Origin of the sequence: Peribacillus faecalis (genome assembly GCF_014712675.1) — a bacterium.
Taxonomy (GTDB): domain Bacteria; phylum Bacillota; class Bacilli; order Bacillales; family DSM-1321; genus Bacillus_AD; species Bacillus_AD faecalis.
Map to the genome: position 1 here is coordinate 115,343 of NZ_JACXSI010000023.1, position 57,671 is coordinate 173,013.

At 38.1% G+C, this 57,671-nt stretch carries 54 protein-coding genes, 1 tRNA gene and 4 pseudogenes (2 of these 59 running past the window's edge); 13 read left to right on the forward strand and 46 right to left on the reverse strand.

The features are described from left to right. From IEO70_RS10585 to IEO70_RS10595, 3 genes are all read left to right on the forward strand, one after another. Positions 1-39, forward strand: the 3' end of a protein-coding gene (locus IEO70_RS10585; RefSeq protein ID WP_190998342.1) for a thiol-disulfide oxidoreductase DCC family protein. 360 nt of this gene lie to the left of the window's left edge; only the last 39 of its 399 coding nucleotides appear in the window; the start codon falls outside the window, past its left edge; the stop codon is at positions 37-39. Between the two features lie 87 nt (positions 40-126). Beyond that, positions 127-399, forward strand: a complete 273-nt coding sequence (locus IEO70_RS10590) for an autorepressor SdpR family transcription factor (RefSeq protein WP_190998343.1) — start codon at positions 127-129, stop codon at positions 397-399. Beyond that, positions 396-1,022 carry an SdpI family protein gene (locus IEO70_RS10595; RefSeq protein ID WP_190998344.1) on the forward strand — a complete coding sequence of 209 codons (627 nt, stop codon included), beginning with the start codon at positions 396-398 and terminating at the stop codon, positions 1,020-1,022. Before IEO70_RS10590 ends, IEO70_RS10595 begins: the two co-directional genes overlap by 4 nt. 115 nt (positions 1,023-1,137) lie before the next feature. Here IEO70_RS10595 and IEO70_RS20505 read toward each other — a convergent pair. From IEO70_RS20505 to IEO70_RS10630, 7 genes and pseudogenes are all read right to left on the reverse strand, one after another. Beyond that, positions 1,138-1,415: pseudogene (locus IEO70_RS20505) on the reverse strand (transposase); the annotation flags it as partial. Positions 1,416-1,520: 105 nt separating this feature from the next. Beyond that, on the reverse strand, positions 1,521-2,363 hold the full coding sequence (locus IEO70_RS10605; protein WP_235973580.1) for a glycerophosphodiester phosphodiesterase: 843 nt from the start codon (positions 2,361-2,363) through the stop codon (positions 1,521-1,523). 133 nt (positions 2,364-2,496) lie between these two features. After that, complete coding sequence (locus IEO70_RS10610) at positions 2,497-3,243, reverse strand: YwaF family protein (RefSeq protein WP_190998346.1); 747 nt, start codon at positions 3,241-3,243, stop codon at positions 2,497-2,499. A gap of 172 nt (positions 3,244-3,415) precedes the next feature. Continuing rightward, positions 3,416-4,336 (reverse strand): ketopantoate reductase family protein, encoded by a 921-nt coding sequence (locus IEO70_RS10615; RefSeq protein WP_190998347.1) that lies wholly within the window; start codon positions 4,334-4,336, stop codon positions 3,416-3,418. A gap of 118 nt (positions 4,337-4,454) precedes the next feature. Next, positions 4,455-4,985: a CDP-alcohol phosphatidyltransferase family protein gene (locus IEO70_RS10620; protein ID WP_190998348.1), complete on the reverse strand. Its 531-nt coding sequence runs from the start codon at positions 4,983-4,985 to the stop codon at positions 4,455-4,457. Between the two features lie 368 nt (positions 4,986-5,353). After that, the gene (locus tag IEO70_RS10625) at positions 5,354-7,720 is read right to left on the reverse strand and encodes a polyprenyl synthetase family protein (protein WP_190998349.1); all 2,367 of its coding nucleotides are present in this window, start codon (positions 7,718-7,720) and stop codon (positions 5,354-5,356) included. Between the two features lie 119 nt (positions 7,721-7,839). After that, the gene (locus IEO70_RS10630) at positions 7,840-8,427 is read right to left on the reverse strand and encodes a vWA domain-containing protein (RefSeq protein ID WP_190998350.1); all 588 of its coding nucleotides are present in this window, start codon (positions 8,425-8,427) and stop codon (positions 7,840-7,842) included. A gap of 98 nt (positions 8,428-8,525) precedes the next feature. Between IEO70_RS10630 and IEO70_RS10635 the strand changes: the two genes are divergently transcribed. Next, positions 8,526-9,023 (forward strand): hypothetical protein, encoded by a 498-nt coding sequence (locus IEO70_RS10635; RefSeq protein ID WP_190998351.1) that lies wholly within the window; start codon positions 8,526-8,528, stop codon positions 9,021-9,023. A 194-nt stretch (positions 9,024-9,217) separates the two neighbouring features. Here the strand turns inward: IEO70_RS10635 and IEO70_RS20015 are convergent, their stop codons facing one another. The 15 genes and pseudogenes from IEO70_RS20015 to IEO70_RS10705 form a co-directional block, all read right to left on the reverse strand. Next, the gene (locus IEO70_RS20015) at positions 9,218-9,466 is read right to left on the reverse strand and encodes a desulfoferrodoxin family protein (protein ID WP_328820913.1); all 249 of its coding nucleotides are present in this window, start codon (positions 9,464-9,466) and stop codon (positions 9,218-9,220) included. Then, complete coding sequence (locus IEO70_RS20020) at positions 9,466-9,801, reverse strand: helix-turn-helix domain-containing protein (protein WP_235973569.1); 336 nt, start codon at positions 9,799-9,801, stop codon at positions 9,466-9,468. The genes IEO70_RS20015 and IEO70_RS20020 overlap by 1 nt, the downstream gene beginning before the upstream one ends. Positions 9,802-9,977: 176 nt before the next feature. Then, positions 9,978-11,726 carry a glycoside hydrolase family 3 protein gene (locus tag IEO70_RS10645; RefSeq protein WP_235973570.1) on the reverse strand — a complete coding sequence of 583 codons (1,749 nt, stop codon included), beginning with the start codon at positions 11,724-11,726 and terminating at the stop codon, positions 9,978-9,980. A gap of 18 nt (positions 11,727-11,744) precedes the next feature. Beyond that, a complete protein-coding gene (locus tag IEO70_RS10650; protein ID WP_190998352.1) occupies positions 11,745-12,587 on the reverse strand; it encodes an HAD family hydrolase in 843 nt (280 codons plus the stop codon). 76 nt (positions 12,588-12,663) lie between these two features. Next, a complete protein-coding gene (gene uxuA, locus IEO70_RS10655) occupies positions 12,664-13,710 on the reverse strand; it encodes a mannonate dehydratase (RefSeq protein WP_190998353.1) in 1,047 nt (348 codons plus the stop codon). 15 nt (positions 13,711-13,725) lie between these two features. Next, positions 13,726-15,141 carry a glucuronate isomerase gene (gene uxaC, locus IEO70_RS10660; RefSeq protein WP_190998354.1) on the reverse strand — a complete coding sequence of 472 codons (1,416 nt, stop codon included), beginning with the start codon at positions 15,139-15,141 and terminating at the stop codon, positions 13,726-13,728. An 88-nt stretch (positions 15,142-15,229) separates the two neighbouring features. Then, positions 15,230-15,874, reverse strand: coding sequence for a bifunctional 2-keto-4-hydroxyglutarate aldolase/2-keto-3-deoxy-6-phosphogluconate aldolase (locus IEO70_RS10665; RefSeq protein ID WP_190998355.1), 645 nt, complete (start codon positions 15,872-15,874; stop codon positions 15,230-15,232). A gap of 86 nt (positions 15,875-15,960) precedes the next feature. Beyond that, positions 15,961-16,821, reverse strand: a complete 861-nt coding sequence (locus IEO70_RS10670) for an SDR family oxidoreductase (RefSeq protein WP_190998356.1) — start codon at positions 16,819-16,821, stop codon at positions 15,961-15,963. A gap of 249 nt (positions 16,822-17,070) precedes the next feature. Next, on the reverse strand, positions 17,071-17,763 hold the full coding sequence (locus IEO70_RS10675) for a GntR family transcriptional regulator (RefSeq protein WP_190998357.1): 693 nt from the start codon (positions 17,761-17,763) through the stop codon (positions 17,071-17,073). 173 nt (positions 17,764-17,936) lie between these two features. Further along, complete coding sequence (locus tag IEO70_RS10680) at positions 17,937-18,623, reverse strand: GntR family transcriptional regulator (protein WP_328820917.1); 687 nt, start codon at positions 18,621-18,623, stop codon at positions 17,937-17,939. After that, positions 18,589-20,340 (reverse strand): annotated as a pseudogene (locus IEO70_RS10685) (IS1182 family transposase). The gene IEO70_RS10680 and the pseudogene IEO70_RS10685 overlap by 35 nt, the downstream one beginning before the upstream one ends. Positions 20,341-20,524: 184 nt before the next feature. Beyond that, entirely contained in the window at positions 20,525-21,931 is a 1,407-nt protein-coding gene (locus IEO70_RS10690; protein WP_190998359.1) for an MFS transporter, read from the reverse strand. Positions 21,932-22,503: 572 nt separating this feature from the next. Further along, positions 22,504-24,171 (reverse strand): M4 family metallopeptidase, encoded by a 1,668-nt coding sequence (locus IEO70_RS10695; protein ID WP_328820914.1) that lies wholly within the window; start codon positions 24,169-24,171, stop codon positions 22,504-22,506. Positions 24,172-24,474: 303 nt separating this feature from the next. Further along, positions 24,475-25,446, reverse strand: coding sequence for a tRNA dihydrouridine synthase (locus IEO70_RS10700; RefSeq protein ID WP_190998429.1), 972 nt, complete (start codon positions 25,444-25,446; stop codon positions 24,475-24,477). 343 nt (positions 25,447-25,789) lie between these two features. Further along, positions 25,790-26,482 carry an SDR family NAD(P)-dependent oxidoreductase gene (locus IEO70_RS10705; RefSeq protein ID WP_407949114.1) on the reverse strand — a complete coding sequence of 231 codons (693 nt, stop codon included), beginning with the start codon at positions 26,480-26,482 and terminating at the stop codon, positions 25,790-25,792. Between the two features lie 199 nt (positions 26,483-26,681). Here IEO70_RS10705 and IEO70_RS10710 point away from each other — a divergent pair, with 199 nt between their 5' ends. Together IEO70_RS10710 and IEO70_RS10715 are read left to right on the forward strand one after the other, a co-directional pair. Further along, positions 26,682-27,191, forward strand: a complete 510-nt coding sequence (locus IEO70_RS10710) for a LysR family transcriptional regulator (RefSeq protein WP_190998362.1) — start codon at positions 26,682-26,684, stop codon at positions 27,189-27,191. Further along, positions 27,139-27,540 (forward strand): hypothetical protein, encoded by a 402-nt coding sequence (locus tag IEO70_RS10715; protein ID WP_190998363.1) that lies wholly within the window; start codon positions 27,139-27,141, stop codon positions 27,538-27,540. The genes IEO70_RS10710 and IEO70_RS10715 overlap by 53 nt, the downstream gene beginning before the upstream one ends. A gap of 248 nt (positions 27,541-27,788) precedes the next feature. Here the strand turns inward: IEO70_RS10715 and IEO70_RS10720 are convergent, their stop codons facing one another. Together IEO70_RS10720 and IEO70_RS10725 are read right to left on the reverse strand one after the other, a co-directional pair. Next, on the reverse strand, positions 27,789-28,643 hold the full coding sequence (locus IEO70_RS10720; protein ID WP_190998364.1) for a malate synthase: 855 nt from the start codon (positions 28,641-28,643) through the stop codon (positions 27,789-27,791). A gap of 610 nt (positions 28,644-29,253) precedes the next feature. Then, a complete protein-coding gene (locus tag IEO70_RS10725; protein ID WP_190998365.1) occupies positions 29,254-29,835 on the reverse strand; it encodes a helix-turn-helix domain-containing protein in 582 nt (193 codons plus the stop codon). A gap of 268 nt (positions 29,836-30,103) precedes the next feature. Between IEO70_RS10725 and IEO70_RS10730 the strand changes: the two are divergent. Beyond that, positions 30,104-30,196, forward strand: a pseudogene (locus IEO70_RS10730) (IS3 family transposase); the annotation flags it as partial. A gap of 184 nt (positions 30,197-30,380) precedes the next feature. Here IEO70_RS10730 and IEO70_RS10735 read toward each other — a convergent pair. Continuing rightward, positions 30,381-31,034: a TetR/AcrR family transcriptional regulator gene (locus tag IEO70_RS10735; RefSeq protein ID WP_190998366.1), complete on the reverse strand. Its 654-nt coding sequence runs from the start codon at positions 31,032-31,034 to the stop codon at positions 30,381-30,383. A 57-nt stretch (positions 31,035-31,091) separates the two neighbouring features. Here IEO70_RS10735 and IEO70_RS10740 point away from each other — a divergent pair, with 57 nt between their 5' ends. Beyond that, on the forward strand, positions 31,092-31,946 hold the full coding sequence (locus tag IEO70_RS10740) for a DegV family protein (protein ID WP_190998367.1): 855 nt from the start codon (positions 31,092-31,094) through the stop codon (positions 31,944-31,946). 592 nt (positions 31,947-32,538) lie between these two features. Here the strand turns inward: IEO70_RS10740 and IEO70_RS10745 are convergent. The 11 genes and pseudogenes from IEO70_RS10745 to IEO70_RS20440 form a co-directional block, all read right to left on the reverse strand. After that, a complete protein-coding gene (locus IEO70_RS10745; protein WP_190998368.1) occupies positions 32,539-32,760 on the reverse strand; it encodes a hypothetical protein in 222 nt (73 codons plus the stop codon). A gap of 1,041 nt (positions 32,761-33,801) precedes the next feature. Further along, entirely contained in the window at positions 33,802-35,202 is a 1,401-nt protein-coding gene (locus IEO70_RS10750) for a TcaA NTF2-like domain-containing protein (protein ID WP_190998369.1), read from the reverse strand. A 45-nt stretch (positions 35,203-35,247) separates the two neighbouring features. Beyond that, positions 35,248-36,669: a hypothetical protein gene (locus tag IEO70_RS10755; protein WP_190998370.1), complete on the reverse strand. Its 1,422-nt coding sequence runs from the start codon at positions 36,667-36,669 to the stop codon at positions 35,248-35,250. A 13-nt stretch (positions 36,670-36,682) separates the two neighbouring features. Next, on the reverse strand, positions 36,683-37,225 hold the full coding sequence (locus tag IEO70_RS10760) for a hypothetical protein (RefSeq protein ID WP_190998371.1): 543 nt from the start codon (positions 37,223-37,225) through the stop codon (positions 36,683-36,685). Next, positions 37,215-37,811, reverse strand: a complete 597-nt coding sequence (locus IEO70_RS10765; protein WP_190998372.1) for a hypothetical protein — start codon at positions 37,809-37,811, stop codon at positions 37,215-37,217. Before IEO70_RS10765 ends, IEO70_RS10760 begins: the two co-directional genes overlap by 11 nt. 15 nt (positions 37,812-37,826) lie before the next feature. After that, on the reverse strand, positions 37,827-39,137 hold the full coding sequence (locus IEO70_RS10770) for a type IV secretion system DNA-binding domain-containing protein (RefSeq protein ID WP_190998373.1): 1,311 nt from the start codon (positions 39,135-39,137) through the stop codon (positions 37,827-37,829). Positions 39,138-39,241: 104 nt separating this feature from the next. After that, on the reverse strand, positions 39,242-40,003 hold the full coding sequence (locus tag IEO70_RS10775; RefSeq protein ID WP_190998374.1) for a hypothetical protein: 762 nt from the start codon (positions 40,001-40,003) through the stop codon (positions 39,242-39,244). Between the two features lie 527 nt (positions 40,004-40,530). Further along, the gene (locus IEO70_RS10780) at positions 40,531-40,833 is read right to left on the reverse strand and encodes a hypothetical protein (RefSeq protein ID WP_190998375.1); all 303 of its coding nucleotides are present in this window, start codon (positions 40,831-40,833) and stop codon (positions 40,531-40,533) included. 416 nt (positions 40,834-41,249) lie between these two features. After that, positions 41,250-41,963: a hypothetical protein gene (locus tag IEO70_RS10785; protein WP_190998376.1), complete on the reverse strand. Its 714-nt coding sequence runs from the start codon at positions 41,961-41,963 to the stop codon at positions 41,250-41,252. Beyond that, positions 41,953-42,105, reverse strand: a complete 153-nt coding sequence (locus tag IEO70_RS10790; protein WP_190998377.1) for a hypothetical protein — start codon at positions 42,103-42,105, stop codon at positions 41,953-41,955. The genes IEO70_RS10785 and IEO70_RS10790 overlap by 11 nt, the downstream gene beginning before the upstream one ends. A gap of 188 nt (positions 42,106-42,293) precedes the next feature. Next, positions 42,294-42,482: pseudogene (locus IEO70_RS20440) on the reverse strand (DUF1653 domain-containing protein); the annotation flags it as partial. 435 nt (positions 42,483-42,917) lie between these two features. Between IEO70_RS20440 and IEO70_RS10800 the strand changes: the two are divergent. From IEO70_RS10800 to IEO70_RS10815, 4 genes are all read left to right on the forward strand, one after another. Beyond that, complete coding sequence (locus IEO70_RS10800) at positions 42,918-43,079, forward strand: hypothetical protein (RefSeq protein ID WP_190998378.1); 162 nt, start codon at positions 42,918-42,920, stop codon at positions 43,077-43,079. Then, a complete protein-coding gene (locus IEO70_RS10805; protein WP_268938733.1) occupies positions 43,076-43,921 on the forward strand; it encodes a recombinase family protein in 846 nt (281 codons plus the stop codon). The genes IEO70_RS10800 and IEO70_RS10805 overlap by 4 nt, the downstream gene beginning before the upstream one ends. Positions 43,922-43,954: 33 nt before the next feature. After that, the gene (locus tag IEO70_RS10810) at positions 43,955-44,227 is read left to right on the forward strand and encodes a zinc ribbon domain-containing protein (RefSeq protein WP_190998380.1); all 273 of its coding nucleotides are present in this window, start codon (positions 43,955-43,957) and stop codon (positions 44,225-44,227) included. 61 nt (positions 44,228-44,288) lie between these two features. Further along, positions 44,289-44,561, forward strand: coding sequence for a hypothetical protein (locus IEO70_RS10815; RefSeq protein WP_190998381.1), 273 nt, complete (start codon positions 44,289-44,291; stop codon positions 44,559-44,561). 31 nt (positions 44,562-44,592) lie between these two features. On the opposite strand, the gene rlmD is transcribed toward IEO70_RS10815, so the two are convergent. From rlmD to IEO70_RS10835, 4 genes are all read right to left on the reverse strand, one after another. Beyond that, positions 44,593-45,963: a 23S rRNA (uracil(1939)-C(5))-methyltransferase RlmD gene (gene rlmD / locus IEO70_RS10820; protein ID WP_190998382.1), complete on the reverse strand. Its 1,371-nt coding sequence runs from the start codon at positions 45,961-45,963 to the stop codon at positions 44,593-44,595. Between the two features lie 150 nt (positions 45,964-46,113). After that, positions 46,114-46,911 carry an alpha/beta fold hydrolase gene (locus IEO70_RS10825; protein WP_190998383.1) on the reverse strand — a complete coding sequence of 266 codons (798 nt, stop codon included), beginning with the start codon at positions 46,909-46,911 and terminating at the stop codon, positions 46,114-46,116. A gap of 138 nt (positions 46,912-47,049) precedes the next feature. After that, positions 47,050-47,979 (reverse strand): diacylglycerol kinase, encoded by a 930-nt coding sequence (locus tag IEO70_RS10830; protein ID WP_190998431.1) that lies wholly within the window; start codon positions 47,977-47,979, stop codon positions 47,050-47,052. An 87-nt stretch (positions 47,980-48,066) separates the two neighbouring features. Further along, entirely contained in the window at positions 48,067-48,789 is a 723-nt protein-coding gene (locus IEO70_RS10835) for a DUF3784 domain-containing protein (RefSeq protein WP_190998384.1), read from the reverse strand. A gap of 141 nt (positions 48,790-48,930) precedes the next feature. On the opposite strand from IEO70_RS10835, the gene IEO70_RS10840 reads away from it, so the two are divergent. Further along, positions 48,931-49,003 (forward strand) — tRNA-Lys (locus IEO70_RS10840). A gap of 117 nt (positions 49,004-49,120) precedes the next feature. Here the strand turns inward: IEO70_RS10840 and gatB are convergent. The 6 genes from gatB to pcrA all read right to left on the reverse strand — a co-directional run. Beyond that, entirely contained in the window at positions 49,121-50,551 is a 1,431-nt protein-coding gene (gatB, locus tag IEO70_RS10845; RefSeq protein WP_190998385.1) for an Asp-tRNA(Asn)/Glu-tRNA(Gln) amidotransferase subunit GatB, read from the reverse strand. Positions 50,552-50,563: 12 nt separating this feature from the next. Continuing rightward, on the reverse strand, positions 50,564-52,024 hold the full coding sequence (gatA, locus tag IEO70_RS10850; RefSeq protein ID WP_190998386.1) for an Asp-tRNA(Asn)/Glu-tRNA(Gln) amidotransferase subunit GatA: 1,461 nt from the start codon (positions 52,022-52,024) through the stop codon (positions 50,564-50,566). An 11-nt stretch (positions 52,025-52,035) separates the two neighbouring features. Further along, entirely contained in the window at positions 52,036-52,326 is a 291-nt protein-coding gene (gatC, locus tag IEO70_RS10855) for an Asp-tRNA(Asn)/Glu-tRNA(Gln) amidotransferase subunit GatC (RefSeq protein ID WP_190998387.1), read from the reverse strand. Positions 52,327-52,901: 575 nt separating this feature from the next. Further along, positions 52,902-54,098 (reverse strand): CamS family sex pheromone protein, encoded by a 1,197-nt coding sequence (locus tag IEO70_RS10860; RefSeq protein WP_190998388.1) that lies wholly within the window; start codon positions 54,096-54,098, stop codon positions 52,902-52,904. 15 nt (positions 54,099-54,113) lie between these two features. Beyond that, positions 54,114-56,120, reverse strand: a complete 2,007-nt coding sequence (gene ligA, locus IEO70_RS10865) for an NAD-dependent DNA ligase LigA (RefSeq protein WP_190998389.1) — start codon at positions 56,118-56,120, stop codon at positions 54,114-54,116. Between the two features lie 18 nt (positions 56,121-56,138). After that, positions 56,139-57,671 carry the 3' portion of a DNA helicase PcrA gene (gene pcrA, locus IEO70_RS10870; protein WP_190998390.1) on the reverse strand. 702 nt of this gene lie beyond the right edge of the window, so 1,533 of the gene's 2,235 nt are visible here — the last part of the coding sequence; its start codon lies off the right edge, out of view — the gene reads right to left on this strand; the stop codon is at positions 56,139-56,141.

The window sequence follows — 57,671 nt, forward strand, 5'->3', positions numbered from 1 at the left end:
CTTCCTTCTTTAGAAATATCTAAAAAATTCCTAGATTAATTTACTCGTTAAAACACTGAATAATCAGTTAATTTAATTAGATATATATAAAATTATGCAAATAACTAAGTCAAGGGGTTGGCTATCTTGAATAATGTCTTTAAAGCCTTAAATGATAGTACCCGCAGAGAAATTTTATCTTTGTTAAGCAATGGAAATCCTCTTACGGTAAATGAAATTCACACACAGTTCAACATAAGTATGCCTAGTATTTCACATCATTTAACTATTTTAAAAAATGCGGAACTTGTCAAATCAGTAAAAAAAGGCCAGTATGTGTATTACACAATTCATACTACTGTAATTCAAGACGTTATGAAATGGTTAGTGAGCCTGAATTTTAAGGAGGGACACTTATGAGAAATCAGTTTGTAAATATGTCTGTAATTGCTATTGCTTTTTTGATTAGCGTAATAATTTACCCAAGGTTAGGTTCAACGATACCTATCCATTGGACCGGAAATGAACAAGATTTTACTTCTTCGAAACTATTTGGAGCGTTTTTTATGCCTGTGTTTATGTTGGCTATTTATTACTTAATCTCTTTTCTTTTCGATATTGACTCTTTAAAGAAGAATGTAAGTGGACGAGTGAAAAATATGACAATTACGTCTGTTCTTTTATCTCTGTTGACCATTCACATAGCCATATTGACAGTTGGTTTAGGTTTTAATCTGAATATGACAATGGTGTGTGGTTTTATTTTAGGTGCAGTGACTATGATAATTAGCAATATAGTACCCAAAGTTGAAAGAAACAGAGTCTTTGGTCTCCGTACTAAATGGACAATTGAAGATGACAGAGTTTGGAAAATTTCCAATCGTTTTATAAGTAAATGGGCATTTCTGTCGGGCTTTTTAATAATTGTTTCAGTTATGGTTGCTCCAGAACAAAGTATGTATTTTGCTATAGTCCTTCTCCTACTCATAGGTATTGTTGGATTTATTCACTCTTATATAACATACAGAAAGTTAAATGATTAATTCTATGGGAGCGAGAGTGAGTTATTCCTGCAGTGCAGTTGACCGTTTTTATTAAACCTGTAGGTCAATTAATAGCTACTTTTGAAAGGACAGCACATAATTTTAATTTGAATGTTTATAGAATAAAAAGAGGCTGAGACAGAACTAGCTTCAGATAGTGAAAAAAGTGAAATGGATTGAAACCATTTCACTTTTTTTGTTTTTCACTCTAAACCCTTAGCTATTCGCCGCGAATTTTCATAAATTCACGGCCATTAATGCCAAACATATTTCGTTATCAATCTTCGAGTTTCCTCGAACTGATAAATGAGTGAAATGCAAATTAGCCTTCAAGAATCCAAAAACTGGTTCCACGTCCATTTTTCGTTGACGATAAATGGCACCCGTTTTCGGACAATGAAATCCATCATTTGTTTACGTGCTTGTTTTGGGAATTTCCGTTCGCTTCATAACGTTTTTCACTCTGCCACATCAGAGGTAGTCATTCAAAGTTTATTCTCATTCCATTTCGTTAAGTAATTGTTTTGTAAATAAAATATCGTCTGTGAAGAAGCCATCAACATTGAAGGATTTTACTCGCCTCTGCTCTTCTGCCTGCGTATCTAAATCATTAAAAAACACATGTACTTCCTTTCCCTCGCTGTGCAATTCATTCACTACACGCATTGTCACTTCCGATGATTCAAGACCGATAATCGGAAAATCTGACGACATAGCCTTTTCCAGGTTAAACTCCCCTTTTCTAAACAAAAATGCAAGCTTCAGCTCAGGAGCGAGTTCCTGTATCTTTTGCAAACTTTTCTCAGAAAACGACTGAATCATCACTAACTCTTCCGACAACAAATCACTCTCTTTAAGCAACTTAATAAGTGGCTCCTCCATTCTTAATTCTCCGTTGACGAGTCTAGTTTCAATATAGTACCGTTCTGTATCCAAAAATGTATCAAGTAATTCCTTTAGCGTCGGAATTTCCTCGACCGTCATTTCATCACCGATATCAGCAATCGTTTGGAATGATTTCAATTCATCCAATGTATAATCTAAAACCTCGCCTGTTCCTGTTGTGGTACGGTCAATCGTTTCATCATGTATAACAACCAAATGTCCATCCTTCGTCATTCTCAAATCTATCTCCAATGCATCAACACCATCTTCTGCTGCAATTTGATAAGCCGTTATAGTACTTTCATTGAAACGATCATTAGCTCCGCGATGAGCAAAAATTCCAGGTGTATTCACTAAAGACGGTTCAACCGCTTCCTCCACTTCATCAAAAGCAATGAAAGCAATAGTTACAAAAAGTATCGCTAATAAGGCGAATAATAACAGATACCTTTTCATAGCCAAAAATAAACCTCCTTGGACGAAGACACTACTTTGTCGTTCTTAAAATAAGTATTTCTGTTTTGAACAATACATGCAAATAGAAGTTGGAAAATTGGAATTACCTGTAGACAAAAGAGGTCTCTAAAAATTAGAAACCCTTTTTTGTATGTTTGATTTTCTCTTTGATTGTGACTGGAATATAAAGAATGCCCCATATAATTGTGAGCAATATAAAAAATCCAGCAATATATCCCGGATTGCCGAGCCAAGTTTCAAATAAAGCAAGCGGATTGTCTGTACCCGGATGATTTAAAAACCAAAAGTTTGTATCGGCGATTTTATTGAAAGCATATAGAAATGGACTGATGACAACCAGGAGCAGCAAACACTTTGGCAATTGCCTGTAATCCGGTTTAAAACCGCCGGCCAACAATAATAGCGGGTACATAAGCAGCAGACCATGAATGACAAAGCTATGTATGTGAAGAAAATTGACGAAGGGCAATGACGGCCAGCCCGGGAAAATAATAGCTGCCGCCGCTCCCGGAAGGCACACGGCATATAAAAACTCAGCTTTGAACCTTGTTGGCCTAAAAGCATGACTTGCAATAATAAAGATATTCACGCTGCACAAATGCAAAGGCAAGTAATCCCATTCAAACCGGCCAATAGTGATTAATAATAAGATTTTAACAGCTTCGCTAACCAATAAAAATAACGCGATCCCTTTTAATAATTCCCTTCGTCTATTTAATTGCATACGCCGAGAGCAAAAGACGGCAATGATGCATGAAATTGTGATGACCGACAGCCAAAACAAATGAACACTACCGAACAAGTAGAACCCTAATCCATTTGCAATCGTTTCGCTTGTATCAAAAAAATTTTCAAACACCGTATCCGTCCTTTCGCAAAAATACTTTGGTTGGAGCCTGCTTTATGATAAGTATAACATTTGCCCAACTTCCACTATTGATTTTCCCAGTAAAAAAAGAGCTGTTTTTAACAACTCTTTCCCATTGTATTTATTTATTGCTCCTCTTCAACGAATGACCAAACTGAATTTTTTATTCATATTTTGATTCTATTTCCTTAATCCACTCGTACAATTCTTGATTGACAGGTGTCGGCACTTCATACCGCTTTCCGAGCGAAGTAACTGTTCCGGCAAATAATTCAACCTCACTATAACGATGTGCTTCTACGTCCTGCGCCATGGAAGGTTTTTTATCCGGACCTAAAGTGCCAAGCACCTTCAGCCAATATTGCAAATCCTCTTCTGACAGATCGGCACCCGCTTTTTTCGATAAGGCAATGACCTCTCTCATCGCTGCAATCATCTTCTCACGCATCTCTCCTGCTTTTTGCACACCGCCATAATTGCTTTTGTAAACTGCCACTGTTTGATTGACTCCTACATTAAGCATGAATTTTCCCCATTGTCTTTTTTCCATATTAATATCCAGCTCATAGGGCAGTTCCATTCGGTCGAAAAATTGAGAAACTGCTTCTGCTTTCGGAGAGATTGTCCCAGGTAACCGATCACCGAAACAGATCATTCCCATATTGTCATAAGTCAGTTGGTTTCCTGTTTTCACTGCATCCATTCCTTGAGCAACACAATACAGAACCTTTTCGATACCGAAGCGTTCACCGATGATTTGCTCGCTTGTGATACCGTTTAACAATGAAAGAATAATCGTCTGTTCTCCGACATGCTTCTGAGCAGCCTTAATCGCATCTTCCAAACCATTAAATTTCACCGCGAAAATCAATAAGTCCGCTGCCATACAATCTTCTTCCGGAGATACATAATGAAACTCGCATTGTTCTCCATTGCAATACAATTTATCGGTTTTATAACGTGAGATACGCTCACTGTCTGCTATAATTCTTAAATTCTCTTTCGGCATTTTCTTTGATAGATGGTTTCCGAATAAAATACCTAATGCTCCCATGCCGATAATCGACACCTTCTGAATTGTCATTCTCCCAAACCCCTTACTTTTTATACTAAATTTTACCACGAGAAAGGCCCCGATTTTAATAAATAAAGGCCTTTTTTAATTATTTGTTTAAAAATATCCTTTCCTAGCAACAAATGTTTCAAAAGAGATCAGCTAGTCCGCGAATATCCGCGTTCCATTCTTTAGAAAGCAAATTAATGATTAATTCTTCAGTTGCTGAAAAAGTTGCCACTGTACAAACTATGAGCGTTATCAACTCAATATCTATGGTAATAAGAAACAGCGGAACAAAAAACAGAAGTAATCCTGTACATTTATTGGCGTATGTATGCAAAAGCATAAAAGTATGAAACTTACCAAAAGCTATAAAAATTGATAATAAACGAACAAGCGCTATCAACATAATCCAAACAATAAGCTTCATCGGCAGTTTAATAATTGGTACAAGGTGCACAATTACGGTCATTAAGAAACAGGCATCAGCAATACTATCTAGATGGGCCCCAAATTTGCTTACCACCTTCAGTTTCCTTGCAACAAAACCATCAAGCACATCGGTCAGACCGCAACAAATATACACGAATAAAAACATAGGCGTAAGCGGTTTGAACAACAGCAAACAGAAAGATAAAATGATCCGGCTGCCGGTCAATATATTTGCGATTTTCACCTTCATCACCCTGTAAACTATTACCCTTGCAGCAGAGAATCGCAAACTTCTAGCTAAAGAGTAGTTCAACGAAGAACAAAAGCATAAGCGACTCCTAAAAAGCACCGTATGAACTGAGGCACTCAGAATGAGAGTCACAAAGACGTTGCCACAGGACGTAGCACCTTTAGTCGCTGTACCTTGCTTGCGGGCCGATTCCACATTTCAGCGTTGACTTATCGAAGGGAGGTTGCCGAAGGGCAATAGGTGCTGGGCGCTGGACGTCGATACATTTTTTCAAACTTATACACAATGTAGATTTTTATAATTTCCTAAACGAAAAACAAAGCTTGAGATATTAGGAGTTTCTTTATCTCAAGCTTTCGAAATCAATTGTCACGATTCAGTATATAGTTCATTAAATGCTTCAAAAAAGCGGTATTACGCGGGATATTTTGCAGGGCTTCCATCGCCCGACAATAATGGCGCCACATTTCTTTCTTCGCTTCTCCCTTTCCCAATACTGATACGAATGTTGAACTGTCATTTGTCTCATCCTGTCTCGCCGGTTTGCCGAGTGATTCCAAGCTGCCTTCGACGTCAAGGAGATCATCCTTAATTTGAAAAGCAATTCCGGCATGGCGGGCAAACTTCTTTAATGCTTCTAACTCCGCTTCTTCAGCGCGGGCAAGAATCGCCGGCATCAGCAAAGATACTTCAAAAGCAATCCCGGTCTTATAAAAACACATTGCATTTAATTGCTCCACTGACAGGGATTTTCCTTTTGACTCCAAGTCCATTATTTGTCCTTGGCACATATCTTTTACACTTTTAGCAGAGTAGCGAACTAGCTTCAGCACTGTCTCAGCATCAAATTCATTCAAAAAAGTTTGTTCCTCAATCGCCTTTTGGGTCAGAAAAAGAGCAGTTATCTCTGCCACAGCTGTATTATAAACGTGATGCAAAGTCAGGCTCCCTCTGCGAATTGATGCATTATCTTGCGATGGCAAATCATCATATATTAAAGAAGCGGTATGCATATACTCTAAAGACTTCAGAAGCGGTATGATTGCTGATTTTTCCAGGCGATAGCTCTCTGTAGCCATAACCCATGTAATAATCGGTCTTAAGCGCTTGCCTTCCTGTTCAAGGCTATAATTGGATGCCTCAACTACTAGCTCTCCTATATTCGCACCACTCGTTTGAATTGGAAGAAACATGTTAATCTCAGCACGCAAGCTTTTAATCATTTCAGAAAAGGCTTCTCGCTCCTTTCGTTCCTCTCTCATCATTGACAGCATATGATCGCGGAGCAGCTTATCAAAAAAGTCGACATCATCCGCCTTATCTGCCAACTGTTGAATCATGTCATTAAAAGCCGGATTACCGGTAGCGAATATTCCCATGACTTCATTATATTTCTCCGCTCCTAATCTTTCTTTAGCACGCTTCAAACCATTAATAGCCCTATCCAAAATCACCTCGCGAACATTTGGGTCATTTTGATAAACATGGTGAATAAGATTAAAAATAACAGTCCAATACAATGCAAACGGATTAATCAAGTCAGCTCGCTGATTGTGGTATTTCAAGTAATATGTATATGGTGTGACCGCTCCTGCCGCCAAGTCATCGAACATATCAGTGAAATCATCGGCTAGCTGATTATAAATGCCGTAATAAAATGTCCGATTATTAAAGCCTTCATCCTCATCTGCATTAATGACGGAGCGGACAATCAATCGTGAACAAGCTGATTTTAATATAATTGGCACAAATAGCTCTTCGTTTGTATAACTTGGATTCGACAATTCCTTTAGCCGGTCTACCTCTTGTGATTGAAAAAACACATACGATTGTTCAAAAAACTTTTCGCGCATATCCGGCTTCTGCTTCGTTTTTATAAATTCAAAAGCTTCGCCAAGCTCAGTATGGATGTATTGCATCAGTTTTCGATTTTGATCAGACCACTCATAGTGTTCCAGTTTCGGAACGGATTGCGTCAGCAAGGACATGCGAATTAACTCCGAGAATTGCGCTTGTTCCTTGGGCGACAAAATATTGGCATCCTGTACGTCATCAATGAATGGATACGTCAATCCATAAGAATAACCTAATCGGATCGCTTCTTCCAACTTGCGCGTCCGTTCTGCCTGCGGTATCTCTTCCTCCAGCACATGCATAACGACTCCGGCGACAATTTTAATCAGCTTCCGCTGGGCTTGCTCCGCATCCATACCCTCCGGAATATGAGCAGACACATCTTTCAGCTTGTCCATCAGCCAAATTAAAGTATCCTCGACACCTTGATTCTCCGCCCATTTGTATAAACCGGCCATGCTGAATATTTCTTTGTCCCGCTCACTCGTTGCTTCGATTAAATGCTTCTTTAAATCACTGACCGCTTGCTGAACTCGCTCTTGCGTTTTTGGCTCATCTAAAGCTCTGCCCAAATCTCTCAAATAAATATAAGAAATGCTTCTATTCAAGTAACGTTCTAACTTGCCTGTATAATTGAGCCATTGAATATACTGATGATAATCCTTCGAGTTAGGCTTGCTCTTCTTTGGCAGCAAAAATGAAAACATAGACCGGCGCCGGATGTGTTCTTTGCTCCAAGAGTGGAAGTCCTCCGTTAGTACCGGAACAAAGCTTTCTTCCTGAACCTGCCTATGCAATGCCCGGTAATATTGCAATGCCCTATATTCAGCAACTCTGTAGCTTTCATCTGCTTTTTTCTTCAGTTCATCTCTCATATATGGTCCATCCTCGTTCAATAAGACTTCTATATTTAAAATACCATTTTTATCCGTTAATAAACAGAAAAGACAGCCTAAAGTAGCATATTAAAACTACTTTTGACTGCCCTGCTCATTCAAGTTATTTTTTTCTTGTTCAAAAATTCCGGAATCAACATATCAAACATTTCTTGAACGCCTTCACTGCTTGCTTCGAAGCAGCATGCGCTCTCTGCTTTTATGCCAATATCTTCTGCTTCCTTGGCAGCATCAATATTCGCTCCCATGAAAAGAAATTCCCAATTGTATTTCTCTTCTTGATGCTTGATCATTTTTTGCACTTTTTGACGAGTGAATTCTTGGCTGGCATTTTCGAGTCCATCTGTTGTAATAACGAACATCACTTTACCCGGTCTGTCTTCTTCCCTTGTGCTCGCCAATCGGTCGCCGACGTCCAAAATGGTTTTTCCTACCGCATCCAATAAAGCTGTCATCCCCCGTACATAATAAACGTCCTCTGTCAGTCTTGCATCAGCCGCATCAATCCCATTCCAAACGAGCTCATATTGATCATCAAACAATGCTAATGTCAGTTGTGTTTGCCCTTCCATTTCTCTTTGCTTAGTAATAAGTGAATTGATTCCCCCAATTGTATCCTCTTCAAGCCCATTCATAGACCCGCTGCGATCAAGTAGTAAAATGATTTCAGTTAAACGGTTGTTCATTATGATTTCCCTCCATCATCTTTATGATAATATTATCTTAATGGATATTATCGTTTAGTTGGTCGCTTTACAGGCGACATTTTCGGGAGGTAGATAGCATGCTTGACCAACAGTTTTTAGAGGAATTGAGAGAATACATCGCTGAATATCAGTCACATTTGCTTGAGAGCGCAAAGTGTGAAAATGCTATTTTTTCTCAGTGCAGTATGCATGATGAATTGATCTTAGATGATAATCTCGAAGATTTCATTGAAAGAAAACGCAAACCTACTTTTCAAGAACTTTTATTTCAGTTTATAGACCAGACCGGCGAAACAGATGCGGCCATTTACAACCGCGCCTTAATCGACCGCAAGCTTTTTTCAAAAATACGCAGCAATAACCTTTATCATCCCGGAAAAAATACGGTACTCGCTCTTGCTTTAGCGTTAAAGCTCAATATCGAGAATACAGATGCACTATTGAATGCAGCCGGCTACTCCCTTTCTGACAGCAATACCAGCGACTTGATCATCCAATTTTGCATCGAGAAAAATATTTATACTATTCATAATGTCAATTTAGCACTGGATCATTTTGATGAGAAACCATTATAAAGAAAAACCGTCACCGGTCCTTTTTCATTAAGTATATGCTACATGGAATTTCCCCAATGAAAAAGGAGCCATGCGGGAGGACAAAGACAGCCGCGCCGTGAAAGCGATTTTGGTTTCACAGAGTGGATGGCTTAGGACCGAGCATGGCAGGTGTAAGGTTAGACAGCTATCTCAGTTCAGAAATATAAACTTACTTAGATTAGCTGATAAAACAATCCATGCTTTGTGCAGTACCAAAGCAGCATTCCATGTTTACGCTTCGGGATACGCGTTTGCAGTGCCCATTCCGGATATTGTTTAATTACTAGCACTTGTTCTCCCGTCGCAAAAGCGATAAAAGAAATGTAGTGTTCTTTCGTCATTGGATGATCGCTTGTAATAAACCAGTCGTTCTCGATTTGCGAAACATCTAATTTTTCCTCGTCTGCCGCTTTAGTCGGCACTAATGCCTCTCACTTTCTGCCGCAACAAGAAATCGATGCATTTCCCGTTGATAAGACAATGTTATTACATGATGGGCAAACGAAATAAGTTGTTTTTTCATATTTCCTCCTACAAACTCATTAGCGGTCAGCTCACCGTCCAAAATCTCTTCAATATTCACACCAAGGAGAGAAGACAAATCCGGCAGTAACGACACATCAGGGCACCCTTGACCGCGTTCCCACTTTGAAATAGTCCGGTCAGAAATATGCATCAAATCGGCTAATTCTTTCTGCGTAAACCCCTTCTCCTTCCGCAACCTCAAAATTAAACCGCCAATCTTACCATTATCCATACCTTCACCTCCCTGATACCCCCTATCATAACCATCAAAATGTACTTCTTCAACAAACGCTCCGTTGAGTTTTTATTCGGTGCCTGTCACTACTCGATTTTCGTCGAAAAATCTCATAATATATGTAAACACAAAAAAGCGCAACCCATTGGTTACCCAAAAGGTCGCGCTTGTTATTACAATCTAGTATCCCATTTATTGCACCAAACGTTTTCATTTGGTGTGCCATGGAATTCAGATTCGCCAGTGATTTTATCAATTACAGCTTTAATTGTGATTTCAGTATCTTTGTAAGCATTAATATATGCTTTAACCATTGGTACATCAGTTAAATGTGTTGTGAAGTTCAATGATACGAATACCGTTGGCACTTCATGCACATACCAAGGAATTTCGTTTGCCATAGCTGCTTTCCATCTGATACGATAATTGTTTTCTGCACCATAACCGACAACATTGGCGAAAACTAAAGCTGCATCTACTTCTTCACGATATTTTAATGTAGCACCTTTAACTCGAGTGTTACCTTCATTTATTGTTACTTCAAAGCCTCTGCTTTCAAGCTCTTTTACAATGTAATTAAGCGTTTTATCGTCAGCCTTATAAATACCGCCTTTTTCTCCTTCTAAGTAATAAAGGCGAATGCGCTTATGCGTTTCCGGGCGAATTGGCAGCTGATCTAAAGTGTTTTTAACAAGTGTGATACCTTTATCAGCAGCTTGTTTAGCACGCTCAATGTGATCCTCACAGCCAATTACTTTTAGATCTTCTTCAGTACGGAAGATTGAACCATCTTTTTGTGCTTTGTGCAGTCCTAGAGTCGCCTTGAATCCCAATATTCTTTCTAAAGCATCTTGAAGACGTTCTTCTGTGATAATTCCGTTTTTGTAACCATTTAACATGAAGTTATAGTCTTCATCAATGTCGTTGAAGAATAAAAACATATCGCAACCAGCTGCAATAGCTTGCGGCACATACTCTTCACGTCTCATAGCTGCCGTCATTCCCAACATGTGGGATGCATCAGTCAACACTAGTCCATTGAAGCCTAGTTTACCTTTTAGTAGACCATTGATTAGTTCAGGTGCTAATGTAGCAGGCAAGATATCGCGGTCTTCTAATTCAGGCACTAATACTTTTTGATATTCCGGCAATGCAATATGACCAGCCATGATTGAATGAACACCGTTTGCAATATGGTTACGGTAAACTTCACCGAAAGATTTCTCCCACTCGTCAACAGATAATTCATTGACACCCATTACTAAGTGCTGATCGCGTTCTTCCGTTCCATCTCCTGGCCAGTGTTTAATACAAACACCAACATTGCTTTCTGTTAAACCTTTAATGTATGAATTTGTGTGCTTAATAACCGTTTCGGCATTCGTTCCATAAGCACGAGTATTAACAATTGTGTTTCTCCAGTTTTTCAAAATATCAACACATGGGTCGAAGTTCCAATTAACACCAACGGCATGTGCTTCACGACCGCTGACATAGCCTGCATCAAACGACACTTGTTCATCGCCTGAAGCTTCACACATAGCTGCTGCTGCCACATATGTCCCATCGTTAACAGCGCCATTACCTCCAGCATCACAGTTTGCTGCTACTAGTAATGGAATTTTAGAGTCTTTTTGAAGTTCGTTAATAAGGTTTTGTACCTTATCTGCATTAGCACCCATGTAACGTGCCCCGCCAATGTGGTATTTTTCAAGAAGCTCTTTATTTGTAAAACTATTTCCGCTGAATTCATCGTCGCCAAAGAAGAATAAATTAATAAATAATTGACCAATTTTTTCTTCTACAGTCATACCAGAGATTGTATCTTTTACCCATTTAATATCTTCATCAGAAAGATTAAAAGGCTTGGCTTTTAAGTCTACTTTTGGCATCGGAATGTTTTTAGCGATTTTTTGAATCATCAGTCTTTCCTCCAAATCTTATTTCAGATTATCATTAAATTCCTTAATTAATTGTTGTTGATACTCACCGGCGAAGCTGCCGTCTAAGAATTTTGCTAAAGCTTCATTTTGGAAACGGTCCCAAGAAAACTTCTCTTTACCAACAAGAATTGGGTAGTATAGAACATCATTTGACTCAGCTGCAGATAAATCTCCAGGTGCATCGCCAATCATTAATACATGTGTATTTTCATAGCCGAATTTTTTCAATTGCTCAATGCAGTAAGCTTTCGTACCAGCTTCTTGACCAAGCATGACATCAACATGTACAGCTAGTTCATGTCTTGTCCACTCATCAAGTACTGCCGCGCCATTCGCTGAAGAAACAATCGCTACATCCGCCACTTTATGCGCATCCGCCAGCCCCTCTTTTGCACCTTCAACTGGTTTGTCATTACCAGCTAATTCGTCCTCAATTGTACGGTTAACCGCATGACTCCATTCTAAAGCCTTCTTTAATTGCTCATCATTTGTTTCAGCAATTGCTCTTTCAAGTGAAGGATTAGAAAGTTCATTCGTTGTTTCTGTCCAGTTTTTGAAAGATGAGATATCTGGCATTTCAATGCCTTCTTTTTCTAAAGCTTCAAAAGTAGCGACAACCCCTTTAAAACGGTTGATCCCTCTTGTTCTTGTGTAAAGGTTAATATCATTCCATACTTTAAGGAAGTGTTCTTTAATATGATCAAGCTCCCAAACATCAACTGCGCGAGGTCCAAAAGCTTCCTCGTGTTTTACGCCCATTGTATCCATTGCACAGCCATCAGAATCTACACATACAAGGAAGTTTTTCGCTTTTACAAATTCAGAGATATTACTTTTCATGATTAGCACCCTTCTAATAAGAATTAAGCCGTTACGGATTCAGTTTTAGAATTCGTAACGGCATATTTATTACTGATTATTTTCTGTTTTTAACTTCTGCTTCCCAAAGTCCGATTAGGTAAGTAGCACCTAATGCACGGTCATATAGACCGTAACCTGGTTTCCCTGTTTCGCCCCAGATCATACGACCGTGGTCTGGACGAATTGGTCCTTCATAGTTGAAGTCTTTCATTGCTTTGATTACTTCATACATATCAACAGAACCATACTCAGATGGGTGAGCACTTTCTTCAAATGACATTCCGCCTGTTAATTTAACGTTGCGGGCATGTACGAAGTTTACGCGGTCTTTCTTACCGAAATAACGAAGCATTTCTGGGAAGTCGTTATTAGGGTGAGAACCTAGTGAACCGCTGCACATTGTTAAACCGTTATATGGGCTATCATATAGGTTAACGAAACGCTCTAAGTTTTCTTTATTTGTGATGATACGTGGTAAACCAAAGATATCAAATGGAGGATCATCTGGGTGAATCGCCATTTTTACGCCAGCTTCTTCTGCAACTGGGATGATTTCTTTGATGAAGTACTCAAGGTTTTCCCAAAGTTTTTCATGATCAACATTTTTATAGTGATCAAATAATTGTTGTAGGTCTTCTTTCTTATAGCTTGAATCCCAACCTGGTAAAGAAAGTTCACCTGTTAATGGATCCATCTTTTTAGCTACTTCCTCTTCGAAAATAAGAGCAGTAGAACCATCTGGAAGACGGTATTCTAAGTCTGTACGTGTCCAGTCAAAGATTGGCATGAAGTTGTAGCATACAACTGGGATACCAGCTTTACCTAAGTTACGTAAAGTTGTTTTATAGTTTTCGATGTATTTATCACGAGTTGGTAAACCAATCTTGATATCTTCGTGTACAGGTACACTCTCGATAACTGAAATATGCATACCAGCATCTTCTACAGTTTTCTTCAATTCTTCAATTTTATCCATCGGCCAAGCTTCACCAACCGGGATATCATAAATAGCTGTTACAATACCTTTCATGCCAGGAATTTGGCGGATGTATTCTAAAGGAATACTATCAGTTTTTCCATACCAACGGAATGACATTTCCATTTTTATGTTCCTCCCTTAATCTATATCTATATTGAAATAATTTTTTGCGTTATTATAGCAAATGTTTGTAATTAATTTTTCTAATAATGCAGGGTCGTTTGGAAGTTCCCCTTCCTCAACCCATGTTCCGACCAGGTTACAAAGAATACGGCGGAAATATTCATGGCGGCTGTATGAGATAAAGCTGCGAGAATCTGTCAGCATACCGACGAAGTGCATTAAAAGCCCTTGGTCAGCTAACGCATTCAATTGTCTGATCATACCCGGTTTCGTATCGTTGAACCACCAGCCTGAACCGAATTGGATTTTCCCTTTAATTCCAGCTTCTGTTTGGAAATTCGCTAAAGTACTGCCTACAAGATCGTTATACATCGGATTCAAATTATAAAGAATCGTTCTTGGCAGTGCATTTTCTTTTTCAAAAGCATTCAGCAGTCCATTTAGTGGAGCTGCAACATTACCCGCATCGTTAATTGAATCAAATCCTGCATCCGGTCCTAACAATTCAAACATTTTTGTGTTGTTATTGCGGATCGCGCCGAAATGGATTTGCATCGCCCATCCTAATTTTGTATAGCTTTTCGCAAGTGTAACCAATGTCGCTGTTTTGAATTTATTTTCCGCTTCCTGGCTTACTTTTTTTCCATTGCGAGCAGCTTGATAGATGTAATTCAGTTCACTTTCATCATAAGTTGCGAAAGGCAACTCACCAAGTCCATGATCTGAAATACGGCAGCCTTTCTCATGGAAATACTCCACTCTCTCAACTAGCGCTTGCACATACTCTTCATAAGTAGCAAGCTCCCGGTCGCAAACCGACTCCATAGCTTCAATGAATGGAATAAACGTTTTATGATTGATTTCCAGTCCCTTGTCCGGACGGAATGTCGGCAACACTTTCACACCAAAGTTTTCTTGTTTTGCAATTTCAGCATGGTAGTGCAGGTCATCAACTGGGTCATCTGTCGTACAAATGACTTTTACATTAGAACGTTTAATCAACTCCTGGCAGCTATAATTAGCTTGAGCTAACATTTCATTACACTGATCCCAAATACGCTCCCAATTATCAGCGCTTAAAAGTTCTTCAATTCCGAAGTACTTTTTTAGCTCCAAATGTGTCCAGTGATACAATGGATTTCCTAAGCAAGAAGGCACTGTTTCTGCCCAAGCAGCAAACTTTAATTTGTCACTTGCATCACCTGTGATATAACGCTCATCAATGCCGTTTGCACGCATTGCTCTCCATTTGTAATGATCTCCCGAAAGCCAAAGCTCTGTTATATTCTTAAACTTTTTGTTCTCAGCAATTTCTTGTGGAGACAGGTGACAATGATAGTCGTAGATAGGCATGTCTTTAGCATATTGATGATACAGTGAAACAGCTGTATCATTTTTTAACATAAAGTTATCATGAATAAATTGACTCATATCATATTCCCTCTTTTTTGTTCTTGTTCTGTTCTTTCGGTATTTCGAGCAGCTATTACACATGCTCAACAATGAACATTTGGTAATATTATTTGCTGCGAATTGCTTCTACTACATCCATAAATTCACGTGCTACTGTTTGCACTGAGCTATAATCACCGTTCGCTACATTTTTCGTTAGCGCGCTTCCAATTCCGACTGCAAAAGCACCGCTTTCGATCCAATCTGCTACGTTGTCCTTGCTTACACCGCCCGATGGCATCATTTGAACATGAGGCAGTGGACCATGTACATCTTTAATAAAGGATTTTCCTAATAGACTGCCAGGGAAAAGCTTAATTACATCCGAACCATACGTCGTTGCTTCCAAAATTTCCGTTACTGAACCGCAACCAGGTAAGTAAGGGATGCAATAGCGATTACACATTAACGAGATTTTTCTATCGAAGTGTGGACTAACAATATATCGCGCACCTTTCATGATTGCCATTCTTGCAGTTTCTTCATCTAATACCGTACCAGCACCGACAATCATTGACTCTTCCCCAAGGCTTGTTAATTCACCGATCACTTCAGCAGCATCAGGTGTTGTAAACGTTACTTCAAGCGAACGGATACCACCTTTATAAGCTTGCTTTGCAATTTCAATTGCTTCTTCTTTACTGTTTCCTCGCACAACCGCTACTACGTATCCTTTGTGCATTTCATTAAGTACTTCGTATTTTTGTAACACGATTTCCACCTCACCGTAACTAATATCAAAAGGTATGACGGAAAAACACTCTGTGTTTTCCGCCTTTTCTATTTAAAAATGATCAATTATACGCCAGAGTAAGCTGAGAACGCACCGTCAACTGGGATAACAACACCGTTTACGAAGCTAGATGCGTCATGACTTACAAGGTACAACATTGTACCGATCAGTTCATGAGCTTCTCCGAAACGATCCATTGGTGTATTTCTTAATATTTTTTCAGAACGCTCTGTGAATGAGCCATCTTCATTTTTCAATAATTTCTCATTTTGTGCAGTTACGAAGAAACCTGGTGCAATTCCGTTTACACGAATGCCTACTTTTGACATATGAACTGCTAACCATTGAGTGAAGTTACTTACAGCTGCTTTTGCACCACTGTATGCCGGAATCTTTGTTAACGGTGTGTAAGCATTCATAGAAGAAATATTGATAATTGTTGTTCCTTCACGGTTTACCATATCGCTTGCAAATTCTTGAGAAGGCAACAATGTTCCCAAGAAGTTCAAGTTGAATACAAATTGCACACCTTGTGGATCTAAATCGAAGAATGTAATAACATCTTCTGCTTTTTGTTTTAAATCTTCTTCAAATAAATATTCTTTTGTAGTTGTGCCTAGTGGATGGTTCCCTCCAGCACCGTTGATTAGAATATCACATGGTCCGAATTTATCTAGTATTACTTCGTGAGCAGCTTTTAAACTTTCTTTATCTAGAACGTTTGCTTCTACCCCGATTGCAATGCCGCCTTGTTCTTGTACTTCTTTTGCTTTCTTTTCAGCGTTTTCAAGTTTAAGGTCTAGCACTGCAACTTTTGCGCCACAAGCTGCCAACGCATCAACAAACTGTCCGCAAAGGATACCTGCTCCACCTGTTACTACCGCTACTTTATTTGTTAAATCAATTTGAAAAGGTAATGTAGTCATCGTGATAATACCTCCGATTTATATAAAAAGTATTTTATTCATTACTTAATGCATCAACTAACATACTTGTATACTAGCATACTTTTTATGTGGTTTCAATAATATTTGCAAAGGATTTCACAAATGAATTTTCCGGGTGAAGATTTTTAATTTTTATATTGTGATCCTCTCAATCCGTTAAAACTTCCTTCATATCTTTTCCGACATTATGGCAAAATAAAAAAAGTATCCATTAAATGGATACTTTTTTTATTTAACGAAGTAATGCAGATACGGGCTTCCTGAATTAGTTAACTTTTCCCATGCCTTCTGAGGCTCAATAACATGTTGATAGATAATATCTTCAACTTCATCTACTGCTTGTCTTTCAATCACATCAATGATTTGTTTATGCTGTTCGATCGCGTTTGCAAAACTATTTTCTATTTCTGAAAGCAATCTCAAACGATTATAGTGAGTACTCAACCTTGTAATAGCTCCCCAAACATGTTCCATACCATTTTCCTGAAAAATTCTGAAATGAAAATCCGTATCTAAACGATGAAATTCTAATTCCATTCCCTCTTGATCAAGAAGTGCCTCTTGCAATAGAACAATACTTTTTAGTTCCACCAATGTAGCACTTGAGAGACTACTGCATGAACGTTTCAGTACTTCTTTCTCCAATGTATATCGCATGAAAGTAGCTTCCTCAATTAATTGAGTCTTTATTTTAGCAATATACGTACCAACCTGTGGCTGCACCTCGACTAAGTTTTCTTCTTTCAACTTTGCCATTACTTCTCTGATTGGAGTTCTTGAGATTTGCAGCTGTTCCGCTAATTCTATTTCACTGATTGCTTGACCGGGCTCAAGCTGTAAAGACATGATGCCATCCTTAATGATCCTGTAAGAGTATTCTTTATTATTCTCTCCCGGTTTTTTTGGTGTAACTGTAAACATCTATCTGACACTTCCTTAAATTCGTTTTTACCTATGTATATACTAGCATACATCTTTCTATTTTCCCACCTGCCTTTAAAAGCGGTATTTTTTACGCCCATAACTAAAAAGGAGCTATCTATATAGTCTTCTGTGCGACTTTACAGACAGCTCCAACTGCTATTAATTATCCATTATTTTTTCTCAAAGTAATTATAATATGTAGTTCTATCTTCCCAAAAATGATTCCAATACTTTTTAGGCTCTATAATATGCTGATAAAGTATTTGATTAACTTGATTTATATTTTTACTTTCTATTAATTTTATAATTTCTTTATGTTGCTCAATTGCATCCTCGAAACCATGATTCATTTCTGATAATACTCGAATCCGATTATAATGTGTGCTCAATCGACTAATTGATTTCCAGACATGCTCCATCTTATTCTCTTCAAATATGAGACAATGAAACTGTTGATCCAACTCGTGAAATTTGTGAACTTTATCATTTTGGCCGATTAATTTCTCTTGTTCAGCCAAATTTTCTACTAAAGCTTCTAATCTTTTTTGTGAAAAAGACTGACACGACATCTTCAATATCTCTTTTTCTAAAGTGTAACGCATGAACGCAGCCTCTTCAGTTAATTGAAAATTTATCTTGGATACATAAGTGCCGATTTGCGGGTAAACTTCCACTAAATTCTCTTCTTTTAACTTCGTCATCACTCTTCTAATCGGTGTCCTTGAAATTTGCAGAGAGGCAGCCAACTCCACTTCACTGATGGACTGACCAGGATGTAATTGCAATGACATGATGGCATCCTTTACTAAACGATAAGCATACTCATTCACATTTTCTCCAATTGCTCTCCGATTCACTGTTTTCAAGAAAAGTTTCCCCCCTAAAGATCTGCGGCATAACAATAAATTTTATGTAATAAAGAGGCTGGGACATAACTAGCTTCAAATAACGAAAAAAGTGAAATCGAGCTGTCCATTTCACTTTTTCTGTTTTTCTCTATGAATCCTTAGCTGCTGACCGCGAATTTCCGTAAATTCACGGCCATTAAAGCTAAGCCCATTTCATTTTCAACCTTCAATTGTCCGCGGACGGAAAATCGGATGAAATGCAAATTAGCCTTCAAGAATCCAAAAACTGGTTCCACATCTGTTTTTCTCTGACGATAGATGGAACTCGTTTTCTCTTCTGAAAGCTTCGCTCTCACATATTCTTTTTGCTGTTCCCATTTCTCATTCACCATTAATTTTCGGTTGTTACCTTCCTTGGCTTTGGTACACGATAAACGGAATGGGCAGCCTGTGCAGTTTTCACACTTGTATATCTTAAACTCGCGTGTGAACCCCGACTTGTCTGTCCGCACCGAATGATTTTTAAATACAAGGTGTTGCTGGTTCGGACAAGTGTATGTATCGTTCTCTTCATTATACTGCCAGTTGTCGGGATGGAATTCATTTTGTTTGTACTTTTTCTTCTGCTCTTTCTGGTACATCCCATAGGTAATGAGCGCTTCCTTTTTACGATTCGAAAGGATATCATCATAATTCTGTTCACTGCCGTACCCGGCATCTGCGACGATGTGCTTCGGCAACTCAAAGTAATGTTGCTCGATTTGATTCAAGAATGGGATCAGGGTGCGGGTATCAGTCGGGTTCGGAAAGATACTGTAAGCCAGCGCGTATTGACCTTCTGTTGCGATTTGGATGTTATAACCTGCTTTCAATTGGCCATTCTTCATATAATCATCTTTCATCCGCATAAACGTCGCATCTGGGTCTGTCTTCGAATAACTATTACGTTCGCCAAAGATTTCAAAATCCCTCTGATATTTCTGTTTGCGTTCAATATAGTCCATTAATTGCTTACGAGCTTGTTTTGGGAATTTCCGTTCGTTTCTCAACGCTTTTCGTTCAGTCACATCCGGTGATGCTTCAATTTTTTTGTCATATTCAGAAATGACACTATCTACTTTTTGAACCATTTGGGTGAGTTCTTCTAGTGATAATTGTTCCTCGTTTTCCCGTTCCAATTCAGGCAAAATCTCTTTCTCAAACAGCTCGTTGTATAGTTGGTTCGACTTTTCAATCAGTCCCTGATGATATTTTTCAACAGATTTCTTCCAGACGAATGTAAATTTATTCGCATTCGCCTCGATTTTCGTGCCATCAATAAAATAGCTTCCTGATCAATCAATTTTTCTGATACCAGTTGGCAACGGAATTGGACGAAACATTGGCGGATTAATTCTTTTACTTCCGGGTGGATGCGGAAACGGTTAATGGTGCGATAGCTTGGTTCATACCCTTGCGCCAGCCACATCATACGGATGCTGTCTTTCAGAAGTCCTTCGATTTTACGTCCTGAAAAGACAGATTGTGTATAGGCACACAAGATAATTTTAAGCATCATTCTTGGATGGTAAGCAGGACATCCTGTATTTCGGAGAAATGGTTCCAATGCTTCTTGCGGGATACTTTCAACTAAATGGTGGATGGAAAAAGCAATATCGTTATTTTGTAATTTTACTTCTAAATCTAAAGGCAAAACTAATTGATTCATGTTATAATCTTTAAACATAAGGACACTTCTTTCTGTTGGATTTGGTTGTGGTGACTCAATTTTAACAGAAGTTGTCCTTATTTTATTATCTAAAAGTTTAAAGCCGGTGAAATTTTTACTTATCGTAAAACTTCACCGGCTTTTTTAGTTCAGAGGAGGGTTTTGTCCCAGCCTCTTTGTTTTATTTATAGAAAGAAAGTACTTACTTATTTCTTCTAGCAGCTAATTCAGCGCTCATTTCTTGTGTACGTTTCTTATTTAATGGATATAAGAACACCATAACAAGAAGAATTAATGTATATACAATAGCTGGTACTAAAGTAGCTAATGTATGAATACCATTCAATGTGCTTTCCGCTTGTTGAGCAGCTCCAGCTTGGTATCCAACAGCAGCGATAGCAGCACCACCGATACCACCAGCAACAGCTTGACCTACTTTACGAGAGAAAGAATAGATAGAGTATACTGTTCCATCTTCACGCAAACCAGTTAATAATTCATGATAATCGATAACATCTGTTACGAATGCCCATACAACCGTGTTGAAGAAAGCAGTACCAAACAAACCAACTGCAGCAAAAGCAACGAAGCCCATACCTGATAAATCTTTCATAAAGAACAATGCATAATATGCAATTGCTCCTAAAGCTAATCCAAAAGAAGCGATTTCTTTCTTACCAAACTTTTTAACAAGTGGTGCAATAAGCGGCATTACAGCAAATGCAGCAACAGATTGTACAACCCCATACACACTTAATGCAGCTGTACTTTCGAAGTAATCTTTGAATAGATAGATGTTAACTGCACCGATAAACATAACATTTGTCATTAATAGTAAAGCGGACACTAAAAGCCATAGTAATGGTTTGTTTTTCATTAAACCTTTTAATGTAGCTTTAAAGTTTGAGTTATCGTTCGCTTGACCTGTAGCAGCAATACGTTCTGTTGACATTTTGTAGCATGCCATGTAGCAGCAAATAGAAAGAACACCAAAGATGCAAGCAGCCATAAACATACGGTTTGCATCTAATTTGTTGTCTACCATTACAATTAGAGGAGCACCAGCATTAATAACCAAACTTGCTAACATTGAACCAGCTGTTCTCCAAGTAGATAATGAAGTACGCTCTTCTGGCTTGTCTGTAATTACAGACGCCATTGATCCATAAGGAATATTTACTGTACTATATAAAGTTCCCCAAACAATATACGTAACGAATGCCCAAGCAAGGTAGAAACCATCGCTCATTCCTGGAATTGTTACAAACATTAATACACCTGTAATAACAAGCGGGAATGACATTCTGAAAATCCAAGGTTTAAATTTACCGTGCTTGCTTGCTGGACGAGTATCGATAAAACGTCCCCATGTTACGTCAGCAAACGCATCCCAAAGACGTGCAAACATGAATAGCGCCCCTACAGTAGCTGCGTTAATGTGGAAAATGTCTGTGTAAAATACCATTAGGTATGAACTTACTAGAAAGAAGAAGAAATCATTTCCGAAGTCACCCATCAAGTAACCGATTTTATCTCTCATACCAAATGGACGATGTGCTGTTGTTTCTGGAGTATTAACAACTGCTTCTTGTTTTAATGGTTCACCCATTTTTATATCCTCCCTAACAGAAACCTATAAATGTAAGCACTTTCACCGACTACCGCATCAAACAATACGGAAATCCAAACAACACTGCTTTGATATATGGTTTCTTTTTTTAAATTTGAATTAATAAAATTAGAAGCAAAAGAATATTGTTCAATATTTCACAAACTAACTTAAAGTTTAAATGCCAATTTACTGAGACTGACGTTTAATACAAGATATAATATTATTTAGCTTATCGAACCTGAATACTAGTATACCACTATAAGCACTATTTTTTTGTTCAATATTTCACAAATGAGATGTTAATTTCTGTGATTCGCATCCCGCTCCTCTCTCTTCTATACTAGTATACTAGCATGCTTATTTCGTTCTGCCAACCACTAGTTTTGTTTGTCACAAAATGTTCACATTTATTATCTATAACCACCTGAAATAACCTGAATAATGTCGAAAAGCCTATTCAAAGGGTTAGCTTCGAATAGACTTTTCTTTTCTGATTTAATTCTCCCTCGATGTCGAAGGTTATTTAAATATATAACTAATAATCTTCTAAACCCGTGTCCGGTAATTCATCAATAAATGCCCACTGCATCAAAACCAGCATGAACAGCTTCTGTTTCCTCGCTGCCTTCGCCATAAAGATCCGTTGCTGACTGTACAACCGCCATTCGAGCATCACTAAAATCAGAGTTTGGAGTCAAATAGACCGTTAAAGCACGATAATAGATCTTCCCTAATTTTTCTCTGCCGATTTCTTGAGCAATTAAGTATGCTGCATGATTTGTAATTGATGAATTGACATGGACTCCACCACCATCAACGGAAACAGGCATATGATAGTACTCATCCATATGGTCAGGATATACACCGCCATTTGTACTGTAAGCTCTTCTTTGCTCATTACTTACTACAACACTATTTGGATTACTTAAACTGCGTAAAACTGTCGTTCCAGCAGCTTTAGCAGCAGGAGCCATTATATCCTCGCCCATTTCCCAGTCATCGTCATCAACAAGAGCACCGAAAATATCCGCAAAGGATTCATTGAGTGCACCTGATTGATTTCTATAAACCAGATTTGCTGAATTAGTAATAACGCCATGAGTCATCTCATGTGCAGCTACATCTAATCCAGCTGATAGAGAAATCATAAACTCACCATCACCATCTCCATAGGTCATCCAGCGGCCATTCCAGGAAGCATTGTTGTAATTGGTTCCATAGTGAACTTTTGATATGATTGCCATTCCCTTTCCATCAAGAGAATTTCTTCCATGCTCGTTAAGGAAGTATTTATAAACTTTTTCAGAATTGTAGTGAGCATCCACAGCAGCCCGATCATAATCACTCATAAATGAAGCTGAATTACCTATATAAAGTGTATCATTACTAGAGGCAGTATCATTTTTCGCATCATATGTTTCTATTCCGACAAGATTTGCATGTGAGTAATCTGCCAGTAAGAATTTAGTTCCAGACTTATTTTCCTTCACTCGGGTAATATGCAATTCCCTATGTGCACCATGCACACCTTTTCCTGAACCTTTTTGGGTTTTATTTTCTTCGGCATGCATTAAACCATTGTACTTATCTATAATCCTGCCCGTATTTGCATCTACAAAGACGAACCAATTACCGGGTTCATCTCCCATAAAGTTCACATTTACTTTATATGCTGTATGATTCTTTCCTTCAAAAGGATAAATAACCAACTCTGCCGTTGGATCATATGTAAGTTCTTCAGGAGCGTTTACAGAAGAGAGAGCTGCTGTTATTGCAGCTTCACTACTTAAAGAGGCTGATATATCCAGTTCCTCTTCTTCAATATATTGATTAATCCTTCCGTTAGCAGATACTACTTCATTATCTTGATTAAAATGGACAATGATTTCCGCACCTTCAACATTCACACCGTTTACTGTTTGATTATATCGAATGTGAGTCATGTCGAATTCATCTTGTTCAACACTTTTAACTTCCAAATCCTCCTCGACATCAGAAATTCCTATTTGATTCTGTTTGCTCTTTAAATAATTCAGTGCATTGGAAGGAGTACTAGAAGAATATTTCTTAGCAAACCGCTCCTTCACAAATATAGGAACACTGGCTTTCTGATTCCACTCCTTGCTGACAGCACTCGGGTTACGCGGCTGTGCATAGGTACTACTGCTTGGCATTAAACCTCCCAATATAACTGATGATAGTATGACAGGAACTAGATACTTTTTCTTCAACTCCATACCCCCTATTTTTTTCCATATTAATTATTCATTATAAATAGAAAAAAGATTAATAGCATGATAAATTAGAACCATTTAATAGTAATGCTAAATATCTCATCGTGGTTCAATTATTATATATTTGAGAGCAGTCATCTCGGTTTCCTTATAACTTCCTTCTCTCTTTTTATATTGCATAGGGAGTAGAAAAAGATATGGTGAATGCCTATCTCAGTACCTGTCACTCCCCGAAAAATATCGAATAAAAATAGGCTCAATTCCTAATCTATAGGAATTGAGCCTATTTGCATTTACTTTTTTTGATTATCCTTCATTATTGTTTGCTTCAAAGCGATCTAACAAGGCACGTACTTCGTCTGTTGATTTTGTATTCATCAGCTGATTGCGCAGTTCGCTTGCTCCTCGGAAGCCTTTAACATATATTTTGAAAAAGCGGTGCAGTCCTGACATTGAGCGCGGCAATAGTTCTGCATATTTATCTTGAAGATCAAGCTGCAACCTTAAAAGACCGAGGTATTCCTCTTTACTGTGCTCTCTCGGCTCTTTTTCAAAGGCAAACGGATTTTTGAATATGCCTCGCCCGATCATTACGCCATCCACACCATACTTCTCAACAAGCTCCAGACCCATTTGACGATCTAAAATATCACCATTGATTGTAAGCCGCGTATTCGGTGCGATTTCATCGCGCAATGTCTTAATTTCCGGAATCAAATCCCAATGCGCCGGCACTTCGCTCATTTCTTTGCGCGTGCGCAAGTGTATCGACAGATTTGCGATGTCTTGCTTTAAGATATGCGTTAACCATTCTTTCCACTCATTTATGTCTGTATAACCTAACCGCGTTTTTACGCTGACAGGCAATCCGCCAGCTTTTGCCGCTTCTATCAGCTCCGCCGCCAAGTCAGGGCGTAAAATCAGCCCGCTCCCTTTTCCTCGTTGTGCAACATTCGGTACAGGGCAACCCATATTTATATCAATACCTTTGTAGCCCATTTCCGCCATTCCAATACTCATCTTGCGGAAGTTTTCAGGTTTATCACCCCAAATATGCGCCACAATCGGCTGTTCATCTTCAGTGAAAGCTAAACGACCGCGTACACTCTTCTCTCCTTCAGGGTGACAGTAACTTTCGGAGTTCGCGAACTCCGTGAAAAACACATCCGGTCTCCCCGCTTCAGCTACAACATGACGGAATACAACATCCGTTACATCTTCCATTGGTGCAAGTACGAAAAACGGCTTCGGTAAACTACTCCAAAAATTCTCTTTCATGTATTTCAATTCCTGTCCTCTCATCTAAAAATAAAAAGCAGATGATAAAGAAATTGTTTCTTACTCCTAATATGTCTGCTTTTAGGTTTTATATAAATTAAACTAATTTCACCAGTTCAACAATTAAAGCTATCCACTAAATAGTGTATTTTACCTCACTTTTATGCAAAATGCCACTCCTATTACTTGTTAACTTTAGCGACTAAACAAAAAAGCAAACAGTCAATAAGGTGGAGTATTCCACTTCTGAACTGTCTGCTTTAAATGCATTACAATGTCATCTCCAAAATAAAATCGAGCAGAATCCATACCTGCTCGATTTATGCACTTGGTGCAAATCAACTTATGGGCGCATGAATGCTCCACCATCTACCATAAATGTTTGCCCAGTCATGTATTTGCTATCTTCTGATGCTAAAAATACCGCTACTTTACCGATATCATTTTCAGGGTCACCGAATCGTCCGACTGGGACCTTTTCTAAAGAGGCTTCATACATTTCAGGGAAAGCAGCCTTCCATTGCTGAACGCCTTCCGTTAATGCCATAGGTGAAATAATGTTGATTGTTACACCGTCAGCCGCAACTTCATTTGCTACTACACGTGACATTCCGCGAATTGCTTCTTTTGCTGCTGCGTATGATGTTTGTGTTTTTTGACCAACTAAACCAGCGCCTGACGCAAAGTTGATGATGTTGCCTTTCGTTTCTTTTAAATACGGCATTGCTGCCTGCATTAAATAAAATGTGGGGAAAAACCCTGTTCCAAATGATAAATCGATGTGTTCACGAGTTGTTTGTTCAAACATTACTTGGCGAGAAACGTGGGCATTGTTCACTAAAACATTTAGTTGTCCGAATTTTCCGACTGTAAAATCTACAATTTTATGCAGTTCTTCATGTTTCATTAAATCAAATTGCAAAAATGCGCTTTCTGGAGAATAAGCTTGCAGTTCAGCTAGTGCTTTTTGACCTGCTTCTTCGTTTACATCAACGATAACTACTTTTGCTCCTTCTTTTACCATCGCTTTTGCCATCCCGTAACCAATACCACCAGCGCCGCCAGTAATAATCGCTACTTTATCTTGTAGTTTTTTCAAGATGATGACCTCATTTCCTATTAATTTCAACTAGAGTATACTCTCTTTTCTGAAATTTTACTGCAATTCTTACTCAAGGAATTTATTATAGAGTTATAAGAAATTATTATAACTAAATGAAAAATAGGTGAAAGAGATGAATTTTGAACATATCCATTTCTTATTAGAACTAGCCGAACATTCAAGCATCTCAAGTGCAGCTAAAAAGCTCCATATTTCTCAACCTTCTTTAACAATGGTGATAAAAAAAGCAGAAGAAGAGCTAAATGTAAAACTTTTTGAACGTACATATAGCGGCATTCAATTAACCGAAGAAGGGCATCAAGCTTTACCGTACTTACGAAGACTGCATCAAACTTACCATGAAATGATGGAAGTATTAAACAGCAATGAAGATAAATTAGTTTTAGGGTTATCAGCTGGGATATTGTATTTCGTTAATCCGATGATCAAGCATTTAAAAACAATGTTTCGTTCATTCCAAATTGAAAGCTTCGATTTTCAACCGAATTTATTAGAGACCATACAGGATAGACAGTTTGACTTAACTGTGGTCACATATGAGCAATATACGCAGCTAGATAACAAGGATTTTGTTTTTATACCGTTTATGGAAGGTAAGATCATTTGCATTAAGCCGAAATAATTTTAATCGTGATGAACTGTCAATTGCAGATTTCCGTGATAAAAGCATTGTCATTTATAAACAGTATGATATTGAACAATACGTACTGCAAACACCGAATATCACTAATCAGTTATCAGGTTATATTTCGACTGTTAATGGAGACTTAATTAGGCAATCTCTTGAGGAAGAGGATGTTTTCCATATCACGTTAGACAAAGCACTTGCGTTTTTCGAACCGGAATTATTGAAAACATTACATCATTATTCGATTAAAGAGTTGGATAAAACATTCCAATATGGATGGCTTTACTTAAAAAACTCGCCTAAAGCACCGGCACTCCAATCATTTTTGATGAAAAATTTTTAAACGACTAAAAATCTATAAACGCCTTTTTTAAAAAAGTAAACAATTATCAGACAACCACTATTGACACTTGTAACGTCTGCTTATATGCGAGTAAGCATCTACACTATTACGGTTGACAAAAATTCAAGCTAACTATCATTACATAAAAAAGGCAGCGCCACCCTATTTAGGGGGCTGACTGCCTTATTTTGATATAAGTTGTAAAATTTACTCCACTTGTGTACCTAGACTAATATTTGGACAAATGTTTACATACCCATTATTGCGCCATTAGGCTTTGGTAATTCGTGTTCTATTATCTGGTTCATTTTACAAAAATGTTCAAAAAATTGTTGTGCCAGCTCTCGTTCATCTGGGTCACTTTTCAACGATACTATATCAAGCAAAATTTGAGCCATCCATGTGTTATCAAAATAGCGGTATTTACCTGTATTCCACGCTACTTTTTCAGGAGATTTTACATTCACATAATATTCCCAGAAAAGCAACTGATCGGATTCTTGTTCTGTAAGTTGGAGTTTGTATTTTGAATGGGCAGGAATATACCCATCTTCACAAAGCTTACCAACAAAATCTTTATCCACCATATAGACACCTAAGATACGTCTGTCTTTTTCAGACATGTTGGAATCTCTTGCTGTTAACAGGACCGCACTATTTTGGTGCAAACGGATCGGCTTGTTCGGCTTCCCCTTGTTATTACCACTTTTTATTACGCCTGAAAATACCTTCCACTCTGACAAAGAACTATTCTGTTCTTCTTTGTCACACCAAAAAACCATTTGCGATTCAGGGTGAAGTTTATGATGTCTCATAAGTTTTTCGTGTTCTATGCGAAGTTCCTGTTTTTTTCGTTGTAGTTTCTTTTCCTCTTCCTTTTTCCACTCTTCTTCTTTTCGCTCTTTTTCCTTTTTTTGTATAATCTCTTCGAGTGACTTAGCATCACTTTCATCATGTAGATTTAAGTGCTTTTCAAATACATCAGGGAAAACAAACATTTTATTTTCCGATGCGAAATGTATCTCAATACTACAATCATTTTGTTTAACTATACTACCCGTGCCAAAACGCTTGTGTGTAACTTTCTTATTGATTAGATTCATTATTCAAATCCTCCTCGTATAATAAAAACTCGGTTACTAATAAATAGGATACTGATAATTTTATTCAACTAACTTATTTTAAAGCTCACACAATTGTTTGAATTTTCCACTTCGGTTTAAAGGATATAAAAAAACGCATCCAAATTCTATCTTCAAAAAGTGCCAGCGGAATTTGAAAAACGATTATAAAACAACTGTATAACCATCATAACATTTTTTTAACAAATTCACAAATTTATTATTGACAAAATATTTTTACAGGAGGTAAAATAAAAGGTTATTTTCTACAAAACGTTAAACCAACAATGAAATAAAAGCCTCCCAAAAGACGTAAAAATTTTTAGGTCTACTTGAACAATGCCAAAAACTCAAATAAGGCCGCGCCCCCTATAGAGGGCTTACTGCCTTATTTTAATACATTTTCCACGTGTGTGGACTGTATGTGGCAACACATGGGGTGCTGGTGGGTTTAATAATAAGGCTCGAATCTTTCTAAGTCGAGTCTATTTTATTTTCTACTTCAATCAAGTACTGAAAATATACTTTGTCATGATCTTCTTTCAAAATTCTATAACCATCGGCGACTAATCCATCGATAAACTAGGATTTTTTAGTATCCCACTATCTTATAAGCTGCCTTTTTGTATTTATTATTTCCTACAACAAACTTCTTATCTGTAATAGTTTTTGCAAGCTCAACAGATGTAATGAATTCCTTTGTCACATTGACAAGGTATTGCTTATTATTGTTTACAACCAAATAATATGCTGAGTTGTCTGCCGCATAATCTGCCATCTGAAATATCCCAGGTTGAAACAAAAAATCCAGAATGTTCTGTGTTTTACTTAAATTCTTTGATCTGATTAGTGGATAAATATCAGTAGCATTAGGATATTTATCCAGCACAACAGCATCCTCTTTTGATCTGCATTTTCCGATTACTTCAAAATCGTCTAATACAATTTGTTCCTTAATTTCGGAAAAATCAATTGTACTCTCATCATTCAAAAGATAATCGATGCTCTTATTTAAGAGCAGTGCCATCGACTTAAGATTTTCAATATCCGGCATACCCTTATTATTTTCCCATTTTGCCACTGCCGATCTGGATACGCTCATCTTTTCTGCCAACTGTTCCTGTGATAATCCTGCTTCTTTTCTCGCTTCTTTTAACTTGTCTCCAAATGTCATCTTCGTGACCTCCTTACGTATGATGGATGAGTTCATGCTACATCCTTTAATGCAAAAAGCACAAGAAACGTTCTGTAACAACAATGTTACGCTCCGTAACAATAGCTTATTTACTGAATTTCCAGTAACTCATTCCATTAAAGAAACTGCATTTTTACGACTTCCTTTTACTCTTTAAAATATCAGATAGCACATACTATTATTTCTTATAAATTATCAACAATCTATGATAATAGTAAATCATGATTGGTAACAGTACTACTACATCTTCACAACGTATTGCAACACGAAACGTATAAAAGCAAAGTTAAAAGGCATGAGCCCGATACAATATCGAACTCATGCCCTAACCGCTGCCTAATGAATTAACCTTGTCTAACTTTTAGGGGTCACTTCAAGAGGGCTGACTGCCTTATTTCAATATAAGCTGAGCGACATTTTCCACGTGCGTGGACTGTATGTGGTAACACATAAAATGTTGGTGGGTTTATCATCATTATACAAGACAATGCAACTACGCATTACTAAAAAGATCGTTACTTTAATTACTCCCCATAAATAATTTTCGCGATACCGTAATGACTGATATTTTCAATCAGATTTGCAATTTCAGAGGATGATTCCTTAAAATCATTCTGAATCCATTCATTTAGTATACCTATTGTCCCTGCAGAAATAAACGTGGACAAATACCCTACCTGTTCTTGGGGCACATTTTTTCCGTAACGATTCCATTTTTCTACACATTTCTGATGAGCAATATCCAAAACATCATTCAAAAAATCTTTCCCATTCTTCAAACTGAAGAGAATTCTACTCAGCTCCTTATTCCTCAAAATCACCTCGAGAATTTCACTCGTAAATCCAGAAATCGTATAGTCATCTTTAGAAAGAGAAATAGCTTCCTTCAGTTCGGAAACGTACTGACTTTTTAACTTCTCCATTAAGTCATAAACATCATCATAGTATCGATAAAATGTAGCCCGGTTAATTTCACATTGTGAACATAGCTCCGTTACCGTAATCTTATTGATCGGTTTTTGTTCAAGCAATTCAATAAATGTATCTTTTATTACTTTTTTAGTATACCTTATTCTGCGATCTTCCATTTTTACTTCCATTCCTAAACAGTTTGTTAAATAGTGTTTAATAACTAACATTTTGTCGTTGATTGGTGATTGATGTGACAGTTGCATCATTATACAATGATAGCAACTTTTATACAACACAGTGTTTAATAACTAATGGAGGATTTCATGAAGAACATTTCAATTATTACAGATGGAAGTTGCGATATACCTGTTGAGGTAATTAAAAAATATAATATTAAAATCATCCCTCTTCATTTTCAATTTGAGGATAATATAGAGTATGGTTCAGGACGCAAGATGGACAACGAGGAGTTTTATAGAAGATTAAAAGATGGAGAGATTGCCAAGACTAGCGCTAGTTCTCCTTCATCCGCAATGGAATTACTAAAAAAAGAGCTAGAGCAAGGAAATGATGTCATTTGTATAGCTCTTTCTAGTTCATTGAGTTGTACCTTCAATAATATAAGAATGGCTAGCCTTGAATTACTAGACTTATATCCAAACTGCCGTATTACAGTGGTAGATTCCGGCACCGCTTCTATGGCCATGGGAATGATGGTAATAAAAGCATGTATGTTGAGAGAAGAGAATTATTCCTACGACCAAATTATTGATCACCTAAATGAAAATAAGCATTCCTACCACGTTGAATTTTACGTGAATGACTTGCAACATTTAGCAAGAGGTGGCAGACTTACCCCTGCGATTGCAAAGATAGGAAGTTTCATAGGTATTAAGCCCATTCTATCTGTCACAGAAGCTGGAACACTACAAGATGTATGCAAAGCTAGAAAAACATCTGGTGCTATCAAGAAAATAAAAGAAAGATTTTTAGCGTCCAAAGTCGAAAAAGAAATGGTCTGCATTTTACATTCCAATACTCTCGATAAAGCACTAATATTAAGTGAAGATCTACAATTGGAACAGTCTTTCTCACAAGTAATCATCGCAGACATTGGCCCAGCTATCGGCAGTCATACCGGTCCAGAATGCTTAGGACTAGCATATATAAAATTATAAGGACGGACTAATTCTCCGTCAGCGTCAGTTAAAATGATGTGACTATTCAAAATGAAACTAGTGTGGTCAATCATAGTGCCTTTTGCGATAATCATTGACATAATATGACCAAAGCTTAACCTTGTTGCGCCAGGTTGGATGACAGAGACTCTTATGTAACCACACTTAATTAGCCAATTGATTAAAATAAGAAATTAATATCATTACCACAATAAGAGCTGAAAAGGAGTTACAACTTTATGTTGGAGCTCCTTTTTAATATCGAAATTGTTGAAGACATAAAAAACGGCAGTGCCCCCGAGAGGGCTGACTGCCTTATTTCAATATAAGCTGAGCGACATTTTCTACATGTGTGGAGTGTATGTGGCAACACACGGGATGTTGGTGGGTTTATCAACCTCTTTAGCTATTTGGGTAAAAATTGTTGCTACTGTCAAAAATTTAAGTATTGAATCCAAGTTGGCTCTCAACGCTCCATAAATTTCGTTCAAAAAATCATTCCATAATTTGAAACCTTGTTGAGCGTTTTTTTCCTGACCTTCTAACCTTCAACATCATCAAAGTCAGCAGATTCCCGAGACCAATCTTTTGCCTATACATCGTCAAGCTTTTGCTCCCATTCCTCTTTTTTCAAATTAGTTGTTTGGCTATTTGAAGAGTCTTCTGTCGTTTGTTTAGGCTCCTCTTTTAGAATCTCTTCATCTAATTTAGGGTACGTAACTAATGTAGTAGCGCCGTTGACATAGGTGGTCTTTTCTTTATTTTCAAATACATAATGTTTTACACCATCTACTGTATGTATATAGGTATTCACTATATGTATTTACAATAATTTAGGCTTCTTCTTTGTTTAAATGGATGTCATCCGGAAAGTCCATAGTCCAATTGTTTAACTTCCAAATTCCATACTCATACATAAATACCAGAATTACTAATGTATGTGTACCCAAGCCATCTTCCAATTCTAAAGTATCTACTTTCAATTCTTTACCATTTTGTTCAGCGAAAAGGCGGACGTCTGGTCGTATTTCAAAAGGGATACCGTACACATTAGTTTGGTCATAAAAATTTAAAAAGATTTTTCATTATCTTGGATCCTGTACAAAATGCCTCAATAGATTTTCGAATTACATCCATATCAGGTTCGTTGAAGCCAATAGTCCAATCATATTTTTCCATTGAGTCAAGTAAGGCCGCATATAACTCGTCTATTGTTTCTTTTCCTAAAGCCTTTGCTTCCTCTTGAAAAAGGGTGGTTAGTCCTTTATTTTCTTCTTTGGCTGTAGTAGGAGTTTTTGGTTTGGTATTTACTTTTTCCTGAGCTTGAACTACTTCTGTGCTCTTAGTTTCGTAAACTTCTTCTCCTGAACATCCCGTAGTTCCTAAAAGTAGGGCACATAATCCTAATGCGTAAACATTCTTTCACTTCTACTCCTCTTACTAATGAGAGATAGTTCTAGCGCTTATCGATGACTTCGTTATGCTGTTACTTCATCCAGTTTTGCTAGGTAATCACTCTTACCCGGTACCTTTGTTACGTTTGTTAGCGTAGACAGAATGCTCTAACAACCACTTTTATTTGTGTAATCCCAATTCTTTCGATAATTCTATTATATCCGTGGACATTCGGTAATAAGACCACATCTAAAGGCCGAGTATTCATCATTATTGTCTTTACTATTCAAGTGTTTTTTAAATTTTAAGTACTATGTTTTCAGTAATAGCAATATCAAACATAAACAAACAGTAAAAGCAGACGGCCAATTAGAGGTGAGATATCCGTACTTCTAAACCGTCTACTTTTAAAGATTTGTTTTAAAACTTAGCTAAGATTTCAGTTTACTCAGCTAGAAAACTAGTTATTGGCGAGCTTAAGGCTTGTAATATAAAATACACCATCAATTATATCTACACCATAAATTGATTCTTGGATCATCTCTTCTGCACTTTTATTAGGTTTCTGAATGGTATAAGATTCACGTACCGAAACAGTATAACTTCCAGTCCTAATTTCTGTCATATTCAGAATTTCAAAATGATTGATTGCTAACTGAATATCTTTTTCGATTAGACCCTGTAAATACTTAGTTTGTTCTTTGAGAAATGGTGCATCTTCTGAGATGACAGTACTTAGGTTTCCGATATCTCCTGACGTATAGATAGACAAATAACTATTGATTAGTGAATCTATATATTTATAAGCATTCTGTTTCGCTGACTCTGCTTGTATATTTTCATTATATTTTGGAAATTCAAACGTATAATAGCTACTGCCATCAATTAATAAAGTCTCAGATTCATATAATACACCATCCTCTTCAAAGGATGCCGTTAACTCAAAATCCGCACCTTCTGGCACTAGTAGCATACCATCTTCTACATAGTTTGTAGTATCTTTTTTTTCACCGTTAATATAGTAATCCAATTCTGGAAACTCGTCATTTTCCAGCGCTACTTTATAATAAGAAACTCTTCCATCTAGTTCATTTAACTCAGTTGGAGCTACATAGACTTCCCTTTCCTCTTTAGTACTTCCAAGCAGATTTTCCCAGAAAAGAGTATACGGATATTTTCCTGGCAAATATTCACCTATAACTATTTCTGAATCGGTTGATAAAGAAATATCCTGTTCATCAAAGACTAACTCAATATCATCTTCATTTGCTACAGCGGTTACTTCATATTTAATTGGCTGGATCTCGTATGATTTAAATATTCCCAATTTCTTCGTCATTGTCACTTTAAATTCGTCTGCATATGAATATTGGGATGAAGCATATACCAATGCTTGATCACTTTCATGTAAGTATTCTATTGCCTCAACAAGTGAATTTGCTGTTAGACCTACATCATTGTTCTCTAAATAATCTTTATATACTTGTTCTTCTAGCTCTGTCACCTCATCAATCGTGAAAATATCATATAAATTATCCACATCACCTGAAACAGTGACCCTCTCTAAAGTATCCAATATTTCGCTTTTATTGCTCGACGTCATCCCTAAAACTATGACAGTAATCAAAACCAACGCTACTATTGCTCCTGTTAAGATTAATATTTTTCTATTTATAAAGGATGGGACCTTAATCTCTTTCACTAGCGCTTTGATACTACTAATATTCTTTTGCAATAGCTCTTTTTGCGAGACATGCTGCGTAGATTGTGTGAATTTATGACCACATTTTAAGCAAAACTTACTATTTACACCATTTTCTTGTTGACAAGCTGGATTTTGACATAATTTTTTTTCAATCATAATATCTTCCTTTAATCTTATTTGGATATACAATACGGGTTTTTATTAATAGCTTTCATCTTCTTGTTCTGTTTCTTTTTGTTCTTCGTCTTCTTCGTCTTCTTCGTCCTCTTCTTCTTCCTCTTCGTCTTCGTCGTCCTCTTCTTCTTCGTCGTCGTCCTCTTCGTCTTCTTCTTCGTCGTCCTCTTCGTCTTCTTCGTCGTCGGCCTCTTCGTCTTCTTCTTCGTCGTCCTCTTCGTCTTCTTCGTCGTCGGCCTCTTCGTCTTCTTCGTCGTCGGCCTCTTCGTCTTCTTCGTCGTCGGCCTCTTCGTCTTCGTTGTCTTCTTCGGCCTCTTCGTCTTCTTCCTCGTCGTCGTCCTCTTCGTCTTCTTCCTCGTCGTCGTCCTCTTCGTCTTCTTCCTCGTCGTCGTCCTCTTCGTCTTCTTCGTCGTCCTCTTCTTCGGCCTCTTCTTCGTCCTCGTCGTCTTCTTCGTCTTCGTTGTCTTCTTCCTCGTCGTCGTCCTCTTCGTCTTCTTCCTCGTCGTCCTCTTCGTCTTCTTCTTCGTCCTCTTCGTCTTCTTCGTCCTCGCCGTCCGGTTCTGACTCCTTCTCCTCTTCAGTTCTTTCTGAGATTACTTCTTCTTGTTCAAAATCATCCTGCTCATCAAATACTTCAGCTTCAGCCTCTTCGAGTGATTTATGCTCTTCTGATGTTTCATCCTCTAGCACTTCAGAGTCACTATCCTGTTCACTTTCTTCTTCACTAAGTGTACTTTGCTCCAAATCATCTCTTTGTTGATTATCTGAATCATCGTCATCATCGCTAGATTCACTGTTTTTATCGCCAGTTACCTGTTTTTGAAATTTTTCTTTTTTTACATTAGCTACTTTTTCTCGATAGGCTTTTAATTTCTCGTATTTGACCTTTTCCTTATTGTATTTTTTTTGAAGATTTTGTCTCTTTTCTCGACGCTCTTCCTTAGTTAATTGGTCAAACTTTTTTTGAATTCTTTCTCTGCTTTTAGCTTCAAAATTTTCTTTATAAAAATTTTCTGTTTTGCTTCCTACATAAGTTGCAGCTTTGGCTTTCAAGCTGCCTAATCCACATTTATCTAACGCAGATCCTATTACAGCTTCTCCAACCGCCCCTACGCCTGGAATATTAATGGCCATAGAGGATGCCTTAGCTACTGCATGTATGGAAAAAGAGCCTACTCCTTTTGCAATTGCTCTTTCTAAATTAACGCTGGCATCTACCATATTTCGAGGATCATTTATTTGCTCCAACTTACTCCGCAAACTTTTTTTGGTATTTAGACCAATTTTTTCTCCTGCGATACCTGAGAGAACTGAAATTGAATCTTTTAGGGGCATTTCCGAAAGTACTTGAGTTTGACTATAAAAATTCTGATACCCTTCTTTGATAGCCACATATTGTTTCTGAGTAAAATCCCCTATACCGGTAGCGATTTTTTTAATTAAGCTCATACTGAATATCCCCTTAGATTAGTGGTTTTAATGAAATGACCTCGCTAACAATCAGCAAGGGTATCCACTCAATCAATTCTGTATACAGCTCAACTTGATCGATATTCACTTTTGTTTTTACAGCATTTAATACATCTACAATTGGAACGAAGGGATGTGCAAGTTGCCATATCAGAAATGGAATAATTGTAACATCAATTGGATCATGGTTGCGTAAAGCTATTAGTAAATAGCCATCTTCTGTTTCCTTCCCAGCCATTCCTTTTGGTACAATTGAGTACTTCGACAATAGTTCATCAAAGCTGTTATTCAAGTCAATAATAACCCCTTGCTTCAGCAGGTTATTGACTGTTATTTGAAGCTCACCTTGGTTATCAAGCAGACTCTGCTGCAATATTTCATTGAACGAATTCGAGTTAGTTTTAATTGTTTCCCACGTTTCATAAGCAAACTCACTTAACTCAATTAGTTTATTTGTTTTCACACGATAAACTTGTTTGCCTTGCAAGGAAATCGCACCTACGTCTTCTCCGATAGCAATATAATTACTCTGCATGTTGGGTGCCTCCTATACTTGTTAAAGGTTCGATATTCCAAAGTCCCACTCGCACCAATCTCCTACCCTCTTCCGTTAGTAGCTTCAACGCTACTTGATCATCAGTGATATTAAGTTCTGTCATTGCTTGTGCAAGTATTTCAATTAAAGTTGCATTACCTGCGGCTGCATTCCAAAGTGTATACTGCTCTCGTGTTAAAACTACTTTGTCTTTTTCAAGCGGACCGCCAAATCTCCATTTTCCATTTTCTAATCCGTATGGAACACCATTACGAACGGCATATGTACTTTGCAATACAATATCCTCAGGATCATCAAATTCCCAGTGCATTATCAAGTTCGAATCCATCAGTTTTAATAAAACCATATCCATGTCAAATGCCTTAAACTTCAGCTCTAGCTTTTTTTGCATATCATCTCGCCATTCTAGAACAGACTTATAGCTGCGCAGTTTTTTCCATGCGTAATACTCTAGCTGCGACAGAATAATAAAGTTTAAGCTACTGCCAGCAGCGTAATATTTCATACCATTCTCTTCTACATAAAATCCTAAATCTCTTCCTGTTGGTACAAATGCAGCCTTCATCAAGTTAACCTCCCATTATTTCGTATAATTAATTGGATTAAATTTAAATGGTTCACCATTAAATGGAGAAACAATACATTGACCAATTGATAGTTCTGTCAAATCCCAATCCTCTATTACAAATCCATCAACTATTGAATCTTGCACACCCTTATTTACGTTTGCTGCAGCAAATGCCACCATTTTCTTATTCATACCATGGCGATTACGCACGAATGAGCGACTTGCTTCGTCAAACAAACGGAATGCAAAAATGGTACCAAAACCACTTAAAATACTGTTTCCTAATGCTTCTGTGTAAACGTGACGAACTTGCCCAACATTCTGTATACCAGCAATTACTCGCACACCTAATGAACGTCCAAAATTTAATGCATTATCCATATAGCTCAACTTCGGAATAAGCGGGAATTCATCTAAGATAAAGAAAATATTGCCTCGTACATCTTTCTCTTTTTGTCCTAGTGCATTTTTCATTGCTATATCTAACATTAGCGTATAGATTGGCTTCAAGACATTTGCACTGGAAATATCATATTCAAGGAAAACTGCACGTCCGCCTCTTTCCTTAATAGCACCTGTTAACGAAAAGTTTCCAGCTTCACGGAATGTTCCATTGAAGACATTAAATAAGTTTTGATATAAGTGCATAAAAAACGACTGATTTGTTTTAGGGTCGTTTGATTTATGAATATAATTTTTTACCCACTTTAAATCCTGATGGTGAAGCAACAGATTTCTTACTGTCTTATCGGTTGCAGCCTGTAACCATTCAATAAAAGTATTATGATTCTCAATGGGCCCGCCATTTTCAATCTCCCGAATCTTCGCACATAAAATAGCAGCAAATAAATCTCTTGCTCCCGTTGCAAATATCGGCGCACTTGAGTTTTCCATATCCTCCTTAAATAGTGCTGAAGCAATCTCCCAAATTACCTCTTCTCTCTTAGACGGAATTGTCGCTAAAATATCCTCAAAAATATTCCAACGAACCATTCCAGGTACTTCTTCCTGTTCATTTGTTAGCACATAGTCTCCTGGTCGATAAAACTTTTGCAAGTAATCGCCCTTAGCATCAAAAAATATAAAAATATCATCCTCCGTTGCATACGAGCGTAGTCCATCAATTAAATGGAAGAGTGAAACAGATTTCCCACTGCCGATCGATCCTAAAAAAAGCATATGTCGCTGTAATAATAAAGGGTGGATTGTAACGCCGGTACGATCATTTCCAGGAATTCCATATGTCGCTTTACCGTACCATTTCACAGATTCTAACTTTTCAAGCTTCTGCCCATCAATTACATCATTCCTTAAATAACTCATCTTCTACATTTCCCCATTTCCCCATAGTTACATAAAAACCCATCATTTTGAATATATACTCAGAATGATGGATTCAATGATTTCTTTAAATTATATAAAGGTATTTACCCAAAAATATTTGTTTGTGGCATTTGAATTTTCCCGCCGCATTCTACGCAGTATTCTGCACCAGTTACATTAGGTGTTTTACATCTACAATATTCTGGAACTACCGACTCTGAATCTGGCTCTTTTGGTGCTAACCCTGATGTCTTTTTCAAAGGTCTATCTTCATAGTTTGAGTTTTTCCACTTATCAATTGCCAAATCACCCATAATTTGAATATCTTGAATAAGGGCACTGATTTCACGAATCATCTGCTCAGTATTTCTACCCGGCCCTGCAGCTGCTACTGTCAAGAATGCATCATTTGATGTAATGCGTGAGAAAAATCCACGACTTGCTTCAACGGAAACATTGATAGCCGGAGTTGAATCACTACTCATAATCAGTAAATACATTTGCACACCAGAAGCATTAAATCCTTTATAAATTAAAAAACCTCCTATCCCTAAAAGCAGAACGCTAATATTAAATGCACTTTCGAAAAAAGTTAAACCAAACAATGCAATAATAGCACCGATAACAATTGATAATAGACTTTTCTTATGTGTGAGACCACCACTTACACCTGAAATTGAGTCAATCTTAGTATCACGTAATATAATACTTGAACCTAGTGTACTTTTTGAACTTCCTGTAAAGATGAGACGACGATTAGTCGCTATCACGTAACCCTCTGATTTAGGATTAGCTATGTAAGAAGCCTCATACTCCCGAATAACTGTTTCATCTTCTGATAAAACAATCCCGCGCACATTTTTCATCCTATTCCCCACTCCCCATACTTATAATCTTTCATAGTTACCAATTTCTAAATCCTACTTTTCAATTCTTGTAATTGAAGATAGTTAGCTTTTGAGCATTATTCTAAAAATAATTACTTTTAATCTAGCTATTTTTACAGGCTCTTGCTGTACGGAATTCTGCGAAGAAGATTCTAAGTTGATATATACATTTAAATTCTCCTATCCCTTTTTTTATTTATTAGTAAAATATCAAAAAATTCAATAATTACCATTTATCATTATAATGTTACAAAACGTTACAAACAATTACAATATCCTAGTTCATTTGACTCATTTTTTTAATTTCTACTCACTTTTTACATTCTAATGCACTATTAACAAAAAAAAAGCAGTAAGCTTATCAAGTATATTTTTACACCTTTAAGCCAACTGCTGTATATTAAAGTTTTATAAAATTAAGCTAGTTCTAGCCAAGCGACATTCTCAACATGTGCAGAATGTATTTGCCAACGCATGGGTGCTGTTGGGTTTAATAATAAATCAAACTATCTTTCATTACTATCTACACTAATAGTGCCTTTAGTCGAGTTCTTTTCTCCACAATTAGAACATGTTGATGTTATAACATAAACTTTTTCTTTTTGACCAAACTCTTCTTTTATAGAATTAGCCATATTAGGAAGTGAAAATACAACTACAATCAAAGTAATTAATGTCATAGCATCAAGCATATCATTAATACCTTTATCTATTAAAGTTAATAGAGTAATTATTATCAAGTAAAATAATAAAAATACCATAATAATATAACTTATTTTATTGTAAATATTTTTAAACTTTGTCTTCATACCTTCCCCCCTCCTCTTCCTTATATACGTAAAAAAGTCATAATAGTTTCAAACATCATGCCGTCCATATAGTTTCTACTACCTATGTAAAAAGCAGTGCATGAATGAACTGCACTGCTTTTTACAATGAACATCCTACTTGCATGAGGGGAAATTAATTACATTATAGACATTGGTGTATAGATAGACACTTAACAAAACTAAAAATAGATAACTGTGACTACTATTATTAATTCAAACGTTATCATACCACCAAACAAATACCATAAATTAAGCTCTCTGAATTTCCCTCTTTTCCTCAGATTGTTGTTGTTCGCTTTCTCTTAGCATCAATATATACAATAAGCATAACTCAATACTAATTCTTTTTTTATAAATAGAAAAGATACTTTCCTTAATATTATATTTCACAGTATTTATAGCGTTTTTATCGTTTTTATTACAAATCTTTTTGAGTAAGTTACAAACGAAATAACCGCATTAACACAAGTTACATTATTGTGAATTACTTGTATTCTATAACAACCTATAGACCCTTTTAAATTACTTTCTTCATCATATTGATCTTCTGAATCAGGAACATATGCCCGCTTTTTTCTAGCTTCCTCTTTAGAATTATAAAATAGTAGGTCCTCTCTAGATTTTAAAAGCTTATTAAATGTTGAATCCGCACCTAGTAATTCATCATTTGAGATATTTCTCTCTTCAAAAATGCACTCTGCTAGAAACCACTTTTCATTTTTACCTGGAAAATTATAGTGTATACATACGTACATTTCATCACTGTTCAGTTTATAATCATCATATGACAGGATTGCACATAGGGATTCATTCAAAGACTTAATAATGTACTTTAGCTGTTCTTTAGGATTGCTATTAATATGAGGTGCTCCATATTTTCCATTCTTAATATTTTTTATTTGCTCCTTTAAGGAAGCATATTTAATATCACATAAATTATTAAAAGCCGTGTTTGTGACATCAAAGACCTTCAATTTCATTCTATCTCTATTATTATTTAATTCCTCATTTTCGTAGACTCTTTGAGCTATAACAAATATGGTGGAAAATAATACAACTGCAATAGTTAAAGTCCATCCTATCCATGTAAGTGATCTACTATTGTTCATAACGGTATAAATCTTGCCCCAAATAGCTAAGTATTAAAGAGAACCATATACCCGTTGTCGCTGTAAATGATGATACAATTAACCATTTCTTTTGGCTCCACTTATGTAATTCAATTAATTTTTGAATAATGATTCCCTTCATGAAAAAAACTCAACTTTCACTAAACTTTATATTTCTCGAAATAATGAATATTGTTTTTACTATCCCTTTTTTTTAGCCTACTATTAATTTTATATACTTCTACAACGTTAGTCTTACAAACAACAGTTAACTTTAATAACTTAAGAAAATTTGATAGCACTCTAATCTCCCCTTTAATAGAAATATACTTAAATTAATTCAAATCTCCATTTGTGTTCAATTTTAGAGTCTTTGTTATTCTCAACTTTGCTAACAAACATATCTATTGGTCTTGCAAAAACACCACAATCACCATAAAGCGCTTTATATATAACTAATTCTTCCTCAGTTTCAGTCGCTATAGCGAAATCTAATATTAAATACTCTTTATTTTTATAGTGTCTTACCTTCTTCCCCTAGGCGGCGCCTTTTTTGAACGATTTGTGCTCGTTTCTAAAGAAAGCATGCACGCGCAAGAATTGCGACTCCTGATTCTATATTTTATTGAATCGAATACTGTATCAGCTTATTCAGCGCCAACAATCATATTTTCATCAGATGTATTAAGAAACTTACGCACACGAGAATAGATGCATTACCGAAACTTCTTAATCAAGAATGGATGAAAAACCGAATGTCTTCATCTATGACATTCATCAAATATATATCAATTACACGAAAAGGCACTAACACTGCCTTTTCAAGCCATTTTATTTCGATACTTTATCTGTAATGGTATACCAATACGGAAGGAGTACCGAAAAACTATTAACAGTATAGACATACTACCGAAAAATTTACAAAGCAACAAAGACAACTAGGAGAGGAAACAAATGAAAGTAACAAGATTATACGCAAATCCAGAAAAGGCTATAGATGTCCGTAGCTTACTTACCCAATTGGTCCATTTAGAACTCGATAAATTGGTGAATACTAATAAATTAAACTCGTCAACATCTCATGGAAAAATGACTATAGGCGGTGATTACTCATGAGATGTGCTATATACGCTCGGGTATCTACCGAGATGGATTCACAAAAGACTTCAATCGATAATCAAATTGATATATTCCGTAGCTATGCATCCCAACAGAACTGGGAAATTGTCAAAGTGTACACCGATAAAAAGTCCGGGACCAAAAACAACAGACCCGGATTAAAATCCCTCATTGAGGATGGGAAATCCGGTGTATACGATGTCATTCTCGCCAAAGAGCTTTCTCGTTTGGCACGTAACGGACGCTTGTCATATGAGTTGCGGGACATTTGCCAAATGCACGATCTCCACATTGTCTGCTTGGATAAATCCATCAACAGCTTGGAAGGCAATGTACAAAACTTTGGATTATTTGCCTGGCTTTATGAAAACGAGTCAACCAACAGCAGCAGACGTAATAAACAGGCGAAACGAGTGAAAGCACAACGCGGGCTGTTTGTCGGTTCGAACCCTCCATATGGCTATCAATGCAAGGAAGGAAAACTGAGCATCCGGAATGATAACACTCCTCAAATCGTGAAGCGAATCTTTCAAGATTATCTATCCGGTAAAGGGATGGACACAATAGCTAAAAAACTGACAGCGGAACAATGTCCTACCCCCTCACAGATAGCAGGTAAATCAAATGCTTCTCCACTATGGCATGCTTCTTCCGTGAAGAACATCCTTAATAACCGTCATTATTGTGGTGATCTGGTACAGAACCGCACAGAAACTATTTCTGTGACATCCACGAAAAGACGTGAAGTGAAAAGCGATGTAATGACCATTCATGAAGATACTCATGAAGCAATCATTCCAAAAGAAACCTTTCATACGGTTCAGGAAATGTTATCTTGACGCACTCGTACAGCGACAGCTCCTAAAAAGCATTTGTTCACCAATCTGCTTTTCTGTGAGGGGTGTGGCAAAGCCATGTGGTACAAAGCAAACCAGCGCGGATATCGATGTGGGGGCAATATCAAGCACGGAGACTGTTTCTGTACAAACAGACTCCCGATCCGAGAAGGAGAACTCAAGGAAATCATCGAAGAGGACTTACGAGAACTGTTCAAATCCTTCCAGGATGAATCATTTACAGCAACCTTAACAACAAAAGCTGGAAACGAAGAAGCAACAGATCCTGCAGGAAATTTCAACTGTTGAACAGGTTATAGACCAGCTACGGAACAAGAAACTTGAATATGTAAATCTCTATACAGATGATATGATTACGAAAGATGAATTAATTGAATTCAGGATGTTAATTGACAAAAAAGTCGAGGATGCAAAAAAGAAGCGTATTCAGCTCGAAGAAAGCTTGAAAGAATGCACTGAGGAAAGTTACTCAATTGATTTGAGCAAAAAATTGAAGGATCTTTTAAACCTAAAGGAACTGACTCCTCAACTCCTTCACTCACTAGTCGAAAAAATTGCTTGCACAGCTGAGGGACATATCAGGATTCAATACACGTTCATAAATCCAATACAGGAAACATAAAAAGGCAGTGCCCCCGAGAGGGCTGACTGCCTTATTTTAAAATGAGTTGTGAGATACACTCCACATGTGTAGTCTGCGGGAACATATCGACAGGCTGAACTTCGCGAGTTTCATAACCACCTTCTCCTAAGATACGAAGGTCGCGCGCCAGTGTGCCCGGGTTACATGAAACATAAACGACTTTCTTCGGTTTCATGGCAATGATTGTGTTCAATAATGCTTCGTCGCAGCCCTTTCTTGGAGGGTCAACGACGATGACATCAGCTTTAATTCCTTCTGCTGCCATGTTTGTGATGACTTCTTCAGCCGCACCTACCAAAAACTCTGCGTTTGTAATGCCGTTAAGCTCCGCATTGCGCTTCGCATCTTTAATCGCATCTTCTACGATTTCAACTCCGTATACTTTTTTCGCTTTTTGAGCAAGGAATAAAGAAATAGTGCCGATTCCGCAATACGCATCGATAACTGTTTCTTCGCCAGTCAGCTCGGCGTACTCAAGCGCTTTGTCGTAAAGCACTTTTGTTTGGTCCGGATTGACTTGATAGAACGAGCGCGGTGAAATCGCGAACTTAACTTCTCCAATACTGTCCGTAATTGTGCTTTTACCCCAAAGAGTGACAGAACGATCACCTAAAATAACGTTTGTGCGTTTTGTATTAATGTTTTGGACGATACTTGCTACATTCGGAATCGCCTTCACGATATCTCTTACGATTTCTACGTCATTTGGCAATTGTCTGGTACGTGTTACAAGCACAATCATAATCTCGCCTGTTTGCTTCGCCCAACGAACCATAATGTGGCGAAGAACGCCGCGGTGATCTTGCTCATTATATGGAGAAATCCCATTCTCTTTGCAAATGTCACGTACTTTTAAAACAACAGAATCATCCATTGAAAGCTCAACGCCGCAGTTTTCCATATCAACGATTTCATGGCTGCGTTTTTTATAGTAACCGGCAACAAATTTGCCGTTTTGTTCGCCGACAGGCACTTGTACTTTATTGCGGTAGCTCCATGGTTTTTCCATACCTAGTACAGGGTGCACGTTAACATCTTTTAATCCGCCAAGACGCTCTAATGCGTCGCGTACTTGCTTTTCTTTTGCACGAAGCTGACCTTCATAGCTTAAGTGCAGAAGCTGTGCGCCGCCACATTCTTTATGAAGTTTACATGGGTTTTCAACACGCTCCGGACTTGGTTCGATAATTTCTTCCAAGCGACCAAAGCCGTAGCCCTTGTTCACTTTAATTACTTTTACTTTTGCCTTTTCTCCGGGTAGTGCGTTAGGAATGAACAACGGATAGCCATCGACTTTCGCCACTCCTGAACCGTCTTGTGTTAAATCTTCCACGTCAACCGTTACTACATCATTTTTAGAGACGGGTGCTTGCTTTTTCATGTATACTGTTTCCTCATTTCTATAGACAATCTTAATTAAGATCTAATTTACTAAATATAAAGCTTCCATTCGTATTATAGACTGTTTTCTTACTTTAAACAAAAAAATCCCTTGCAACGAACTACAAAAATCGTTTCAAGGGACTGCATTCTATTTTATTACAAAAGCAGATTGATTATTTTCTAATAGAAATCGAAGGGTGACATCATTAAATCGCTCAGGCTGATCGATATTGCAGACGTGACCGGCATCCTCAATACACTCCAGTGTCACATCACATTTTGAGCTAATAACGACATCCTCTACTGTTTCCAAAAATAAATAATCTTCTTTCCCCATCACAAAAAGTGTAGGGATACCGTAAAAATTTCTCTGTAACTTGCGCAGAAATGGATTTATGTTTTTAGTAAGCGAAAACCATCTGATAAATTCCTTCTGGCACATCTTCTTAGCTAATTGCACAAACGTATTTCGTGCCTCTTTATGATTATTTCTTGGCATAATAATCCATGCGAACAATCGATATATCCACATATACGGAAGGATGTATTTCCCAAAATTCCCTACAGATATATAAAACTTCGTCCGCAAATCCAATCCTGTTACTGCTCCGCCGAGAATCATGGAGCTGACTCGATCGGGATAGCGCTTTGCAATCGTCTGAATGACTATAGTCCCTAATGAAATGCCGATAAAATGTGTCTTTTCAATCTGCTCATAATTGATGACCTCCATAATTTCATCGGCGATATCGCTGAAATTATCTCCCTTTTTCCAGACAATCTGATTAGATTTCCCATGACCTCTTAAATCTACCAAAAGCACATTGAAATGCTTTTTATATTCCCTTAACTGCTTGTACCAAATCGCTGAACTTGAACCTGCCCCATGAATCAACGTTACCCAAGCAGTCTGTCTATCGATCACGTATGTCCGGTAATGCAGCAACGAGCCCTTCCCCCTTTGATGTTCGCCTTGCTTTATAGTATTTATAGTAAATTTTACTCCAAAACAATAATTTCAAACGCTTTCAAAACTAACCAAAAAGGAAAAATCCAACTGATGTTAGGATTCTTCCTCATAACTTTATTCAATATCTGTATTTCTTTCCGGCAGTACATCCGGTTTGAAATCATCCGGAACAAAAACGTCAAAATGGCGGTACATATTCACGAACTCAGCAGGAGCTAATCCACCATATTCGCCATCTAAATTCAGCATCATTTTATCTTTCGATGTCACCTTAATACGATTTGCTTTCGCATAAATAACATTTGGGTCATTTATATGCTCGCCTCGCAGTGTCATCGTGATAACTCGAATAAAATCAGCCAAGTTCAACTTTTTCAAAATTAGCAGTGTAAACATGCCATCATTTAAAGAAGCATCGGGAGCTAAACGTTCAAACCCGCCGACCGAATTAGTATTGGCTACTAGAAAGAGCATGATTTCTCCTTCAAAAAGCTTTCCATCATACTCAATTGAAACTTCAGACGCTCTGATTGACGGAAGCATTTCAATCCCTTTCAAGTAGTAAGCAAGTTGCCCTAGCATCGTTTTCAGTTTACTCGGCACTTCATATGTCAACTCTGTTAGTCGGCCGCCTCCAGCGATGTTAATAAAGTATCTATCATTCATTTTTCCGATATCAATCGGCATCGTATGCCCTTTCGCAATAATATCAACCGCTTTATCAACATTACGACTAACGTGAATTGCACGTGCGAAATCATTGGTTGTACCAGTCGGAATGATGCCAAGCTTCGGACGGACCTCTGCATCAGCAAGACCGTTGATTACTTCATAAATTGTACCGTCTCCGCCGGCAGCTATGACAACATCATATTTTCTTTCAATCGCGATACGTGCAGCTTCTGTTGCATCTCCTGCTCCTGTTGTCGCATGGCAAGAGGCTTCATAACCTGCTGCCTCCAACTTTGCCAAAATATCCGGCAAATGCTTGCGAATGACTTCACGGCCGGACGTTGGATTGTATATTAACCTTGCCCTTTTCATCATCATCATCCTATAATCTTATTTCATTAATTTATTGAGAGTTGATTATATAGCACCATTTCAAAAATTGCTACTTTTTTTCAAATTCTACTCTTTCATATTTCCTTTGATTATATTGTACCATTGCATTGTTTCTTGTTCATCCTTTGAATTCAAAATAAGAAAACCTTTCTTTGTATCCAACAGAATATAAGGTGGTTCATCCAAAAACACATACATTCGACCTTTTCCTAATTCCTTAGATGAATAATGGCCTAAAGCACGTGTTGATGAACCAAAGCCGTTAGTTCGCTTCATATCATTCGGCAAACTATCAATCAACTCAGCAGACAATATATCTTCGCGATTCAGCTCATAACTGTACATACCGCTAAAAAAAATCGTTTTATCATCTATTGTCACGTTGGTCGGACGCAATCCCATAAAAAACAGCACACTGACAAAAGCTAACACAATAGCAGTGAGACTGATAGAGATAATATAATTTCTCTTCCTTTTCTTTGGCAATGAGTATCTCGAACCGTAGATGGTTCCTCCTAATGTGTAGACCAGGAAAACACCCACTTGAATCTCCAAAGCGTAAGGTACGGCCAATGCCAAAATCAAAGTCCCGAACAGCCAAATGATTGCCATTCCCCATAAAAATCGGCCACTATAGGTAAGGTAGCCGTTATTTCTATACTCTTCCTTTTCTTCCTCACTGCTTGTATTATACCCGGAAATGAAATCGTACATCTTTTTATTATGCACTAAATAAGCCAGCCCACACAAAATAATTCCAATAATTATCCAAGTTACAAGTAATCCCATCTTCAAACCTCCTAGTTTACTTCCTTTCCTCCTTTTATATACGGTTAAATAATATAAAAGGTTTCTTCAGGTAAAATCTGACTACAAATAATTTAGATTTTATTTTGAATAATATAAATTATAGTGATATAATAAAAACACGGGCTGTTAGCTTAGTTGGTAGAGCAACTGACTCTTAATCAGTAGGTCAAGGGTTCGAACCCCTTACAGCCCATTGCTAATAACTCTCAAACCCATAAAAAAGAGGCAACACTTAACCGTGCTGCCTCTTTTTAGTATTCGAGAAGCTAATTCAAAAACGAAAAAGGACCGGTGACGTTTTTTCTTTTTATTATCGCTTCTGAATTTCCTGCAATAATAATTTATTAACCAGTTGAGGGTTAGCTTGCCCTTTTGTCGCTTTCATAATTTGACCGACTAAGAATCCTGTCGCTTTTTGTTTCCCAGCTTTAAAGTCTTCAATTGATTGCGGATTGTTATCAAGTGCCTCAGCAATGACTTTCAGCAGCGCACCCTCATCGGAAATCTGTACTAAGCCTTTTGCTTTTACAATTTCTTCTGCGTCTCCGCCGTTTTCGACCAATTCCTTAAAGACCGTTTTGGCAATTTTAGATGAGATGGTTCCGTTCTCGATCAGTTGAATCATACCTGCTAATGATTGCGGAGTTAAAGCAACACCAGTAAGTTCTTTATTCTCAGCATTCAAGTAAGCCAGCAGTTCGCCCATAATCCAGTTCGATGCTTGCTTTGCTTCTGCACCTGCCGCAACAGTCGCTTCGAAGAAATCCGCTGTTTCTTTTGCCACTGTCAGGATAGCCGCATCATATGCAGGCAAGCCCATTTGCTCAACGTAACGTTTTTGGCGAGCATCCGGAAGCTCAGGAATTTCTGCACGAATGCGATTCTTCCATTCGTCATCAATGTAAAGCTCTACTAAATCCGGCTCCGGGAAGTAGCGATAATCATCCGAACCTTCTTTAACACGCATCAAAATTGTTTTGCCTGAAGATTCATCAAATCGGCGTGTTTCTTGCTCGATTTTACCTCCAGCAGATACAGTAGCTATTTGACGGCGCTCTTCGAACTCAAGTCCTTTGCGGACGAAGCTGAATGAGTTTAGGTTTTTAAGCTCTGTCTTTGTGCCTAACTCTTCCTGCCCATACGGACGGATCGAGATGTTCGCATCACAGCGAAGCGAGCCCTCTTCCATTTTACAGTCGGATACTTCCGTAAATTGAATGATTGATTTCAGTTTTTCCAAATATGCATACGCCTCTTCCGGTGTGCGAATATCGGGCTCCGATACAATTTCAATCAACGGCGTTCCTTGGCGGTTGTAATCGCATAAAGAATAACCGAATTCATGCGTCAGTTTTCCTGCATCCTCTTCCAAATGCAAACGCGTGATACCGATGCGCTTTTTCTGGCCATTCACTTCAATATCAATGTAGCCGTTCTCTCCGATTGGCTGATCAAATTGAGAAATTTGATATGCCTTTGGATTGTCCGGATAAAAGTAGTTTTTGCGGTCAAATTTCGTATGCGTCGCTACTTCACAGTTCAATGCCATAGCTGCTTTCATCGCATACTCAACTGCTTTTCTGTTCACGACAGGCAATACGCCCGGATAGCCTAAATCGATGACAGATGTATTGGAATTCGGCTCAGCACCGAAATGGTTTGGACTTGATGAAAAGATTTTTGATTCTGTTTTTAACTCAACGTGTACTTCTAAACCTATTACAGTTTCAAATTGTTGCATTTCCCTCACCCCTTACAGTTGCGGTTTTTTTGTATGATGATCAGTTGCTTGCTCAAATGCATGCGCAACTCGGTATACTGTACTTTCGTCAAAGTGCTTGCCGATAATTTGCAGACCAAGCGGTAATCCTTGCTCTGACAATCCACACGGAACCGAAATACCCGGAACGCCTGCTAAGTTCACTGGGATTGTCAAAATATCATTCGCATACATTGTCAGCGGGTCTTTTACATTTTGACCGATTTGGAATGCAGGTGTCGGTGTTGTCGGACCAATAATGACATCATATTTTTCAAATACGTCTTCAAAATCTTTTTTGATTAATGTACGAACTTGCTGTGCCTTTTTATAATATGCATCATAGTAGCCGGAGCTTAGCGCGAATGTTCCAAGCATAATTCGGCGCTTTACTTCTGTGCCAAATCCTTCAGCACGTGTATTTTTGTACATATCCATCAGTGTTTCTCCGTTTGGCGAGCGATAACCGTAACGAACGCCATCAAAGCGTGCCAAGTTCGCTGAAGCCTCTGAAGAAGATAGAAGGTAATAAGTTGCCAATGCATATTTCGAATGAGGCAGTGATACTTCCTCCCATGTAGCACCTAAAGATTCAAGCACCTTTAATGCTCCAAGGACAGAATTCTTCACTTCCTCCGTAACGCCTTCCCCTAAATATTCTTTTGGAACGGCAATACGAAGACCTTTTACATCGCCAGTCAATGCATCCGTAAACTTCGGTACAGCCAGATTAGCTGAAGTGCCGTCAAGCGGATCAATTCCGGAAATAGCTTCTAACAGGAAAGCATTATCTTCTACTGTGTTTGTGATTGGACCGATTTGATCAAGTGATGAAGCAAACGCTACTAGGCCAAAACGGGATACACGTCCGTATGTCGGCTTCAATCCTACAACACCGCAATATGCTGCCGGCTGGCGAATAGAACCGCCTGTGTCCGAACCAAGCGAGAACAATACTTCACCAGCTGCTACTGCTGCAGCCGAACCGCCTGAAGAACCACCTGGAACATATTCAATATTCCAAGGATTCCGAACATTCTTATAAGCAGAATTTTCGTTAGATGAGCCCATCGCAAATTCATCCATGTTCAATTTCCCGATCGTCACTGTGCCTGCCTGACGAAGTTTCTCCACTACAGTAGCATCATAAATAGGATCGAAGTTTTCTAAAATTTTGCTGGCACATGTTGTGCGCAGATTTTTCGTTACGATATTATCTTTAATACCAATCGGCATACCGAATAAAAGACCGGATGCTTCACCTTTTGCCAGCTTCTCATCTAATTGTGCCGCATGATTACGCGCACCTTCTTCATCTAACGTCAAAAACGCAGAAACTGTTTCGTCTACTTCTGCAATACGTTTATAAGATGCATCTACTAAATCAGTTACTTTTAATTCTTTTTTATCAAAAAGTGTTTGCAGCTCTCGCAAACTACTAGTGAACAAGTCCATGCTGATCCCCCTTAATCCATAATCGACGGTACGCGAATGTAACCATCTTGTTGGTCTGGTGCATTTTTTACAACTTCCTCAACCGGAAGACCTTCTTTCGCAACATCCTCACGAAGAACATTGACCATCTCCAAAACATGCGATGTCGGCTTGACGTTAGTAGTATCTAACTCATTTAATTGCTCAGCAAAAGTAATGATTGCATCAAGCTCTTTTCTCATTTGTTCCGCTTCTTCTTCATTTACAGCCAAACGGGCAAGATGTGCTACGTGTTTTACTTCCTCTATTGAAATACGTGACATAATCGTTCACCTCCAAATTATCTATCAATAAACTAAGCAAACGCCCAGTTTCTTTCAATTATTTCCAATGTATTCACCTTTATAAAAAGCATTAAAAATCATATTATTAATATTATCAGACTTTCGCACACTAAAGCAATAATGACATATTATATTTCCCCATAATGATATTTTATATTTGATTATAGGTGCAGGAAACGGCAAAAGCGGGGTATTTAAGAATTTAAAATGTAAAAATTTGCACTGATACGTCTAGTTTACGCCCAAATAATTCAAAATGTGCAAAAAGACAATAGAACGGCATAAAACCGAAGGCTTAATAAGTCTCTCGGTTACGTTACGTTTTTAATATAATGGATAACAGTGCAACAGTTCACTCTAGCATCATGTAATCCTGCATTGACAAAAACCTAAAGTACACAACCATGTAAGCCAGCCCTTACTCATCGATAAATGGACTGACAAATCCTTGCTTTACCTCCGGATAGATGCAAACTCTAACTTTCTTGAAAGATAAAAAAGCAAAAAACAGACTCAATCATCATGTTTTTTGCTTTCTATTTTTTGTCGTTGACTTACTGATACATATGGACAATCGGCTCAGTCGCATTGGCTTTACGGACAATTAATGATTCTTGGCCATAAACTGATGAAATTGATACTTCTACAGAAATATACTCCGGAAAATGCTCCATAACGAGCCCGGTCACATATTGTGTAAATCCGATTGCTTCTGTTTTACCGTAAAATTGAATCGGTATGTCAATCTTCAATTCCTGAAGTTGATCGTCAATATAAAATCCACGTCCAATAACCCCATTGAAGTTAGGAAAGTATTCTTCAACATCATGTTTAAAGTTCAGGAAGGCAGTATTGTCATCCCGATGCTCATCTTTTGCTTCTTCTGAAGGGAACAGCATATACTCTTCATTTAAATCTTTCCAATTAGAGACGGCGTTCTTCCCTTTACCGACATTTGTATAAGAAACAAAATGACCAGGCACTACCGATTTATTCGATTCTTGTTTAAATAAGGCAATTGTAATTGGAACTTCTTCAAGTCCTTTCATTCCCCTTAACCTTTGAAGCACTTTATCGGCGATTTTCTTGCCCTCTTCCATCATCTCTTTCTCGGAAATTTCCGTCTCGTACGTTGCTCCGTATGCTTCTTTTTGATAATAGTGGACCGAATTTAGAGCAAGACCGATCACGACTCCACCTAAACTGACTGTATCATCGGACTTCTTCACCATATAATTGTGCTCTAAAATATGAGCCAGATATAGCGGGTATTTCTGATTTCTCTCATCAATGTCACCAGTTCCCGGATCGCTCGGATTTAAGCCAAGGTTATCGATAGCATCGATTTTCTTTCCTTTTTTCTGTTCCTGTTTCTTCTGCTGTTCCTTTAGCTGTTCCTCTGTATATTCGCGTTGCAGCCAACTTTTCACTGTATCACTATCAAGAAATTGACCTTCCTTAAATAAATACGTATCCGTTGAGAAATCCTCTTGTGCTATTCTCATCAAGCCCATTTCCATTTCCGTCATATCATACCGTGTATTCAAATTGGAAACGACTTGCCCCCTGGCCGCACTTGGTTCAAACGGCAATATGGTTCGATAATAATTATCTGATATTTGGTACTTCGGTATAATCGCTTTTGCAGACTCGTCTTTTGCTTCTTCCGTTGTTTCCTCACCATCTAAATTTGGCGCACAACCAGCCAACAGCAACATTAACCCTACCCCTAAAAACGAGAGCTTCTTCATGCTTGTTTACACCTCTTATTTATTTAGTTCTTCAATCAGCTTCTCCTCATTCCAAACCTCAATTCCTAACTCTTCTGCCTTAGTCAGCTTCGAGCCGGCATCAGCACCTGCAATAACCAAGTGCGTCTTTTTGCTGACACTGCCTGAAACTTTTGCGCCTAGTGCTTCCAGTTTCTCTTTTGCTTCGTTTCTCGTCAGCACTTCTAACTTTCCTGTCAAAACAACTGTTTTCCCCGCAAAGAATGAATCACTTTCCTCTGCCGCTACCAATTTTGGTCCTTTATAGGCCATGCTCACTCCGGAATAAATCAGCTCCTGCAGCAGTTCAGCTGTTTCAGGCATTGAAAAATACGTTACAATAGAATCCGCCATTTTATGGCCGATTTCATTGATATCAGTCAATTCCTCATACGTAGCCTTTGTGATGGCTTCCATTGAACCGTAATGTTGCGCTAACGTTTTAGCAGCCTTTGCTCCGACATGACGAATGCCTAATCCAAACAATAAGCGCTCCAACGAATTTTGTTTTGATGCTTCGATTGCATCGAGAAGCTTCGTTACAGACTTCTCTCCCATTCGTTCCAAGCCAATCAACTGCTCGAAAGTCAACTTATAAAGGTCGGCAACATCTTTAATCAAGTTCTCACGGAATAATTGTGAAATGACCTTCTCTCCGCAACCATCAATATTCATAGCCGTTCTGGAAACAAAATGAATCAGTCCTTCACGGATTTGAGCCGGACATTTCGGATTGATACAACGAAGAGCCACTTCTCCTTCTAAGCGGACAAGCTCGCTTTCGCACTCCGGACAATGAGTGGGCATAACAAATTCCTTCTGTTCATCTGTGCGGCGTTCCACTAGCACATTGACGACTTCAGGAATAATATCGCCTGCTTTTTTCACGACAACATAGTCGTACAGCATAATATCTTTCTCGCGGATTAAATCTTCATTATGAAGAGATGCTCTCCCCACCGTTGTTCCAGCAACTTGCACAGGCTCCAAAATTGCTGTCGGAGTAATAACGCCCGTCCTTCCGACACTCAATTCGATATCCTGAAGCTTTGTTACAACTTCTTCAGCCGGGAACTTGTAAGCAATTGCCCAACGCGGACTTTTCGCTGTAACACCGAGCTCGTCCTGCTGTTCGAAGGAATTCACCTTGATTACAATTCCATCGATTTCATACGGCAAATTCGGACGTTCCTCTGTCCACTTATTAATATAGGAAATGACATCTTGGATGTCAGCACAATTTCTTCGTTCCTGATTCGTTTTGAAGCCGAGCGAATCAAGTAAGTTTAAGCCGTCACTATGTGTCACAACACCTGTTTCCCCCGCATCGGCAATCGCATATAAGAACACATCCAAATTACGTGATGCGGCAATACGTGTATCAAGCTGACGCAGCGAACCAGCCGCTGCATTTCGCGGATTGGCAAACAACTCTTCACCGCGCTCTTCTCTTTGCTTGTTCAAGTTCACAAAAGAACGCTTCGGCATAAATACTTCACCGCGTACCTCGATATTAATAGGCTCCTTAATACGCAGCGGAATCGATTTGACCGTCTTTAAATTTTCGGTTATATCTTCCCCGGTCGTTCCATCGCCACGGGTCGACCCGCGCGTGAAGAGACCATTTTCATAGATGAGCGAAACCGCAAGCCCGTCGATTTTCAATTCGCACACGTACGAATAATTTTCTCCGATTGCCTGGTGCACTTTCCGGTCAAAATCAAGCAAGTCTTCTTCGTTGAAGGCATTGCCCAAACTAAGCATCGGCGTTCGGTGCTGCACTTTCCGGAACATATCGAGCACCGTTCCTCCTACACGCTGCGTAGGAGAATCGGGTGTCTTGAACTGAGGATATTGTTCTTCTAATGTCACTAATTCTTTTAATAAATGATCGTACTCTGAATCCGGAACAGTCGGCTTGTCCAGTACGTGGTATTCATAATTATATTGGTTCAATAACTTTTGCAGCTCTGCTATTCGTTTTTCAGCAGTCGTTACATCCATATATTTGTTCCCTTCTTCTTACAATTTTTCAATTGGCGCAAATGCTGCCAATAAGCGTTTGATGCCAATCGGGCTTGGGAAAGCGATATCAAGCTCTTTCTTTTCTCCCTCGCCTTTTACGCTTACAACCGTTCCTATACCCCACTTCTTATGCTGAACCTTGTTACCGACGGCCCAATCAAAATCGCTGCCTCCAGTTTTCACCGGCGCTTTCACCGGTTTAGCCGCAACTGCCGCTCTTCTTGAAGTATAACCCGTACTTGCGCTTCTGTTCGGCTGTGATGCTTGCATTTTTTGTCTTTCCTCGGCACGGAGATTAATCAGCAATTCACTCGGAATCTCTTCGATAAAGCGAGAAACTGGATTGTAGCTTGTGCGACCGAATAATGTACGCATGCTAGCATTTGTTAAAAACAGCTCTTCCTCGGCACGAGTTATACCTACATAAGCCAGTCGGCGCTCTTCCTCCATCTCTTCCTCTTCCATTAAGGAACGGCTGTGAGGGAATACCCCTTCTTCTAATCCGAGCAGGAAAACAACAGGGAACTCAAGCCCCTTAGCGGAGTGAAGTGTCATTAAAGTAACGCTTGATTGTGGCGTCTCTTCTTTATCAAGCTGATCAATATCTGCTACTAAAGCAAGATCAGTTAAGAATGCGACTAAGCTTTTATCTTCATTTTGATCTTCGAAGTTTTTCGTTACTGACAAGAACTCGTCCAAGTTTTCAAGTCGGCTTTGTGATTCAATTGTTTTCTCTGCTTTCAGCATTTCTTTATAACCGGTTTTATCCAATACTTCTTCGACTAATTCTGTTACCGATAAGTAATCCTGCATATTGGAGTAATTACGGATCATATCTCTGAATTCCAGACATGTTTTGCTGATTTTCGGACTTAGGCCAATCAGTTCGATACTATCTAATGCATCGAACATTGATGTATCCTGCATCGCAGCAAAGTCGGCAATTTTATCGACAGATGTTGAGCCGACCCCTCGTTTTGGAACGTTAATAATTCGACGTAAGCTAATATCGTCATGCGGATTAGATATTAAACGCAAATAAGCTAGAACGTCTTTAATCTCTTTACGATCATAGAACTTCACGCCGCCGACGATGGAGTAAGGAATGTTTGATTTCAGTAAATATTCCTCCATCACACGCGATTGTGCATTGGTACGGTAAAGAATCGCTACGTCATTCAGCTTTTTCTCGCCGTTTCTTGTCAGCTCCAATATTTTCCCAACAACGAATGCCGCTTCTGCCTGCTCATTGTCGGCATTGTAATATTGAATTTTGTTTCCTTCTAAGTTCTCTGTCCACAGATTTTTCGGCTTACGGTTGCTGTTGTTGGCAATCACTTGGTTAGCCGCCTGCAAGATCCGTTTCGTTGAGCGGTAATTTTGCTCCAATAAAATCACATTGGCATTCGGGTAATCTTTCTCAAACGATAAAATATTAGCGATATCCGCTCCGCGCCAGCGATATATCGATTGATCCGAATCCCCTACTACGCATAGATTTTCAAAGCGCTCTGCCAGCATTTTGACAAG

What these genes read in the sequence shown, in the direction of transcription:
- IEO70_RS10635 (WP_190998351.1), top strand. Translation starts at nt 8,526, where the DNA reads ATGCTTGACCAACAGTTTTTAGAGGAATTGAGAGAATACATCGCTGAA.
- IEO70_RS10830 (WP_190998431.1), bottom strand. Translation starts at nt 47,979, where the DNA reads ATGAAAAGGGCAAGGTTAATATACAATCCAACGTCCGGCCGTGAAGTC.
- IEO70_RS10615 (WP_190998347.1), bottom strand. Translation starts at nt 4,336, where the DNA reads ATGACAATTCAGAAGGTGTCGATTATCGGCATGGGAGCATTAGGTATT.
- IEO70_RS10595 (WP_190998344.1), top strand. Translation starts at nt 396, where the DNA reads ATGAGAAATCAGTTTGTAAATATGTCTGTAATTGCTATTGCTTTTTTG.
- IEO70_RS10775 (WP_190998374.1), bottom strand. Translation starts at nt 40,003, where the DNA reads ATGAAAAATGTGCGCGGGATTGTTTTATCAGAAGATGAAACAGTTATT.
- IEO70_RS10605 (WP_235973580.1), bottom strand. Translation starts at nt 2,363, where the DNA reads ATGAAAAGGTATCTGTTATTATTCGCCTTATTAGCGATACTTTTTGTA.
- IEO70_RS10695 (WP_328820914.1), bottom strand. Translation starts at nt 24,171, where the DNA reads ATGGAGTTGAAGAAAAAGTATCTAGTTCCTGTCATACTATCATCAGTT.
- IEO70_RS20020 (WP_235973569.1), bottom strand. Translation starts at nt 9,801, where the DNA reads ATGGATAATGGTAAGATTGGCGGTTTAATTTTGAGGTTGCGGAAGGAG.
- IEO70_RS10725 (WP_190998365.1), bottom strand. Translation starts at nt 29,835, where the DNA reads ATGACATTTGGAGACAAGTTAAAAGAAGCGAGAAAAGAAGCAGGATTA.
- ligA (WP_190998389.1), bottom strand. Translation starts at nt 56,120, where the DNA reads ATGGATGTAACGACTGCTGAAAAACGAATAGCAGAGCTGCAAAAGTTA.
- IEO70_RS10755 (WP_190998370.1), bottom strand. Translation starts at nt 36,669, where the DNA reads ATGAGCTTAATTAAAAAAATCGCTACCGGTATAGGGGATTTTACTCAG.
- IEO70_RS10670 (WP_190998356.1), bottom strand. Translation starts at nt 16,821, where the DNA reads ATGACTACATTACCTTTTCAAATTGATTTAACAAATAAAGTAGCGGTA.
- IEO70_RS10805 (WP_268938733.1), top strand. Translation starts at nt 43,076, where the DNA reads ATGAGATGTGCTATATACGCTCGGGTATCTACCGAGATGGATTCACAA.
- IEO70_RS10760 (WP_190998371.1), bottom strand. Translation starts at nt 37,225, where the DNA reads ATGCAGAGTAATTATATTGCTATCGGAGAAGACGTAGGTGCGATTTCC.
- IEO70_RS10675 (WP_190998357.1), bottom strand. Translation starts at nt 17,763, where the DNA reads ATGTTTACAGTTACACCAAAAAAACCGGGAGAGAATAATAAAGAATAC.
- IEO70_RS10740 (WP_190998367.1), top strand. Translation starts at nt 31,092, where the DNA reads ATGAAGAACATTTCAATTATTACAGATGGAAGTTGCGATATACCTGTT.
- gatA (WP_190998386.1), bottom strand. Translation starts at nt 52,024, where the DNA reads ATGGACTTGTTCACTAGTAGTTTGCGAGAGCTGCAAACACTTTTTGAT.
- IEO70_RS10720 (WP_190998364.1), bottom strand. Translation starts at nt 28,643, where the DNA reads ATGAATCTAATCAATAAGAAAGTTACACACAAGCGTTTTGGCACGGGT.
- IEO70_RS10770 (WP_190998373.1), bottom strand. Translation starts at nt 39,137, where the DNA reads ATGAGTTATTTAAGGAATGATGTAATTGATGGGCAGAAGCTTGAAAAG.
- IEO70_RS10815 (WP_190998381.1), top strand. Translation starts at nt 44,289, where the DNA reads ATGATTACGAAAGATGAATTAATTGAATTCAGGATGTTAATTGACAAA.
- IEO70_RS10800 (WP_190998378.1), top strand. Translation starts at nt 42,918, where the DNA reads ATGAAAGTAACAAGATTATACGCAAATCCAGAAAAGGCTATAGATGTC.
- IEO70_RS10700 (WP_190998429.1), bottom strand. Translation starts at nt 25,446, where the DNA reads ATGAAAGAGAATTTTTGGAGTAGTTTACCGAAGCCGTTTTTCGTACTT.
- IEO70_RS10630 (WP_190998350.1), bottom strand. Translation starts at nt 8,427, where the DNA reads ATGAACAACCGTTTAACTGAAATCATTTTACTACTTGATCGCAGCGGG.
- IEO70_RS10710 (WP_190998362.1), top strand. Translation starts at nt 26,682, where the DNA reads ATGAATTTTGAACATATCCATTTCTTATTAGAACTAGCCGAACATTCA.
- rlmD (WP_190998382.1), bottom strand. Translation starts at nt 45,963, where the DNA reads ATGAAAAAGCAAGCACCCGTCTCTAAAAATGATGTAGTAACGGTTGAC.
- IEO70_RS10835 (WP_190998384.1), bottom strand. Translation starts at nt 48,789, where the DNA reads ATGGGATTACTTGTAACTTGGATAATTATTGGAATTATTTTGTGTGGG.
- uxuA (WP_190998353.1), bottom strand. Translation starts at nt 13,710, where the DNA reads ATGGAAATGTCATTCCGTTGGTATGGAAAAACTGATAGTATTCCTTTA.
- IEO70_RS10765 (WP_190998372.1), bottom strand. Translation starts at nt 37,811, where the DNA reads ATGAAGGCTGCATTTGTACCAACAGGAAGAGATTTAGGATTTTATGTA.
- IEO70_RS10860 (WP_190998388.1), bottom strand. Translation starts at nt 54,098, where the DNA reads ATGAAGAAGCTCTCGTTTTTAGGGGTAGGGTTAATGTTGCTGTTGGCT.
- uxaC (WP_190998354.1), bottom strand. Translation starts at nt 15,141, where the DNA reads ATGAGTCAATTTATTCATGATAACTTTATGTTAAAAAATGATACAGCT.
- IEO70_RS10790 (WP_190998377.1), bottom strand. Translation starts at nt 42,105, where the DNA reads ATGAAGGGAATCATTATTCAAAAATTAATTGAATTACATAAGTGGAGC.
- IEO70_RS10705 (WP_407949114.1), bottom strand. Translation starts at nt 26,482, where the DNA reads ATGGCAAAAGCGATGGTAAAAGAAGGAGCAAAAGTAGTTATCGTTGAT.
- gatB (WP_190998385.1), bottom strand. Translation starts at nt 50,551, where the DNA reads ATGCAACAATTTGAAACTGTAATAGGTTTAGAAGTACACGTTGAGTTA.
- IEO70_RS10650 (WP_190998352.1), bottom strand. Translation starts at nt 12,587, where the DNA reads ATGAAAAGTAATATCTCTGAATTTGTAAAAGCGAAAAACTTCCTTGTA.
- IEO70_RS10645 (WP_235973570.1), bottom strand. Translation starts at nt 11,726, where the DNA reads ATGATTCAAAAAATCGCTAAAAACATTCCGATGCCAAAAGTAGACTTA.
- IEO70_RS10735 (WP_190998366.1), bottom strand. Translation starts at nt 31,034, where the DNA reads ATGATGCAACTGTCACATCAATCACCAATCAACGACAAAATGTTAGTT.
- gatC (WP_190998387.1), bottom strand. Translation starts at nt 52,326, where the DNA reads ATGTCACGTATTTCAATAGAGGAAGTAAAACACGTAGCACATCTTGCC.
- IEO70_RS10625 (WP_190998349.1), bottom strand. Translation starts at nt 7,720, where the DNA reads ATGAGAGATGAACTGAAGAAAAAAGCAGATGAAAGCTACAGAGTTGCT.
- IEO70_RS10690 (WP_190998359.1), bottom strand. Translation starts at nt 21,931, where the DNA reads ATGGGTGAACCATTAAAACAAGAAGCAGTTGTTAATACTCCAGAAACA.
- IEO70_RS10785 (WP_190998376.1), bottom strand. Translation starts at nt 41,963, where the DNA reads ATGAACAATAGTAGATCACTTACATGGATAGGATGGACTTTAACTATT.
- IEO70_RS10750 (WP_190998369.1), bottom strand. Translation starts at nt 35,202, where the DNA reads ATGATTGAAAAAAAATTATGTCAAAATCCAGCTTGTCAACAAGAAAAT.
- IEO70_RS10780 (WP_190998375.1), bottom strand. Translation starts at nt 40,833, where the DNA reads ATGAAGACAAAGTTTAAAAATATTTACAATAAAATAAGTTATATTATT.